The sequence below is a fragment of the Hahella chejuensis KCTC 2396 genome (genome assembly GCF_000012985.1).
Taxonomy (GTDB): Bacteria; Pseudomonadota; Gammaproteobacteria; order Pseudomonadales; family Oleiphilaceae; genus Hahella; species Hahella chejuensis.
Genome location: NC_007645.1, coordinates 5834436 through 5892106 on the forward strand (window position 1 = coordinate 5834436; position 57671 = coordinate 5892106).

The 57671-nt window shown below is 55.6% G+C and carries 52 protein-coding genes and 1 other RNA gene (2 of these 53 cut by a window edge); 31 read left to right on the forward strand and 22 right to left on the reverse strand.

The window, feature by feature from the left end:
- On the reverse strand, positions 1 to 566 hold the beginning of the coding sequence (locus tag HCH_RS25650) for a hypothetical protein (protein WP_041598932.1). It extends 1087 nt beyond the left edge of the window; only the first 566 of its 1653 coding nucleotides appear in the window; the start codon lies at positions 564 to 566; its stop codon lies beyond the left edge, outside the window.
- A 223-nt stretch (positions 567 to 789) separates the two neighbouring features.
- Here HCH_RS25650 and HCH_RS35265 point away from each other — a divergent pair, with 223 nt between their 5' ends.
- Positions 790 to 1212, forward strand: coding sequence for a very short patch repair endonuclease (locus HCH_RS35265; RefSeq protein ID WP_011399432.1), 423 nt, complete (start codon positions 790 to 792; stop codon positions 1210 to 1212).
- Positions 1213 to 1238: 26 nt separating this feature from the next.
- Here the strand turns inward: HCH_RS35265 and HCH_RS25660 are convergent, their stop codons facing one another.
- Positions 1239 to 2222, reverse strand: a complete 984-nt coding sequence (locus HCH_RS25660; RefSeq protein WP_011399433.1) for a DNA cytosine methyltransferase — start codon at positions 2220 to 2222, stop codon at positions 1239 to 1241.
- Between the two features lie 423 nt (positions 2223 to 2645).
- Positions 2646 to 2999: a transfer-messenger RNA gene (ssrA, locus tag HCH_RS33315) on the reverse strand.
- A gap of 192 nt (positions 3000 to 3191) precedes the next feature.
- Here ssrA and HCH_RS25665 point away from each other — a divergent pair.
- The 3 genes from HCH_RS25665 to HCH_RS25675 all read left to right on the forward strand — a co-directional run bounded on the left by HCH_RS25665 (position 3192) and on the right by HCH_RS25675 (position 4434).
- Positions 3192 to 3581 carry a hypothetical protein gene (locus HCH_RS25665; protein WP_041598933.1) on the forward strand — a complete coding sequence of 130 codons (390 nt, stop codon included), beginning with the start codon at positions 3192 to 3194 and terminating at the stop codon, positions 3579 to 3581.
- Complete coding sequence (locus HCH_RS25670) at positions 3550 to 3891, forward strand: M48 family metalloprotease (RefSeq protein ID WP_041598934.1); 342 nt, start codon at positions 3550 to 3552, stop codon at positions 3889 to 3891. Before HCH_RS25665 ends, HCH_RS25670 begins: the two co-directional genes overlap by 32 nt.
- Before the next feature lie 324 nt (positions 3892 to 4215).
- On the forward strand, positions 4216 to 4434 hold the full coding sequence (locus tag HCH_RS25675) for a WGR domain-containing protein (protein WP_127968804.1): 219 nt from the start codon (positions 4216 to 4218) through the stop codon (positions 4432 to 4434).
- 193 nt (positions 4435 to 4627) lie between these two features.
- On the opposite strand, the gene HCH_RS25680 is transcribed toward HCH_RS25675, so the two are convergent.
- Positions 4628 to 5281: a DUF4360 domain-containing protein gene (locus HCH_RS25680; RefSeq protein WP_158304994.1), complete on the reverse strand. Its 654-nt coding sequence runs from the start codon at positions 5279 to 5281 to the stop codon at positions 4628 to 4630.
- 276 nt (positions 5282 to 5557) lie between these two features.
- Between HCH_RS25680 and HCH_RS25685 the strand changes: the two genes are divergently transcribed.
- Both HCH_RS25685 and HCH_RS25690 read left to right on the forward strand, forming a co-directional pair.
- Positions 5558 to 7039 (forward strand): protein adenylyltransferase SelO, encoded by a 1482-nt coding sequence (locus HCH_RS25685; protein ID WP_011399437.1) that lies wholly within the window; start codon positions 5558 to 5560, stop codon positions 7037 to 7039.
- 305 nt (positions 7040 to 7344) lie between these two features.
- On the forward strand, positions 7345 to 8751 hold the full coding sequence (locus tag HCH_RS25690) for a S28 family serine protease (protein WP_238384932.1): 1407 nt from the start codon (positions 7345 to 7347) through the stop codon (positions 8749 to 8751).
- Between the two features lie 213 nt (positions 8752 to 8964).
- Here HCH_RS25690 and HCH_RS25695 read toward each other — a convergent pair whose 3' ends face one another.
- Together HCH_RS25695 and HCH_RS25700 are read right to left on the reverse strand one after the other, a co-directional pair.
- Complete coding sequence (locus HCH_RS25695; protein WP_011399439.1) at positions 8965 to 9381, reverse strand: hypothetical protein; 417 nt, start codon at positions 9379 to 9381, stop codon at positions 8965 to 8967.
- Entirely contained in the window at positions 9378 to 9968 is a 591-nt protein-coding gene (locus HCH_RS25700; RefSeq protein ID WP_011399440.1) for a nucleotidyltransferase domain-containing protein, read from the reverse strand. Before HCH_RS25700 ends, HCH_RS25695 begins: the two co-directional genes overlap by 4 nt.
- 416 nt (positions 9969 to 10384) lie before the next feature.
- Between HCH_RS25700 and HCH_RS25705 the strand changes: the two genes are divergently transcribed.
- Genes HCH_RS25705 through HCH_RS25715 form a run of 3 tightly spaced genes read left to right on the forward strand, consistent with a single transcriptional unit; the run spans position 10385 to position 12493 of the window.
- Positions 10385 to 11137 carry a class I SAM-dependent DNA methyltransferase gene (locus HCH_RS25705; RefSeq protein ID WP_011399442.1) on the forward strand — a complete coding sequence of 251 codons (753 nt, stop codon included), beginning with the start codon at positions 10385 to 10387 and terminating at the stop codon, positions 11135 to 11137.
- A 9-nt stretch (positions 11138 to 11146) separates the two neighbouring features.
- Positions 11147 to 11623, forward strand: coding sequence for an RDD family protein (locus HCH_RS25710; RefSeq protein WP_011399443.1), 477 nt, complete (start codon positions 11147 to 11149; stop codon positions 11621 to 11623).
- A 45-nt stretch (positions 11624 to 11668) separates the two neighbouring features.
- A complete protein-coding gene (locus HCH_RS25715; RefSeq protein ID WP_011399444.1) occupies positions 11669 to 12493 on the forward strand; it encodes an ATP-grasp domain-containing protein in 825 nt (274 codons plus the stop codon).
- On the opposite strand, the gene HCH_RS25720 is transcribed toward HCH_RS25715, so the two are convergent.
- The 3 genes from HCH_RS25720 to HCH_RS25730 form a co-directional block, all read right to left on the reverse strand.
- Positions 12490 to 12843, reverse strand: coding sequence for a hypothetical protein (locus tag HCH_RS25720; RefSeq protein WP_011399445.1), 354 nt, complete (start codon positions 12841 to 12843; stop codon positions 12490 to 12492). The two genes, HCH_RS25715 and HCH_RS25720, sit on opposite strands and share 4 nt — an antisense overlap.
- 196 nt (positions 12844 to 13039) lie before the next feature.
- Entirely contained in the window at positions 13040 to 14932 is a 1893-nt protein-coding gene (gene parE / locus HCH_RS25725; RefSeq protein ID WP_041598936.1) for a DNA topoisomerase IV subunit B, read from the reverse strand.
- Positions 14933 to 15169: 237 nt separating this feature from the next.
- Complete coding sequence (locus tag HCH_RS25730; RefSeq protein WP_158304995.1) at positions 15170 to 17698, reverse strand: S8 family peptidase; 2529 nt, start codon at positions 17696 to 17698, stop codon at positions 15170 to 15172.
- 177 nt (positions 17699 to 17875) lie between these two features.
- On the opposite strand from HCH_RS25730, the gene HCH_RS25735 reads away from it, so the two are divergent.
- Positions 17876 to 19567 carry an amidase gene (locus HCH_RS25735; RefSeq protein ID WP_041598937.1) on the forward strand — a complete coding sequence of 564 codons (1692 nt, stop codon included), beginning with the start codon at positions 17876 to 17878 and terminating at the stop codon, positions 19565 to 19567.
- A gap of 37 nt (positions 19568 to 19604) precedes the next feature.
- Here HCH_RS25735 and HCH_RS25740 read toward each other — a convergent pair whose 3' ends face one another.
- From HCH_RS25740 to HCH_RS25765, 6 genes are all read right to left on the reverse strand, one after another.
- The gene (locus tag HCH_RS25740; protein WP_011399449.1) at positions 19605 to 20237 is read right to left on the reverse strand and encodes an MBL fold metallo-hydrolase; all 633 of its coding nucleotides are present in this window, start codon (positions 20235 to 20237) and stop codon (positions 19605 to 19607) included.
- A gap of 95 nt (positions 20238 to 20332) precedes the next feature.
- Positions 20333 to 22834 carry a putative bifunctional diguanylate cyclase/phosphodiesterase gene (locus tag HCH_RS25745; RefSeq protein WP_011399451.1) on the reverse strand — a complete coding sequence of 834 codons (2502 nt, stop codon included), beginning with the start codon at positions 22832 to 22834 and terminating at the stop codon, positions 20333 to 20335.
- On the reverse strand, positions 22831 to 24492 hold the full coding sequence (locus HCH_RS25750) for a diguanylate cyclase (protein WP_011399452.1): 1662 nt from the start codon (positions 24490 to 24492) through the stop codon (positions 22831 to 22833). Before HCH_RS25750 ends, HCH_RS25745 begins: the two co-directional genes overlap by 4 nt.
- A complete protein-coding gene (locus tag HCH_RS25755; protein ID WP_011399453.1) occupies positions 24482 to 24874 on the reverse strand; it encodes a response regulator in 393 nt (130 codons plus the stop codon). Before HCH_RS25755 ends, HCH_RS25750 begins: the two co-directional genes overlap by 11 nt.
- Before the next feature lie 141 nt (positions 24875 to 25015).
- The gene (locus tag HCH_RS25760) at positions 25016 to 25801 is read right to left on the reverse strand and encodes a substrate-binding periplasmic protein (RefSeq protein ID WP_011399454.1); all 786 of its coding nucleotides are present in this window, start codon (positions 25799 to 25801) and stop codon (positions 25016 to 25018) included.
- Between the two features lie 143 nt (positions 25802 to 25944).
- Positions 25945 to 26547, reverse strand: coding sequence for a TetR/AcrR family transcriptional regulator (locus HCH_RS25765; RefSeq protein ID WP_011399456.1), 603 nt, complete (start codon positions 26545 to 26547; stop codon positions 25945 to 25947).
- Positions 26548 to 26846: 299 nt separating this feature from the next.
- Here HCH_RS25765 and HCH_RS25770 point away from each other — a divergent pair, with 299 nt between their 5' ends.
- From HCH_RS25770 to HCH_RS25810, 9 genes are all read left to right on the forward strand, one after another.
- A complete protein-coding gene (locus HCH_RS25770) occupies positions 26847 to 28646 on the forward strand; it encodes an acyclic terpene utilization AtuA family protein (RefSeq protein ID WP_011399457.1) in 1800 nt (599 codons plus the stop codon).
- Position 28647: 1 nt separating this feature from the next.
- Positions 28648 to 29511, forward strand: a complete 864-nt coding sequence (locus tag HCH_RS25775) for an SDR family oxidoreductase (protein WP_011399458.1) — start codon at positions 28648 to 28650, stop codon at positions 29509 to 29511.
- A 16-nt stretch (positions 29512 to 29527) separates the two neighbouring features.
- Positions 29528 to 31144: an acyl-CoA carboxylase subunit beta gene (locus HCH_RS25780; protein ID WP_011399459.1), complete on the forward strand. Its 1617-nt coding sequence runs from the start codon at positions 29528 to 29530 to the stop codon at positions 31142 to 31144.
- A gap of 42 nt (positions 31145 to 31186) precedes the next feature.
- Positions 31187 to 32362, forward strand: a complete 1176-nt coding sequence (locus tag HCH_RS25785; RefSeq protein ID WP_011399460.1) for an acyl-CoA dehydrogenase family protein — start codon at positions 31187 to 31189, stop codon at positions 32360 to 32362.
- Positions 32363 to 32365: 3 nt separating this feature from the next.
- Complete coding sequence (locus HCH_RS25790; protein WP_011399461.1) at positions 32366 to 33172, forward strand: enoyl-CoA hydratase/isomerase family protein; 807 nt, start codon at positions 32366 to 32368, stop codon at positions 33170 to 33172.
- Positions 33169 to 35124: an acetyl/propionyl/methylcrotonyl-CoA carboxylase subunit alpha gene (locus HCH_RS25795; protein WP_011399462.1), complete on the forward strand. Its 1956-nt coding sequence runs from the start codon at positions 33169 to 33171 to the stop codon at positions 35122 to 35124. The genes HCH_RS25790 and HCH_RS25795 overlap by 4 nt, the downstream gene beginning before the upstream one ends.
- A 34-nt stretch (positions 35125 to 35158) precedes the next feature.
- Entirely contained in the window at positions 35159 to 35989 is an 831-nt protein-coding gene (locus tag HCH_RS25800) for an SDR family oxidoreductase (protein ID WP_011399463.1), read from the forward strand.
- Between the two features lie 77 nt (positions 35990 to 36066).
- Positions 36067 to 37902 (forward strand): long-chain-acyl-CoA synthetase, encoded by a 1836-nt coding sequence (locus tag HCH_RS25805; protein ID WP_011399464.1) that lies wholly within the window; start codon positions 36067 to 36069, stop codon positions 37900 to 37902.
- A gap of 95 nt (positions 37903 to 37997) precedes the next feature.
- The gene (locus tag HCH_RS25810) at positions 37998 to 40898 is read left to right on the forward strand and encodes an EAL domain-containing protein (RefSeq protein ID WP_011399465.1); all 2901 of its coding nucleotides are present in this window, start codon (positions 37998 to 38000) and stop codon (positions 40896 to 40898) included.
- Between the two features lie 292 nt (positions 40899 to 41190).
- On the opposite strand, the gene HCH_RS35065 is transcribed toward HCH_RS25810, so the two are convergent.
- Both HCH_RS35065 and HCH_RS34325 read right to left on the reverse strand, forming a co-directional pair.
- Positions 41191 to 42972 (reverse strand): DEAD/DEAH box helicase, encoded by a 1782-nt coding sequence (locus HCH_RS35065; protein ID WP_011399466.1) that lies wholly within the window; start codon positions 42970 to 42972, stop codon positions 41191 to 41193.
- Positions 42973 to 43234: 262 nt separating this feature from the next.
- On the reverse strand, positions 43235 to 43381 hold the full coding sequence (locus tag HCH_RS34325; RefSeq protein ID WP_158304996.1) for a hypothetical protein: 147 nt from the start codon (positions 43379 to 43381) through the stop codon (positions 43235 to 43237).
- A 119-nt stretch (positions 43382 to 43500) separates the two neighbouring features.
- Here HCH_RS34325 and HCH_RS25825 point away from each other — a divergent pair, with 119 nt between their 5' ends.
- The 6 genes from HCH_RS25825 to HCH_RS25850 all read left to right on the forward strand — a co-directional run bounded on the left by HCH_RS25825 (position 43501) and on the right by HCH_RS25850 (position 48268).
- Positions 43501 to 44598: a helix-turn-helix transcriptional regulator gene (locus tag HCH_RS25825; protein ID WP_011399468.1), complete on the forward strand. Its 1098-nt coding sequence runs from the start codon at positions 43501 to 43503 to the stop codon at positions 44596 to 44598.
- Positions 44599 to 44618: 20 nt separating this feature from the next.
- Positions 44619 to 45422, forward strand: a complete 804-nt coding sequence (locus HCH_RS25830; RefSeq protein ID WP_011399469.1) for a hypothetical protein — start codon at positions 44619 to 44621, stop codon at positions 45420 to 45422.
- Between the two features lies 1 nt (position 45423).
- Entirely contained in the window at positions 45424 to 45939 is a 516-nt protein-coding gene (locus tag HCH_RS25835; RefSeq protein WP_011399470.1) for a gamma-glutamylcyclotransferase family protein, read from the forward strand.
- A gap of 360 nt (positions 45940 to 46299) precedes the next feature.
- Positions 46300 to 47310 carry a YHYH protein gene (locus HCH_RS25840; RefSeq protein WP_011399471.1) on the forward strand — a complete coding sequence of 337 codons (1011 nt, stop codon included), beginning with the start codon at positions 46300 to 46302 and terminating at the stop codon, positions 47308 to 47310.
- A 6-nt stretch (positions 47311 to 47316) separates the two neighbouring features.
- The gene (locus HCH_RS25845) at positions 47317 to 47829 is read left to right on the forward strand and encodes a hypothetical protein (protein WP_011399472.1); all 513 of its coding nucleotides are present in this window, start codon (positions 47317 to 47319) and stop codon (positions 47827 to 47829) included.
- A 247-nt stretch (positions 47830 to 48076) separates the two neighbouring features.
- Complete coding sequence (locus HCH_RS25850) at positions 48077 to 48268, forward strand: hypothetical protein (RefSeq protein WP_011399473.1); 192 nt, start codon at positions 48077 to 48079, stop codon at positions 48266 to 48268.
- Positions 48269 to 48385: 117 nt separating this feature from the next.
- On the opposite strand, the gene HCH_RS25855 is transcribed toward HCH_RS25850, so the two are convergent.
- Positions 48386 to 48988 carry a short chain dehydrogenase gene (locus tag HCH_RS25855; RefSeq protein WP_011399474.1) on the reverse strand — a complete coding sequence of 201 codons (603 nt, stop codon included), beginning with the start codon at positions 48986 to 48988 and terminating at the stop codon, positions 48386 to 48388.
- 102 nt (positions 48989 to 49090) lie between these two features.
- On the opposite strand from HCH_RS25855, the gene HCH_RS25860 reads away from it, so the two are divergent.
- Entirely contained in the window at positions 49091 to 50011 is a 921-nt protein-coding gene (locus HCH_RS25860; RefSeq protein ID WP_011399475.1) for a LysR family transcriptional regulator, read from the forward strand.
- Between the two features lie 21 nt (positions 50012 to 50032).
- Here HCH_RS25860 and HCH_RS25865 read toward each other — a convergent pair whose 3' ends face one another.
- From HCH_RS25865 to HCH_RS35070, 4 genes are all read right to left on the reverse strand, one after another.
- The gene (locus HCH_RS25865) at positions 50033 to 50275 is read right to left on the reverse strand and encodes a DUF6429 family protein (protein ID WP_011399476.1); all 243 of its coding nucleotides are present in this window, start codon (positions 50273 to 50275) and stop codon (positions 50033 to 50035) included.
- 304 nt (positions 50276 to 50579) lie between these two features.
- Positions 50580 to 51383 (reverse strand): 5-deoxy-glucuronate isomerase, encoded by an 804-nt coding sequence (gene iolB / locus HCH_RS25870; protein WP_011399477.1) that lies wholly within the window; start codon positions 51381 to 51383, stop codon positions 50580 to 50582.
- 69 nt (positions 51384 to 51452) lie between these two features.
- Positions 51453 to 52592, reverse strand: a complete 1140-nt coding sequence (locus HCH_RS25875) for a Gfo/Idh/MocA family protein (protein WP_011399478.1) — start codon at positions 52590 to 52592, stop codon at positions 51453 to 51455.
- 13 nt (positions 52593 to 52605) lie between these two features.
- A complete protein-coding gene (locus tag HCH_RS35070; RefSeq protein ID WP_011399479.1) occupies positions 52606 to 52740 on the reverse strand; it encodes a hypothetical protein in 135 nt (44 codons plus the stop codon).
- A 406-nt stretch (positions 52741 to 53146) separates the two neighbouring features.
- Here HCH_RS35070 and HCH_RS25880 point away from each other — a divergent pair, with 406 nt between their 5' ends.
- The 5 genes from HCH_RS25880 to HCH_RS25900 form a co-directional block, all read left to right on the forward strand.
- The gene (locus tag HCH_RS25880) at positions 53147 to 53998 is read left to right on the forward strand and encodes a MurR/RpiR family transcriptional regulator (protein WP_011399482.1); all 852 of its coding nucleotides are present in this window, start codon (positions 53147 to 53149) and stop codon (positions 53996 to 53998) included.
- Between the two features lie 124 nt (positions 53999 to 54122).
- Positions 54123 to 55103, forward strand: a complete 981-nt coding sequence (gene iolG / locus HCH_RS25885; RefSeq protein WP_011399483.1) for an inositol 2-dehydrogenase — start codon at positions 54123 to 54125, stop codon at positions 55101 to 55103.
- Positions 55104 to 55313: 210 nt separating this feature from the next.
- Positions 55314 to 56462, forward strand: coding sequence for a TRAP transporter substrate-binding protein (locus HCH_RS25890; protein WP_011399484.1), 1149 nt, complete (start codon positions 55314 to 55316; stop codon positions 56460 to 56462).
- Positions 56459 to 56980 (forward strand): TRAP transporter small permease, encoded by a 522-nt coding sequence (locus tag HCH_RS32750; RefSeq protein WP_011399485.1) that lies wholly within the window; start codon positions 56459 to 56461, stop codon positions 56978 to 56980. Before HCH_RS25890 ends, HCH_RS32750 begins: the two co-directional genes overlap by 4 nt.
- Before the next feature lie 17 nt (positions 56981 to 56997).
- On the forward strand, positions 56998 to 57671 hold the 5' portion of the coding sequence (locus HCH_RS25900; protein ID WP_011399486.1) for a TRAP transporter large permease. 634 nt of this gene lie beyond the right edge of the window; 674 of the gene's 1308 nt are visible here — the first part of the coding sequence; the start codon lies at positions 56998 to 57000; the stop codon falls past the right edge of the window.

The following is a 57671-nucleotide window of genomic DNA, read 5'->3' on the forward strand; positions in this document are numbered from 1 at the left end:
GCTTGCCTTAAGTCCTCTTGAGTCATTCTCCCGCCAATCAATACATAGTTTTTTAACCCGCTGCGCTTCTTATCTTCCCTGGCCCGAAGCAATATTTTTCCAGCGATATGGATAATACCCCAAGCTACGTGAACAAAACGGGTCGGCTGAGCTTTTCCAGTGAAATGGTGACGACAACGCTGGAGCTCTAGCGTTCTTAATAGAGTACGCTGCTTCTCAGTGTAAGGTGAGTGTTGTTCATGACCTTGCCAAAAGGCTTTTTCAAAGTAGTATTGGTCTGGATCAGAGAGGGATATTAACAGCGAACGAGCAAATAGGGAGGCAGGAAACGAAACGAATTGCCACCTTCCATTTTCAAGCTGATCTTCGCTAATTAACCTTGATATACGAAGTATCCGTTCAAGAACAAGAAGATGTGCCTCAGCTATATCACTGGACACGTGATTTTCTAGAATCAATACTTCTACAAGCTTAGAGCGACTAACTGATGTGAACTCTCCCCCCTCTTCTGAATAGAGCGGAAGGTGTTTATAAATCGTCTGAAAAATCCCTGTTACAATGCTCATGTCCCTGAAAACTGATACGGTGATTGGATGAGCAGGATATTAGCAAATATATTTTGTTGGGTTCAATAAAGTCAGGAGAAACTCTGGAGGGACCCGATATTAGGGGGCCGAGCTCTAAAGTTAATTGGCTGCTACTCTTTCACTGATTTTGATGTCAAAAGAGCCAGTCGATATAGGATAAGACTTAAGGAAAATCTTTGTGGGAGGTTATGGATGGCTGATGATGGATGCTAAAACTGATGTGTTGACCCCTGAACAAAGAAAATTATGCATGTCTAAAATCAGGGGAAAAAACACAAAGCCTGAGCTGTTACTCAGAAAGGCTCTATGGTCCATTGGCCTCAGATACCGTTTACAGGGAAAAATTACTGGTCGGCCAGATTTGATTTTTTCAGGCCCAAAAGTTGCTGTTTTTGTTGATGGCTGCTTCTGGCATGGGTGCCCAGAACACTATCGTACCCCCCAAAACAATCAGGCTTTCTGGAAAGAGAAGCTTCGGAGGAACATGTGCAGAGATAAGGCTGTGAATAGAATATTAGTGGATAACGGGTGGCTAGTGGTAAGACTATGGGAGCACGAAGTGAAGTCAGATCTAGAGTGTTGTGTTAGCAGAATATTGGCGGCGTTAAGAAAGCAGGCGGGATAATCTAGGAGCCAATCTGGCTTTTTAGCTCAAGCAGCCTGCTCAGATTTCTTTGCGTCGGTGCGGGCAATCGTCCTGAAAATGGCTTCCATTACTTCAGCGCAGACTCCGTTTCCACATAGTTTAACTTTCTCTCTGCGGTTTCCAACAGGCAGAGAATGCTCTTTTCCCGCGCCCATGGCGTGTTTAAGTTCGTCAGGCTGAAGCATCCTTAAATAAGGAACATCGTCATGCCAAGTTACCAGCCCAAAGCGATCTAATGTTGTTATTGTGCGAAGAGGCGCTGCCAACGACTGCCATCCCCCAGCATAGTCACTTCCGTAGTAGACAATGATGAATGGGACGTTGCGTCCTAGAGCCTGAATTGCACGTTCAGCCCTCTCTAATGTTGCTTTTGCTCGGCTAGGTTTATGCAGCGGCGCAGATTTATACTCTGCGTTCCAATCAATTATGTCCGCTGCACACTTATACTGTGGTGTCATTCCAGTTAGTAAGTCGGCCTCAGATAAGGAAATACCCTCTAAATTGCATATTAGGAACATTCGCTTTCTTGCTTGGCCCGAGCCAAATGTAGCTGAGTTGAGCAGCAAATCACTCACCTCATAATTCAGTGACTTGATCGATGAAATTAGCTCGTTATGTCTTCCCCATTTTTTCATTCGATTAACATTTTCCACGATAACCCAGCGAGGGAGCATTGCCTCAATCCAGGGAATAATGCCTATTGCTGTTTCTTTGCTACTTTCGTTTCCTGGACGAGCGCCTCTAGCAATGGAGTGGGAAGTGCATTCAGGCGATGTCAGAAGAACATCTGGCTTAAATTTTTTAGCCAAGAGGATGGGGTCTGTATCTTCTATTTTGCTGTGTATGACTTCAGCAGTTGGAAAGTTTGCTTGATAGGTTTGGACGGCCAAATCCCACGCATCAATTCCAAGAAGGGGTTTGCCACCGCCACGTACTGCACCGCGAGCTCCAAATCCTCCTCCGCAAAATAGGTCTACAAAAGTTGGCATGGGAATTTACTGTCTCTTTTTTGCATAGGAAATTGAAAGCCGATTCTACCAAGTCATTTTTAACATAACCAGGTTCGCTCTTTACTATAGCTGGTATGAGATGTGTACTCTTTTGAATCCCAGCTAAACTGTGGCGTAGGTTTTTAGAGTTTGAATCGCCATCCAGTGCTGTAATCAAACCTCTCGATTAGTCCGCCATGTAACTAGCTGTTTACAAAGGAAAAGTAATTTTGGAAAGTCGCGGACTTCAAGGTTAGCGGAGAGCGAGGGAGGAGAGAGAAATGGCCAGGAGAGAGCGAAACAGGGGCAAACACCCGGTTTTGGGATGAGCCACCAAGTCCGCGAGAACCCGCAGGAGCCCGCGACAGTACGCAGGAGCAGGCAATAAAAAAGGCCAACCCGAGAAGGTTGGCCTTTCAAATTTGGTGGAGACGGCGGGAATTGAACCCGCGTCCGCCAGTCCTCTGCCATTGGCTCTACATGCTTAGGACCCTCTATTCAGTTAACCCGTTACGACCCGAAGGGCAGGGTGTAAAAGGCGATCTCCTGATGTTTCGCGTGTACAACTGGAGCAGCTGCACAGGCTAGCTTGTTATGGGTGACACTCATAAAAACCGCGGTACAAGCACCTTGGCATGAGTGCTAGAGCCCTTAGGCTGCTAGAGCGTAAGTTTCGTCGTTTGCGACTATTTTTTACAGTAATTGGAGTACGAGTGTTACTGCCCACTCGACATGCACCTCAGGGTTTGTAACCGGCGTCGAAACCAAGTCGTCCCCGATGATCGTAATATGGGGCGTACTTTACCCGATTTCAAGAGCGCTTTTCCAGTCCCCATTTATGTTGCGCTTTATTCTACTGTTCACCGTTCGCTTTCCAACCAGGGGCTTTTCATTCCGCCTTGGCGACCTGATATATAGAAAAGACTTTTTCGTTAAGTGGCGATTCTCTATAAATAAGGTGGCGTTGCAGTGCTTTCTGTCGACAGTTGGCGGATTAAACGGCATCAGATATCCAATGCCGTTCACTCTGCGCTGATTCTTGGCGGTATGAGTTTTCTGGCCTGGATGTTGGCGAGCTGGTTTTTCGGGAACCTGGCCGCCTATGCTCTGGCGGGTGTCGTTATAGCTTCATTATTAATTACGCCGAGGCTGGCCCCGGACATGCTGATTCGCGCCTACAAAGCGCAATATCTGCCTCCTTCTCAGGCTCCAGGACTGTATCAATTGATTCAGGCTCTAAGTGAGCGCGCGGAGTTGTCAAATACGCCCACGGTTTATATTGCGCCCAGTAATGTCCTGAACGCCTTTACAATTGGAGGGAGAGAGGATGCTGCAATTGGGCCTGTCGCGCACTCGTGAGTACTTGGCTGACGCTACGGCGGCTCAATTGACCGGAGACCCTGCTGGCCTTGCCTCCGCTTTGCATGCGATTGAAGAGCGGCAGGGCAGCTGGATGGAGCGCATCTTCGCCCCCGGTCGGGGTGAGTCCCAGCCCTCTCTGTTCAGAACGCATCCGCCGACCGAAAAAAGAATCCAACGTCTGCTTGATCTGATGCAGCAAAGTCCGGATGAAGGTCTGGCAATTTCCAGCTCAGAGGTCTGTCCACAGGACTTGTTAACGCGTCGCGCCAATCGGCCAAAACGGTATTGGCATGGCTATTGGTATTGAGCTATTGTCCCTGTGCTGAAGAGAGTGACAGACTGTTTATAAATCAACCGAAGCAAATAAAAATTAAGCGGTTTAAGTTCTGAGAGGGTGTCTTTTTCGCCCCGGTTTAGATAAACTCCGCAGCCCTTTTCATGGTCCAGAGACAGGACCCTGTTGGGAACGCTCCTCAGTTGCGTTGATGAGCCATGTCCGCAAGCGACGTCAGGCTCAGATCAGCCGGATATCGGAGCGCCGCCGATGATGCGTAAAGGGAAAAATTATGCACATCCGGCGAATGTCGCCGATACAAATCCGCCGAATATAACCGACTTTAGAGTATTTAAGATGATTCGATGGGAACACCCGAAACAACGTCGATTTTACCGGGCCAGCATTCAACGGGACCTGTTCGGCCGCCTGGAGATTCTGTGCGTGTCCGGCAAACTGGATGCGCGCAACGGAAGCTGTAAACCCATTTACTGCAATAATCCAGATCACCTCAAGGAAGAGTTGAGAAAAATATTTCGCGCCAGAAGGAAAAGCGGTTACAAGCTTTTCCCCTAACGTCCGTTACTGTCCCCATAAAATCCCGTACTAGCCGTCGCACTGGCCGTCACGTTCATTCTGATGAGCCATAGGCAAGACCGCCCGGGGCGAAAGTCTGCTCCTGCAGGTTTCGTCTCGGGCGGATCTATCAGTCTCTGATCTTCACTTACCTGAAACCGCGCTTATTCAGCGTTATGTTCCGCAGGCGTCCTCAAGGCTGCTGACAAGTATCCCACTGTAATTGATACTCGATCTTAGAAGAGGCGTCGACGGTATCCAGTTGGATTTCCGCTTTTCCGCCATCCGCCGCTTTATAGGCTTTAATACTGGTATTCGCGCGAATAATCGCGTCTTCCCCGCAGGGCGACCAGGAAATAGAGCCAATGCGGAAGTTATCTTCGACCAGGAAATCCTCCACGATAGGGTTTTCCGGGTCTATCCACTCTTTGTTCAAGCGCGACCCAACGGACTCGCCGGCAAAGAAGTAGTTAGCCTGTAATGATGCATAGGCGCCAGGCGCATTGTCCACGTATCCGCGATAGTCCAGCGCCACCAGCGCCACGGTTAAACCATGAGGCACGCGAACGGCGACGCCCAGGTTACAACTCTTGCGTACGCGTCCTGAGTCCGTGGTGGTGGAGTCTGCAGTATATTGATCAAAGAACATACTGATTTTGGAGTAGTCAGGAGACATTACCGCGCTGGCGGAGCCGGATGGGCATCCAGAGCCGCCGTATGCGAAGTCATAAATTTCAATATCCTCATTAATGAGGTTAGGTTGGGTGGTTAAGAGAGCATTATCCGCCGTTGCGCCGCCAGAAAAAAATGCCGCCGCAGTCAGCGCCGCCATGATTCCTTTTTTCATATTATGTAATCCATTTTTTGATATCGGTATGTTGTGAAAGTACGCAGAGAAAAGCGTACAGGGAGGTATTGCACAGGCGCAGTGCTCGCCTGCGCACCCTGCGAGGCTTGACGCTACGTTTACTTTCAACGCCAGCATAATCCGTTAGCACAAAAAGGCGCCTCCGTTAATTTTACGAAGTAAAATTTACTTAGATGATTTTTCCGGGTAAGCGCGTGCAGGGAATGGTTATGTTAAGGTAAGCGCTACCCGTTTCACTTCATTCTGAGCTTATCTATGTCCTCCTCCGCGAATTCTCTCAATGCGCTTTCTTTCGATAACAGCTACGCTCGCCTGCCCACCCATTTTTATCAAAAAGTGGCGCAGACACCGCTGGAAGACGCGCATCTGATCAGCTTTAACGGAGACGTGGCGGAAGCGCTCGGACTGAACCGGAGCCAACTTGATCCTGAAGAGTTGGCGCGCTATTGCGGTGGCGGCGGCGCGCTCGAAACCGGCGAGTCCATCGCAATGAAATATGCAGGACATCAGTTCGGGCACTACAACCCGGATCTGGGAGACGGTCGTGGACTACTGTTGGGCGAGGTTGTGACTGCGGATAACCGCCGTTTGGACCTGCATCTGAAAGGCGCTGGACGCACCGCATACTCTCGCTTTGGCGACGGTCGCGCCGTCTTGCGCTCCAGTATTCGGGAATATTTGGTCAGCGCAGCCATGAACAGCCTTGGCGTATCCAGCACCAGCGCTTTGTGTCTGGTGGGTAGCGAGGAGTACACCATGCGCAACGGCATGGAGCCCTGCGCCATGGTGTTGCGTGTCACCCCCTGCCATATTCGCTTTGGTCATTTTGAGCATTTTTATTACCTGGGCCAGCATGATGACCTCAAACTGCTGGCGGATTATTGTATTGAGCGTTATTTCCCCCAGTTGCAAGAAGCGGACAATCCCTACCTTGCCATGTTCAATGAAGTCCGTAACCGCACTGCCGATTTGGTCGCGCAATGGCAGAGCTATGGTTTCGTGCATGGGGTGATGAATACGGACAACATGTCGATCATTGGCGAAACCTTTGATTACGGCCCTTTCACCTTCCTCGACAGCTACGACCCTAATTTCATCAGCAACAAAAACGATACCGCCGGGCGTTACGCCTTCAAGCAACAGCCCGGCATTGCGCTGTGGAATCTGTCCGCACTCGCCCAGGCGTTACTACCGCTTATTCCTCTGGACGACCTGAAGCGATCTCTCGATGATTTCGCCGACCTGTACAGCGCCGCTTTTTATGGGAAGATGTCGCAGCGTCTTGGTTTGACTCAGCAAGGAGCGGATGGCAGTCTGCGCCAACTAATAGACGACTTACTTACGCTGTTCGCCGCAAACAACACGGACATGAACCGTTTTATGCGCGCATTGAGCCGCTATGACGGTAATGAAAGCAGTCTGTCTTTTATGTCCGACTTGAGTTGCGACAGTCGCGGCTTCTCAGAGTGGAAAGCCAGATTCTGCAAGCATGTAGACTCTTCAGACGTGACGCTCGCAGATAGAACACAGGCCATGCTCCAGGTGAATCCAGAATATATTCTGCGCAACTACATGCTCGAAGAGGCTATCCGGGAAGCGCATCAGGGAGACTACCTGCCGGTGCAAAACCTGCTTAAAATCGTAAAAAATCCTTTTAACGCGCAACCCGGCGCAGAGCGTTACGCAGAAGCGCCGCCAGACTGGGCGGGCGCCATCTGTCTGACCTGCTCATCCTGAACGAGCCCCATCAGTATGCGGCCGCTTACAGACTTACTCGTTTAAATCCGTCGTTTTTCATGGCTATAATGGCGTTCCTATCGCGCAGCTAAAGGAGCATGGCTACCCAGACAACCAAGGACCCTACTCTCAATAATAAATCCCGGGCACGGATCAGCTGAGGATTCTTATCTTAAGAATAATAAGTTAACCGCTCTTGTAGCAGTAGCGGGCGCATTGCTCGTTATGAACCGCTTCGGAGCAGGTTTAATAACAGCCGACGCCATGCCTGGAAAAGGAACTCATTTTTCAAGGCGACAATGGATATGCTTAAAAAACCACCTTATTCGTTATTTTTCGCGTTTATTCTCTCCCTCTTTCTGTCCAGCGCAGGCTATGCCGAACAGGCTCCTGCTCAAGACATTCTGGAATACCTCAATGGGGTGCAGGGAATGGAGGCGGAGGAACTGGATAACCCACCTGACGGCTATCGTTACATTCTGATTCGCTACGAGCAGCCGGTCGATCACGATAACCCCGCTATGGGGACTTTCAAGCAACGTATGGTGTTGTTGCACAAGTCTGCAGAAGCGCCGATGGTGCTGGCCACAAACGGCTATAACATCTCCGTCAGCACCTATCGATACAACCTCACCAAAGTGCTCAACGCCAGTCAGCTGAAAATCGAGCACCGTTACTTTGCAGAGTCCAGGCCCGATCCGTTGGATTGGCAATATCTGACGATCAAGCAGGCAGCGACTGATCACCACCGCATCGTGCAGGCGATCCGTCCGTTCTATAGCGGCAAGTGGATTTCCCGCGGCGCCAGCAAAGGCGGTATGACCGCGATGTACCATCGCCGTTTCTTCCCCAATGACGTAGACGGCACCGTCGCCAACGTGGCGCCGCAGAGCTTTGGTCGTCTTGACCCTCGCTACGTGACCTTCCAGGAAGAAGTGGGACCGCGCGCCTGTCGCGAGACGCTCAAGCGTTATCAGCGTGAGGTGTTGAAGCGCAGAGAAACCATGAAGGCGTACATCCAGACTTACGCGGCTGAAAACGGCCTGGAGTTCAATCTGGAAGGCGGTCTGGACCGCGTACTGGACCTGACTATCGGCGAGTTGTACTTCCAGTTCTATCAGTACGGGGACCTGGAGAATTGCAAAGATATTCCCGCCAAAGACGCCAGCGATCAGGAGCTGTTCGATTTCATGCTGGCTTGGGGACCGTTAACCTTCGTCACCGATTCCGGTCTGGAGCAGTATGAAGCCTATTTCTATCAGGCGATCACCCAGTTGGGCTACCCACGCCTGCTCACCAGCCATCTGCGCAACCTGTTGATGTACGATCCGAATGACTACAGCGCCTACGTTAGCGAATGGCCGACCCAACCCTTCGACCACAGAGCCATGTGGGACATTGCCGGTTTCGCTGCGATGAAAAGTACAAACGTCATCATGGTCTACGGCGATATCGACCCCTGGACAGCGGCTGCGTTCTTTATCCCTGACTCCAACCGTCGCGGCACCCGCACCTTTATGGTGAAAGGCGGCAATCACGGTTCCGATATTCTGACCTTGAACGAGCGTGATAAGAGCAGAGCATACTCCATGCTGGAGGATTGGACTGGCGTAGCGCCGCAAGATCCGCCCCTCATGCTGAGAAGCCTGTCCATCAGCAAAGACAGCGCGCTTGAGCTGGAAGAAGAAGGCCTGCAGCGCCGTCCTCTGTAAGCTATCACAGCCTTCGGCGGCGGAGCCCGCCGTCGGGGGCTTTAGATTTACTCGCAAATATTAGACACATGACTAAGTGTTTGGGCTAGATCTCCCTCAACCACTTTTTAGAGGACGTTTTTCGCCATATGCAGACTTTCAAGACTGTAGCGCCCAACGTGGGCTGAGACTCTCTGCTTTATTTATTAATCCTCGATCCAACAACCAGCGCCATTATTCTATCGGAGCCAACGCTTTAACCAAGGTCTGTATTTCTTTGGTTATGCTGATAAGCTCTCTGAGTAAAGTCGGATTCACATCCAGATGTTCTTCGTATTCCGCTAAATTACGAGCGTTATGGCATTTATCCAACACCCGCCATTTTGCGTTATCCAATCCCAGAGTGTGCTGTAAACATTGAAACACCAGATAGCGATTGTCAGAACGGTAGCCGTGCCAGCGCAATGCCGCCAGCGAAAACGAATGAGCTGCACTGTAAGCTAAGGAAAACTGACTGTCCTCACTCAATCCTTGAATCTGGCAATCTTGAAGTTTTGTATCGCCAGCCTTGACCAGCCCTGCGAATTCTCCAGCGTCTGCCGGCTCACTTTTTAAGCTTTTAGTCTTGACCAAGTTATCCAGCTCTTTCAATTATTCTTCTCCATTCCCTGCAGCAGATCTATGCGCGGTTGCGCCATGACTTTGGTTAAAAAGTTTTGCCCATCAGCTAAGCGCTCCTCAAACTCTGTTAGAGTATATAGCGTCGGATTGATGGTGCGCTGTAGTTCCGATTCGGCGGATTCCAGCATTTGCATAACTTCACTGTAGCTCAAATCCTCGCCCACTAGCATCACATCTACATCACTCGCCGCATTATCTTCCCCTTTTGCAACAGAGCCATATACAAATGCTAGCTTAAGTCTGGGAAGAAGTGGCGCAAGCGCCGACTGCAACACTCCTGATACTCCAAAGGTCTTTTTTACTATATTGACCAGTTCATCAAAAATAGGAGAGGCTCTGTTGGCCTGATAATGGTTTTGATTACCCTGTTTACTAGACGTCAGCAAACCCGACTCACACAACTTCGACAACTCCCGGCTAATCGCGCCCCTACCCATAGCCGCCAAGCGCACCACTTCATTCAAATAAAAGCTTCTTTCGGGCTGACCAAAAAAAAGCGCTAACAGTTTTTGCTGCGCTTTGGTAAATAAAGCATCTCCAACGCTTGTTGATGGCATAGTTGATTTTCGCTCTCTATGAGACCCAAATTGGGTACTATAGACCCCAATTTGGGTCTTGTCGAATGGTCGGTTGAATCCAAGAACTATGCTCACAATGTTTCTTATTGTGAGTTGGGAACACTCTTCAGTCCCAAGCCCCAAAGAAAGAGCAGACCCTTTGGGTTTTAGAGGGTTTGCAGGCAATGGGCGCTCGTTATTGGCAAGGTGCGCTACATCTGGAGGTCGCCACGCTCCCCTACTTGATGGCGAGTAAAACAACGAAAGGGTTAAAGCACTAGCCTGCGTCTCCCCGGATTATTTTGCTGGGCGCCCGATGACCCGATTTCGCACTTCAGCTTGGCATGTCCTCAACAGGGGGTTTGCATGTAATATGCAGGCCCGAATAAAGGCTTAGCGCAACTAAAGTTACTTTCATGGCAAAAAGAACCGAAAAAAGCACAGCGAACAAGAAGCAGAGAAGTTTCGAGCAAACTTTGTGGGACACTGCCGACAAGCTCCGCGGCAGTGTGGAATCATCTGAATACAAGCACGTGGTGTTGTCTCTGATCTTTCTGAAATTCATCAGCGACAAGTTTGAAGAACGTCGGAAGGAGTTGATCGAGGAAGGCCACGGCGGCTACGTGGATATGGTTGATTTTTACACCATGAAGAATGTGTTCTATCTGCCGGAGGAATCCCGCTGGGAGTTTATCAGCAAGAACGCCAAGCAGGATGACATCGCCGTCAAGATCGACACAGCCCTGCATACCGTGGAAAAGAACAATAAATCCCTGCGCGGCGCGCTGCCGGATAACTATTTCTCCCGCCTGGGGCTGGATGTCAGCAAGTTGGCCGCCCTGATTGATTCCATCAATAACATCGACACGGTGGAAGACAATGAAACAGACGTGGTCGGGCGCGTTTACGAATACTTCCTGGGCAAGTTCGCGGCGACCGAGGGCAAAGGCGGGGGCGAATTTTATACCCCCAAGTGTGTGGTCAAACTGATCGCCGAAATGATCGAACCCTACCATGGCAAAATCTACGACCCTTGCTGTGGTTCCGGGGGTATGTTTGTGCAGTCGGTGAAGTTTGTGGAGAACCACCGGGGCAATAAAAAGGACATTTCCATCTACGGCCAGGAGCAGACCAGCACCACTGTTCAATACAGATACTCCGATGCATAAGGTAACTCAATGAATCCCTACCAGGCCCCTCAGGCGCAATTGACCTCAGAAATACATATTGAAGATATGGAGTATGTCGGCTTCTGGGCGAGAACCGGCGCCAGTATTATCGACACGATAATCATCATGGCGGTCACCTACCCGATTCTGATCGCCCTGTACGGCTTCAATTATTTCGATGGGGAGACTTTAATCGCAGGGGCGGCGGATGTGTTGCTCAATTATGTTTTCCCGGCGCTCGCCGTCATTCTGTTCTGGATATACCGGTCCGCCACGCCAGGAAAAATGCTGCTTAACGCCGTCATTGTCGACGCCAAAACCGGCGCCAAGCCATCTAAGGGACAAATGATCGGGCGTTATTTCGCATACTATATCTCCGCGCTGCTTCTGGGCCTCGGTTTCCTGTGGGTCGCCTGGGACCCGAGAAAGCAGGGCTTTCATGACAAGCTCGCAGGAACCGTCGTCGTACGTTCCGACGACATATAATCCATCGCCCTGTTTGGGGTTATTGACTAAGTTTTCGAGGATTCTATGGCTTCCATCATCGTGGTGAACGGCGAGCAATACTGGCCAAAATACCTGACCGGCCACGAGGTGCATTACCGTCGCCTGCAAACCAGCAAATGGTTGTATCACGATAACAGACTGTGGGTGTTTGACGCTTCCGGCGTCGTACGGGCGGACGCTGTGTTGTGGCGTCTTGGCGCGGTTAAACCGGACGAGTCTCATCGCAGTGTACTGGAACTGATTCGTTTCGCTGGCGTTCCCTGCGTAAATCCAGCGCGCACCTTACTGCGCGGCTATGATCGTCTGTCCATGCTGGCGGAGCTGAGAGAAGCGGGGTTGACTGTCTCCCCTGACACCATCGCCATCGGCGAGAATCTGTTGGATAAAGTCGATCCTCCCCTGCCCTCGGTGGTGAAGGTCGGAAATTTTCATGGCGGTTACGGCAAAGCCCTGGCGGAAACCGAAACAGCCTGGTCGGATATAAAAGACCTGACGTTCATTTCCAACGACTACATTACGCTGGAAAAATACATTCCCTATGTCCGCGACATCCGCTGTCTCGCTATCGGCGACCGGATGTGGGCCATGTCCCGCCGTGGCGCCCGTTGGAAAGCCAATATTGAAACCCAGGAGTTCCAGGTAATTCCTGTACCTGAACCGCTGCGGGAGCAAACCCAAATCGCAATGAATCACCTGAACGCCGACATACTCGGCCTGGACTTCCTGGAAAACGAAAACGGAGAATTTATCCTGCTGGAAAGCAATGACATCCCAGGCCTGAGCGGCTTCCCAGAAGACGCTCTGGAAGCGCTTGCGAGGATTGTGAGGGAGAGAATCGAGGGTATTTAGCGGTTTGGCGGCGCCTCTGCTGATAACGGCAAAATGGACTTGCCGTCAGAACTAACATAAAGATTTAAAGCTTTATCATTTTCTTCAGGGAAGCCAAGTTGTGACCGGACCTGCCTGATAGCTTCCGCCACCAACTTGGGTGTTACTGAAAAGGATGTGTCAGGAGTAGCCTCGGCAATCTTAGGGGAGAACCGCCACGGAATATTCATGCCTTTATCCAGCGTAAACCAAGGGGCGCTCTTTTCCCCTTCCCGCCAGACTTTCAACCTGAGCAGGTTCCATTCAATTTCATCAACTAACCAGACATATCGAGCGTCGTTGACGGTTATTAATCTAGTCCTGGGTTTCATAGAAAAGGCGCCGTGGCTATTCGTTTTTTTGTTGGTTTATTTCCAGTAAAACTTCTTTGTAGTGACGATGCCGGAGATATTGTGGCCCATAAATCAGGATGTTAATGACAGGAAAGGTGATACTTGGACAAGCAGAAAGAGTATCGAGTGGAAAGCAGGGAATCCTGCTTTCCACTCCGAGGCGGCTCTCCAAGGATTAAACCGCAATCTCAGCCAGGTTCCCCTTGCTCTCAAGCCATTCGCGTCTGTCGGAGGCGCGTTTTTTGGCCAGGAGCATGTCCATTTTTTCTTCGGTGTCGTCGGCGATTTCCACGGTGAGTTGCACCAGACGGCGGGTGTCGGGGGCCATGGTGGTTTCGCGGAGTTGCAGGGGGTTCATCTCGCCCAGACCTTTGAAGCGCTGGACGTTGGGTTTGCCTTTTTTCTTCTCGGCGACGATACGGTCGAGGATGCCCTGCTTTTCATAGTCGTCGAGGGCGTAGTAGACGTCTTTCGCCACGTCGATGCGATACAGCGGGGGCATGGCGACGAAGACGTGGCCGGCTTCCACCAGTGGGCGGAAGTGTTTGACGAATAACGCGCACAGTAAGGTGGCGATATGCAGACCGTCAGAGTCGGCGTCCGCCAGAATGCAGATCTTGCCGTAGCGCAGGCCTTCCAGGTTACTGGAGCCTGGATCGACGCCAATGGCGACGGCGATGTCGTGCACTTCCTGTGACGCCAGAATCTGCTCGGAATCCACTTCCCAGGTGTTAAGGATTTTTCCGCGTAACGGCATCACCGCCTGAAACTCTCTGTCGCGAGCCTGTTTCGCGGAACCGCCCGCCGAGTCCCCTTCCACCAGAAACAATTCGCCGCGCATGGCGTCGCTGCCACTACAGTCGGCCAATTTGCCAGGCAACGCCGGGCCGCTGGTGATTTTCTTGCGCGCGACTTTCTTGGCGGCGCGCAAACGGCTTTGGGCGTTGTTGATGGCCAGCTCCGCCAGTTGCTCCGCTTCCGCCGTATGTTTGTTCAGCCACAGGCTGAAGGAGTCTTTCACCACACCGGAAACGAAGGTGGCGCATTCACGGGAGGACAGACGCTCTTTGGTCTGACCGGAAAACTGCGGCTCCTGAATCTTCACTGACAACACATAGGCGCAGCGATCCCAAACGTCTTCGGGGGACAGCTTCACGCCGCGGGGCAACAGGTTGCGGAATTCACAGAACTCCCGCAGCGCCTCCAGCAAGCCAGTGCGTAAACCGTTGACATGGGTGCCGCCCTGGGCCGTGGGGATCAGGTTGACGTAGCTTTCCGCCACCAGTTCGCCGCCTTCCGGCAGCCATTGCACCGCCCAGTCCACCGCTTCTGTGTTGCCCGCCATCTGCCCGATAAAAGGCTCCTGCGGCAAGGTAACGAACTCATTAGTGGCGCCGCTCAGATAGTCCTTGAGGCCGTCTTCGTAATACCACTCGTCTTTCTCTCCGGTGTTTTCGTCTTTAAAGGTGACCTTCAGACCGGAGCACAATACCGCTTTGGCGCGCAGCACGTGGCGCAGGCGCAGGACGGAGAACTTGGGGGAATCGAAGTATTTGGGGTCGGGCAGAAAGGTCACCGTGGTGCCGGTGTTGCGCTTGCCGCAGGTATCGATCACTTCCAGATCCGAGGCTTTATCGCCGTTGGCGAAAGTAATGCGATGCACCTTGCCGTCGCGACGAATCAAGACTTCCAGATTCAGGGATAACGCGTTCACTACGGATACGCCCACCCCGTGCAGGCCACCGGAGAACTGGTAGTTTTTGTGGGAGAACTTTCCGCCTGCGTGCAGCTTGGTCAGAATCAGCTCAACGCCGGGCATCCCTTCTTCTTTGTGGATGTCCACAGGCATTCCGCGACCGTCGTCGGTTACGGACAGAGAGCCGTCTTTGTACAGTACGACGTCCACCTGTCGCGCGTGCCCCGCCAGCGCCTCGTCAACGCTGTTGTCGATAACCTCCTGAGCAAGGTGGTTGGGCCGCGAGGTGTCCGTATACATACCCGGACGACGGCGAACCGGGTCCAGGCCGTTAAGGACCTCAATGGAGTCGGCGTTGTAGTTGTTTGACAAAAGTTTCTCCTGAATACAACTCGTTACTTGCCGACGCGCTTTCGGGCGGCGCTCCCTGCCCGCTATTGACTGAATGGGCCGGACAACGGCCTTTCCCGGAAACGCGCCTGCATGCGCTGGTGACTGTCTCCGGGGCGCAGAGGCCGTTGGCCGGAGATTGGAATTGGGCATTAATTTATAGGAATGCCGCCAAAGATCAACTGGGAAGGGGTGAAATTCCTTTCACCCCGCCCGGCTTCACTTGTTAAGAAGCCGATATTCCTTATGCGCTGGCGAGCCGTCTGCTCCGGCGCCACTGATTTCGCTCTGAAAGCCCGTGGCGAAAGACAACCCTGACTTGGACTCATTAACCACAATGGTTTCCAGCGCGTTGCGAACCGGATACTCGGCGCAGGCTTCGCCTGAATCACAGATTTTGCCATCATTATCCAGATCCGTTCCCGCCGCCAGCAGGTAGCTTCCCGCTTCCACGCCACTGAAAGCGAAGTTGTAAGCCCCGCCCGATGCGCTGGCGCTGACTTGATACAAAGTATCCAAGGTGTCGGCGTTCACCAGCAAGATATAGTGCTTGCCGGCATTCGCGGGCGAATCCGGGTCGGCCAAGGTCAATGTGACAGGCACTGTCAGCTCCGCCGCCTCAGAGCTCTCATCAATGGTATATCCGACAACTATTTCTCCCGGATAGCTGACTCCCAAGTCCAAGCCGCTGGCGTCTGCGCTTACCAAGAAGGTTGAGGCGTCGCCATCGCTGTTGTCGTTAACTGACAACCATCCCAGATCGCCAGTGGTAGAAGCCGTCACGGAGACGCCGCTGACGCCGGACGGAATACTCAAGGTGATCAACGTCGCGCTGGTATTGGTGAAGTTCAGACTACTGACCGAGGCCGTGACGGCTGGCGGGGGCTCACCGCCCGCGGCGACCACCGCTTTGGCTGCGTCAATCAACCCATATCCGTAAAGGTCGTCCCTGCCTGCTGCGCCAATATCCCTCGTCAGGTCGCCATTCGCCAGATAAGTATTGATCTCATCCGGCGTAATATCGCGAACCGATTCCATTAGCGCAAAAACGCCCGCCACATGGGGGGACGCCATGGAGGTGCCTTGCATGTAGGCATACGAAAGTTCAATAGAACCGGAGCTGTCATCCGCCCAGGTGCTCAACACGCCGTCGCCGCGTCCGTCGCCGTTTACATCTTGAAGCATGTTGCCGCCCGGCGCTGCGATATCGACGGTGGAGCCATAGTTGGAATAAGGGGCTTTTTGCCCATCCGCGCCCACCGCGCTGACCGATACCACCCCAGGATAGGCTGCCGGATAAAATGCCGATGAGATATTTTCATTACCTGCAGCCGCCACCACAATCACACCTGCGTTCAGGGCATCCTGAACAGCAGCGCCCAAAGCAGTGGAAAAGCCCGGGCCGCCAAGACTCATGTTGATAATATCCGCACGCCGGCTGGGGAAGGTTCCAGAGGAATTTGACAGCCCTGCCGCAAACCGAATCGCTTGCACCAGGTCCGCATCGGAGCCGCTTCCGCCCTGTCCAAGTACTCGAATGGGCATGATGTTGGCCTCAAAAGCGACGCCCACCCCGCCAACCGTATTGGAGGCTGCGGCGACGGTTCCTGCGACATGCGTACCATGGAAGCTACTGCCCCCCACCAGACTGTCTCCCGGATCAGTGGGATCATTGTCGATACCATTGCCATCCAGTGAAGAAGAGATTGAGCTGACAAAGTCATAGTCGTCATTGGCGCTCACTAAACGGCCGGACAAGTCGGGGTGCGTGGGCAGTATGCCCGTGTCCAGCACTGCGACAACTACGCCAGCGCCATGGGCGACATCCCACGCACTGGGCAGGTTAATCTGTGGATAGTGCCATTGTAGGAAATAAAACGGGTCCGCCGGGGTTTCCATTGCTTTGCGAATGTAGTTCGGCTCGGCGAATTCAATGTCCGGACGCTGACGTAAAGACTCTATTAACTCAAGAGTACGTTGCCTTTCATTGGCTTTCTGCGTCAGGGATTTAAACGCCGGTCCCTGTACAATCTGGGCGTCATCGAAGCGGAACAACCCCGTATTGGCGTCCTCGAACCGCTCCAGGAAATACCCCGGCAACGCCTGTGCGGAAACGCCTCGCGTTGATTTATAGCGAATGATCGCCTCTCCCGGAACAAACTCCGCCTGGGCAGGTATGGGCTCAGCAGCTTGCCTGGTCATCGTGGCGGTTGTCTCGCCGACAACCATGACGTAACTGGAGGGGCCAGCGAGCTCTTGGACTTGAATATAATAATCACCGCTTGAAGGCGCGGTCAGGGTTGCCGTTCCCGTATTATTCGCGGACAGCGGCGAGCCGCTCCCATCCACCCTGCTCAGGGTCAAAGTCTGGTTTACGCTAAAACTACTGGACGCAGGACTGGAAGAAAGCACTACCTTCTGGCCAGTCAACAGTTTAATCCGAAAGACATCTATGGGGTCCAGTTGATACAACTCACCTGAGCTGTACAGGCTTGTTGATGCGCTGACATAGCCCCCAATAATCACAGGATTGCTCAATGTCTGCGCCTCCGCCTCGCTGTTATTGGAGACGGAGCCTGCGCTGGTGTCAGACGTATCGGAGTCTACCTGAGTGAATGACGGCGTTGTAATAGAACCAGACAATGTATATGTCGCTGTTTCGTCATCGCCGCCTCCACCTCCGCAGGCAGTCAACGCCGCCGCCAGAGTGAGCATTAGAATCTTGCCGGTAAATGAAACGCTTCGCATATAAATTCCACAACGCAAATGGGTCATATATGTATATCCTAGCAGGAGAAGAGTGGACGTGAACGCCAATTGCAGCGCCTTCGTCATCATTTGGCGTTTATACTAAAGCGTTCTATATAAAATATAACCAATTGCGCCAGAGCATAAAAACGCAGCTTCACCCCCGGAATGAGTTTTATGTCTTACGATTTGAAGTCTTTGAAGTTTCCCCGCCTTGCCGGAACGCCCCTGAAAACCCTGGTCAGCCTGCTCGAAAGCAACTATTCCAGGCGTATTCTGGGACTCGCGCTGTTGCGAGAGGGGGGCGCCTACAAGCTGCGCGAAGCGGAGTTGAATACGACGCCGACGCTGTTTCCCAAGCACCCTCCCGGACGCGCCCTGGAAGCGGCTCAGGCCCGAGCCAGCATCGCCATCGCGGAGGAAGCGATTAAAAACGTAAACGACTCGTTCCCTTTGACTTCCGCCAGAGATCTCATCCAGGCCTACCGTAAAGGTCAGACCACGCCTTTGGATGTCGCACAACGCGTTATTGCCGCGCTGCAACAGAGCGACGCCAGTCATCCGCCACTGCGCGCCGTCATTTTCAGCTCAGAGCAAGACATACTGATACAGGCGAAAGCCAGCGCGCAACGCTACCGGGAAGGCCGCCCCCTGAGCTTGTTGGACGGCGTACCGGTCGCCATCAAAGACGAACTCGACGCAGCGCCATACGCCACTTCCGTGGGAACGCTGGTATACGGACAAGACTGTTCTGTCGATCAGGACGCCACCTCCGTAGCGCGACTGCGCGCCGCGGGGGCGATCATCATCGGCAAGGCTAATATGCATGAAATCGGCCTTGGCGTCACCGGCGCCAACGTGCATCACGGCCACTGTCGCAATCCCTACCATCTCGACCATTACGCCGGCGGTTCCTCCAGCGGCAGCGCCTCTGCAGTAGCGGCGGGCCTGTGCCCTATCGCCATCGGCGCCGATGGCGGCGGCTCCATCCGTATTCCCGCGGCGTTATGCGGCGTAGTGGGCCTCAAGCCGACCTGGGGACGCGTCAGCGAGCATGGCGCTTTTCCTTTGTGCTGGAGCGTGGCCCATGTCGGCCCTATGGGACGCTGCGTAGACGATGTGGCGCTGGCCTACAGCGCTATCGCCGGCGCGGACCTGATGGACCCCTTTTCCATCGATCAGCCGCCGCCCCACCTTTCCGGCTATATGAAGCGCGACCTATCCGACCTGCGTATCGGCATCTATTCTCCCTGGTTCGGACACGCCAACCGGGAAATCACCCAGTCCTGTCAGCTCGCCGTAGAAAAATTGAAAAGTCTGGGCGCCCAGGTGCAGGAAATCAGCCTCGAAGGCCTGGATCTGCAGCGGGTCAGCCACGCCATCACCATTGGCTCGGAAATGCTGGCGGCGGTGGACGCAGAATATCGTCGCAATCCGCAAAACTTCGGTTTGGACACACGTCTGAATCTCGCCCTGGCGCAGCAGTTTTCCAGCACGGATTACATCAAAGCGCAGCGCTTTCGCACCCAGGCCATGCGCGAGTTCGACAACGTGCTGCAAAAAGTGGACATCATCGTTACCCCCACCACCGCCATGACGGCGCCGCGTATTCGAGCGCAGAAAGAGCCCAGCGGCGAATCCAACCTGCAGGTGCTGACGGAGTTGATGCGTTTCGCCTTCTCCGCCAATCTCACCGGCCTGCCGGCGCTGACGCTGCCGGTGGATTACGACGCCAAAGGCCTGCCGATCGGACTGCAGCTCATGGGCGGCGCCTGGCGCGAGCATACGCTATTGCGCGTGGGACGGGCGCTGGAGAGCCTGGTGGAGCTGCGACGCCCGGCGCTGTACTTCGATCTGTTAAAGTCCTGAGCGCCGCAAGAAAAAGAGCGGGGCAGGAAAGGCGCGGCTAGTCTTTCACGAAAGGATTGGTTTTACGTTCCGCGCCGAAAGTGGACATGGGGCCGTGCCCGGGGATGAAGGAAACATCATCGCCCAGTGGCCATAATTTGGTTTTGATGGACTGAATCAACGTGGCGTGGTCGCCTTTAGGAAAATCAGTGCGGCCGATGGAGCCATTGAACAGAACGTCGCCCACCAGCGCCAGCCGCGCGCCCTGATGGAAAAAAATCACATGTCCGGGCGTATGTCCCGGGCAGTGCAACACCTGCAGCGTTTCCTCGCCGACGCTGACTTCATCGCCCTCGTTCAACCAGCGATCCGGGGTAAACTGCTTCGCTGTAGGAAAGCCGAACATCATGCTTTGTTGCGGCAAGGCATCGATCCAGAATTTGTCCTCATATTCCGGCCCTTCGATCGGAATTTCATGAGCCTCCGCCAACTCCGCAGTTCCGCCGGCGTGATCTATGTGAGCATGGGTCAGCAGCACTTTCTCCAGCGTCAGCCCGTTGCGGGACAATACCGCTTCGATTTTGGCGAGATCGCCGCCTGGGTCCACCACAGCAGCCTGACGCGTTTTTTCACACCAGAGCACGGTGCAGTTCTGAACAAAAGGGGTAACGGGCACAATTTCGTATTTCATGACTACTCACTAAATCCAAGTCCTACAACAGGCGCAGCCCCATTCTATTACACCGGGTCACTGACGCAACCGCTGGATTTATAAAGCCCCGCTATTTATAAAGCCCCGCTCTCTTGACCTGAGCCGCTCAGGTAGTCTTTCTCAAACTGGTCCACCAGCATGGGACGGGCGACATAAAAGCCCTGGATCAGATCACACCCCTGCTGTCTCATGACGCGGATCTGATCAATGGTCTCCACTCCTTCCGCCAGTATCTTCAAGCCTAAGGTTTTCGCCATTTGCACAATCGCGATAACGATCGCCAGATTATCCTGGTCATGCGGGATATCGCGAATAAAAGACCGGTCAATCTTCAATAGATCCACCGGATACCGCTTCAGCGAAGCCAGATTGGAAAAGCCGGTGCCGAAATCATCCACCGCCACGCCAACCCCCAGACAACGCAGCTCCATCAGTTTGGACACCGCTGTCTCTATGTCCTTGGCCAGCGCGCTTTCTGTGATTTCCAATTCCAGCAGGCGCCCATCCACCTGAAACTCCTCCAGCATCAAACCAACCTGGGATACAAAGTCAAAACGTCCGAACTGACGCGGCGACACGTTCACAGCCAGACGCACGGCGCGGCCATATTGACGCTTCCAGTCGGCAATCTGCTTGATGGCGCAACGCAACACATATTCGCCCAACTGGTCGATGAGACCATGAGCTTCCGCCACTGGAATAAACTCCGCCGGCGACACCGGCCCCCGCACTGGATGATTCCAGCGCAGCAATACTTCCGCGCCGAATATGCGGTGGTTGTACAAATTGACCTGGGGTTGGTACACCAGATGAAACTCGCGGTTGATCAGCGCCTTGCGCAAGTCACTGGTCATGCTTACCTGGGCTTTCAGCTCTGAAGCCATGTGCTCTTCAAAAATAACGAAGTCGTTCTTGCCCATTTTCTTGGCAGTGAACAACGCCATGTCGGCTTCTTTGTACAACTCAATGCCAAAGTTGGATTTGTGTTCGCGACTGTAGGTGGCGACGCCAATACTGAGGCCAATGCTGATTTCATCCATGCCGATGTTGAACGGCGTCTCACAGGCCTCCAGCAGCCGCTCCGCATATTGAATCACCTGCTTCTTGTCACGCACGCCTTTGAACAGAATGGCGAACTCATCCCCTCCCGGACGGCACAACACCGCAGTGTGGGGGATCAGGGATTCCAGGCGCTTGGACAAGTCGACGATCAGCTGATCGCCCAACTCATGCCCGTAAGCGTCGTTGATATGCTGGAAGTTGTCCACGTCGATCAGAAACAGTGAAAACTGATCCCGCACGCCATAACGCACGTTGCGAATGGCCAGTTCCAGGCGGCGCTCCAGATGCAATCGGTTAGGCAGCCCGGTGAGCGCATCGTGCTGCTCTTTGAACGACATTTCCTTGATCAGGCTGCGCACATACATGCTCACCATACGGGCCCGACGCGCGCGCGCCATGAGATTGATGCGCAGCACTTCAGGATCGATGGGTTTCATTAGAAAATCGTCGCCAGCCAGTTCGATGGCGGACAGTTGCGCGCTGGAGTCAGACTCCGCGGAGAGAAACACCAGCGGCACATTGGCGAACTGCACATGCTGCCGAATGATCTGACCAACCTCTAATCCAGAGCATTCCGGCATATGCAGATCGAGAACAATCAGTTCCGGTTTGAACTCAATGATCACCTGCAGCGCTTTTTTCGGATCGCTCAGGGTGCGCGCCTCCACGCCGGCCGCTTCCAGATGCGCCCGATACAAGGCGGTAATATCTTCATCATCGTCCACCAACAGTATGCGATATGGCTCAGCGGGAGTTTCTTCCACCATATCTTCAATGCTGGCCAGCAGACTCTCAGAGTCCAAAGGTTTGGTCAGGTAGTGGCGCACCCCGGCGCGCACCGCCTGCAGGCGCGCTTCAAAGTCGGTGCGCGTGGAAATAATCACCAGGGGAACGCCGCTCAGTTCGGATGAAGCCTGGTTGATGGCGAAGTCCAGCCCCGCGTTCTCCCCTTCCGGCAGAATAACGTCCATCAGAATCGCGAGAGGCATGTCCTCTTTCGGCCGCTGCATCAGCGCTGTCAGACTGTCAAAGATACGCACGCTGTAGCCGTGCTGCTCAATGTGGGTTTTCATCCACTGCGACAGCATGGGGTCATCCTCAACAATATAGACCAAGCGTCCCGGACAAAGTCTATTCTCCATCTCGCTGGCTCCAGACACCGCGTCGCCGGTATGAGGACGACGCATCAGTTGTAAAAGCAGACCCATGCGCTCGTTATACTTATCAAATGCGGTCGAGCCTTCTCTGATCAAGTCCTGCAAATAAGCATTTAATTCCGCCGCCGCCGCGCTGAGCTCAGGAAGCCCGAACGTCTTTCCCGACCCGGCCAGGCTGTGCAGCGTCATACAGATATCGTTAAGACGCTGACGATCGCTCTTTTTCAGCAATTCGTCCCACCATTTCTCCAGCGCATCCGCCCTGGCGCCTAAGGATTGGCGATAATGTCGCTGAATCTGCGCCAACTTGTTTATCAATGCACCGTCCATGCCCTTACCGCTACTCCTGTCCGTCATTCTGAAGTCTTGGGATTATAAATACAGACTTTGTTACGCCCCTGCTGTTTAGCGTCGTATAAGGCGTCATCCGCCGCCTTGCTAAGCATTGTCATGTCGTCAATATCCGGAAAGGCGGCGATGCCTGCGCTGAAGGTCACCTGCAGAGGGTCTTCCTCGGTATTGTGGTTGATGGTGGCGAAGCTCATGCGCATGGACTCAATGACAAAGCGAGCGTGCTCTTTGGTGGTATCCGGCAATATCACCACGAACTCCTCGCCGCCGTAGCGCCCGATGACGTCGCTACGACGCAGACGCCCTTGCAGATAACGGGCGAAGTTCACCAACACGCGGTCGCCCATCAGGTGACCGTATTGATCATTGACCCGCTTGAAGTGGTCCAGATCGACCATGACATACGCCAGACTGCTTCCCATACGACGGGCCCGAGACAGTTGTTGGGACAGATACTCTTCAGCGCTGATATGGTTGAGCAGACCAGTCAGACCATCCCTGCTCAGCATGCCGCGCAGTTCTCTGCCGCGGCGCGCCCGGCTCTCCACCGAGGCCAACAGAAAAAGCGCCGGCACCGGCTTGATGAGAAAGTCATCGCCGCCGGCGCGTATCGCGCCCAAGTGGCGGGCGATATCCTGCTCCACCGACACAAAAATGATCGGCACGCCATATAAGGTCGCGTCCTGACGGATCGCCACCGCCAGTTCAATACCGTTATAACCGGGTAAATATAAATCCATCAGAATCACATCAGGGAAGAACTCCATCAGCACATCAGGAATATCCTCCGGCTGCGACACCACCCTCGCATTCATTTGCGCCTGCTCCAATAACTGCGCGTGATACATCGCCAGCTCACTGTCGTCATCGATCAGCAGCACTCGATAGGGGACGTCGCTCTCCGAGATAAAGCATTGATCGAATTTACTTAATAACTGAGAAATATCCGGCGGCGACTGCAACACTTCGCGTATGCCGGCCCGGTACGCCTGCACGCGCAAAAACAGGCTCGGCGCCTGATGTAATACGAACACAAAAGGGACTTTGGTTTTACCCATTTCAATGGGCGCCGGACAGGCCTGGGACGCACCCAGTTCTTCATACACCACAATGTCCGGCTCAAACTGCAGCGCATGTTCGCTCACATCCTCCGCCGAACAGGCGCGCACTTCATAACCGTAATGTTTCAACTGTTCCGGCAACGAACTGCAGGCGCTTTCTTTCGACAAAGCCAGCAGCGCCTTGGGCGCCGCCGGTCGCTGGATGCGCTGGGAGGAAATCAGTGAGGGCTCTTCGTTGCTTTGCTCATCCGGTTGCGCGGAAGAGTCGACCTGAGTCAGCAGATTGTCGATTTCCAACACCAAACGCTTGGCGTTCTCGGGAAAATCGGAAAGCTGATCGACCTTTTGTTCGATCTTCTGCATCAGCGCGGAGAGGCGGGCGAACCCGTATGAAGCCCCAGAGCCAGCCAGACGGTGCACCAGGTGCCGGAATGGCATCAATATTTCCCGGTTGAAGCTTTGCAGCGTCCTGATAGAGGCCCAGCTATCGCGAACATTGGTCAGTTTTTGCGGCAAGGCGCTTGCGTAGGCCGTCCGCAGGGCCTGCATTTTTTCCATCGGCGAGCGTGAATCGTCCTTCGCGTTCTCCCGCTCATCCCGCATGCACCTTCTCCCAAAGCCGCTTAACCTCATCGGATAGCTTCATCGGGTCAAAGGGCTTGGGGATCACGCCGATCGCCCCCAGACTGATAAATTCATCTATTTCCGATTTCTGCACTTTGGCTGTCATAAACGCAACGGGCAGATGTTTGCATTCCTCCACTTCCCGCAAGGCTTGCAATGTGGAGGGCCCATCCAACTCGGGCATCATCACATCCATCAGCACCAAGTCCGGCATTTCCTGAGGAATCACCTCCAATGCTTCTCTGCCTGAGCTGCACAGCACAACCTCGAAACCACCAATGGCCTCCAGGGCCATCTGCGCTATAGCCTGAATATCGGGTTCATCTTCCACATAGACAATTTTCCGAATAGGAGGAGCCACAGGTATCTCCTTGCTCATTCACGCGCGTCGCAACCGCCAGTCTCGACGACCGGGCGCACGTCGACATTTTTCGTTGAACCTTAGCTAAAAGCATAGACCCCGTTTGCGATACGGGACAATTTTTTGTTTGTTTTAAAGGTGTTAATCCAATGCCTTGGAGGACTGCGGCCAGGATTCCCGCAAATGTCGCCATTGGGGCTTCATGCCCCATTTTTTGTAGATGCGCTCCAGTTCTCCAGATTGGTACAACTGGGGCAGATTACGATCCAGTATCGCCTCAAACAGACGTCCGCGCTCGTTATCCGCAAAGCCGACATAGAGCTTCTCACCACTTTTGACTGTGACGTATTTATAGTCCTGTTCTTCCAGCTCCAACTCGCGCATGGCGCGCTGAATATTGACGGAGTAATCAATGATGTATTTCACTCTGCGTCGCGTCACCAATTCCAAGCCCTGCTCGATGCTCTCCAACTCCACAGGCTCCATGCCCGAATTGAACCACTGTTTGAAATCGTAGCCCCGAATCCAGGCCGCTTCGCCGCTTCGCACCCGCCTGACGCCTCGCCACTCCTGGTGCGGCCCTCGCAAAAATAACGCCACGACAGGATCATCAACACAGAAGTGCAACTCAGGAATCCGCATGACATCCTTGCGACTGCCGTATACGCCGACCAGTGCGTCTTTCTCTTTATTGGAGACCCAATACAGGGCTCGTTTCCAAGGCACTATTTCACAGATAACGGTGACCCCGTCCGGCATGTAAATAGCGTTGAGAACATCCCAGTACAGCCCAGTGCAATCCGCGTTGGAGTAGGCCGCCCACTCTTCGGAAACCGCATGTAGTTTGAGTTCAGAGTCAGCGGCGCATAGCAGGGTTTGTAGCCAAAGAAGCGCGCTGCACAGGGCGCCGCTGCGAATAGTGACCATGGCGAATTTCCCTTTTGGGGAACTGCGCGCACGAAGTCAACGCACAATCCCTTTCAACAGATAATTCCGATCAACGGATATCAAGAAAAACTATAGACCATGATGGCGGGCGCCGCGTATTTCAGGGCGAGGAACAGGAACGCCTACTCTTTGACGACCAGATATAACGCCTGTTGCGCCAGTTCCTCCACCGTCATACTGCCTTCCGGCTTGTACCAGGTGATGGTCCAGCTCAAAGCGCCGGTCAGGAAACGCCGCAACACCGCCACGTCGCCTTTCACCAGACCCGCATCCCGGGCTTCGCTCAGGGTGTCGAGCCACAGGCCTTCGTATTGATCGCGCAGTTTCAGGATCTCATCCTGGCGGGGCTCAGACAGACTGCGCCACTCATACACCAGCACCGTCATCGCTTCACCGGTGCCGCCCAACACCGACTCCAGCTCACAACGCAACAGCGCCAGCAGCCGGTCGCGAGGCGTTGGAGCCTGTTCCAGGGCTTCGCGCATTTTGGCGGTGATGTACAGAATGGTCTCTTCCATCACCGCAAACAGGATATCTTCCTTACTGCGGAAATGATGAAAAATACTGCCGCTCTGGATGCCCACGGAAGCAGCCAGATCTCTCACCGTTGTACGTTCGTAGCCTTTTTCTTTGAACAGGTGCGCAGCCTTGGCCAGCAACCTGCCCCTGGCGCTCTGAGGGTCGGTGATGCGTCCCTCTTCGATAAGTTGCGCAAGTTGTTTCATAAGCAATCACATTCCTGAGCTGACTGATGGGAGCCTCCGCGGCGGAATCCGGGGGCCGTCGCGGGGCCGGACATTCTAACGGCAAACGTCGGAAAAAACTCCCTCATGGCGCTTAGCCGAAGGTTTACATCGTTCCTAAGTCTATCTCAATTCGCCCCCTTTACAAACCAAGCGCTTGCTTGGTATCGTTGGACAGGCTCGAATCAAACAATAAGCGTTCAACAACAATAACTCTTCAAACGACATACAGGCGATATCCGCATGTCAGCGATATTGATCAGAAAGGAACGGGCGATACCATGACCACCAAGTCTACTCTGCGCATTGGCTGCGCAGCCGCATTTTGGGGCGACACCAACACCGCTGCGGCGCAATTGCTGGAAAAAGGCGATCTCGATTACATGGTGTTCGACTATCTGGCGGAAATCACCATGTCCATTCTCACCGGCCAGAAGCTGCAAGATCCTAATAAAGGCTACGCCACTGACTTCGTTGACCATGTGATGAAGCCGCTCCTGCCGCGACTGAAGGAAAAAGGCGTGAAGGTGATCAGCAACGCCGGCGGCGTCAATCCCCAGGCCTGCCGCGACGCGTTGCAGGAACACATCGACAAACTGGGCCTCGATCTGAAAATCGCCGCCGTCATGGGAGATAACATCCTGCATCGCCGAGCAGAGTTTGAACGCCAGAATCTGACGGATATGTTCTCCGGCGTTCCCCTGCCCCCGGTCTGTGTCAGCATGAACGCTTATCTGGGCGCGCCGGGCGTCGTCACCGCCCTCGCGCACGGCGCTGACATCGTCATTACCGGGCGGGTGGTGGACAGCGCACTGGTGCTGGCGCCGCTGGTTCATAAGTTCGGCTGGTCCATGGATGAGTATGACAGGCTGGCCCAAGGCAGCCTGGCGGGCCATATCATTGAATGCGGCGCGCAATGCACCGGCGGTAATTTCACCGACTGGCGCAATGTGGAAGGCTTCGACAACATGGGGTTTCCTATCGTGGAAGTCGACGCCAACGGAGATTTTACTGTCACCAAACCTGAAGCCACCGGCGGTCTGGTCAGCCTGGGAACCGTGTCCGAGCAATTGGTTTATGAAATCGGCGACCCCGGCTCTTATCTGTTGCCGGACGTCATTTGCGATTTCACCCAGGTAAAACTGCAGCAAGTCGGCCCGGATCGAGTCCGCGTCACCGGCGCCCGCGGGCGCGCGCCTACCGACAAATACAAAGTGTGCGCCACCTATCCGGACGGCCATAAATGCGTCGCCACTTTCCTCATGGCCGGCATCGACGCCGCCGCTAAAGCAAAAATCACCGCCGACGCCATTCTTCGTAAAACCCAGACGCAGTTTGAAGAACGCGGCTGGCCAGGGTTCACCGAGACGGACATTGAGCTGCTGGGAACGGAAGCCACTTACGGCGCCCACGCCCAGACCGGCCATTGCCGGGAAGTAGTAGTGAAAATAGCCTGCGCGCATCCGCAAAAAGAAGCGCTGGCGTTGTTTTCCCGGGAGATCGCCCAGGCGGCCACCGGTATGGCGCCGGGCATCACCGGCATCGTAGGCGGACGGCCCACGGTTTGGCCAAAGATCCGTTTATTCTCGTTTCTGACGAAGAAAGACGGCATCACCATCACCGCCAATATGGAAGGCGTAGGCAAGCATGTTGAAGTGAACTGGGGAGGCGACCCTGAGCCTTCTCCTGCGGAAGCAGTCCATATTGACTCTGCTCCGCTGGAGCCGACACAGACGGAGGTTCCTCTCATCCGGTTGGCGTGGGCTCGTTCCGGCGACAAAGGCGACCACGCCAATATCGGCGTGATTGCGCGCCGGGCGGAGTATCTTCCCTACATTCGCGCAGCGCTCACCGAAACGACGGTGCGCGATTATATGCAACATGTGCTGCATCCACAGAATGGACGCGTCACCCGTTGGGATCTGCCGGGCATATCCGCCCTGAACTTCCTGCTGGAGAACAGCCTGGGCGGCGGAGGCGTCGCCAGTCTGCGTATCGATCCGCAGGGGAAAGCCTTCGCCCAGCAGTTGCTGGAATTCCCGATCCCCATTCCCAGCAGCATTGCAGAGGAGTTGGCCTGATATGCCCTATCAATCGGTATTCCGGGAAAACGCATTCGCTGACCGCGCCGTCATTGTCACCGGCGGGGGCAGCGGCATAGGGCGCTGCGTCGCTCACGAACTCGCGGCGCTCGGCGCACGAGTCGCCATCATCGGTCGCAAGCAGGAAAAGCTGGAGCGCGTACTGGCGGAGATTCATGAGGATGGCGGAGCCGCCAGCGCGTATGTCTGCGATATTCGCGAAGAAGACAAAGTGAAGGCGGTCATCGCAGAAATACTTGCGGAACTGGGTCCTGTCCATGGCTTGGTGAACAATGCCGGCGGTCAGTACCCCGCGCCTCTTTCAGCCATTAATCAAAAAGGATTTGAAACCGTAGTGCGCACCAATCTGGTAGGCGGATTTCTGATGGCCCGCGAGCTGTATAACCAATGCCTCAATAAACAGGGCGGCGCCATCGTCAACATTATCGCCGACATGTGGGGCGGCATGCCCGGCATGGGGCACTCGGGGGCCGCCCGCGCCGGCATGGACAACTTCACCAAAACCGCCGCCGTGGAATGGGCGGCGGCGGGAGTCCGCGTTAACGCCGTGGCGCCGGGCTGGATCGCCTCCAGCGGACTGGACCATTACGACGCCAGCATGAAACCCATGCTGCTGTCACTGGCCAATGGCGTGCCGTTGAAACGCCTGGGAACGGAGGCCGAAGTTTCCGCCGCCATCTGCTTCCTACTCAGCGAGGCGGCGGCGTTTATCAGCGGAGCCACCTTGAGAGTGGACGGAGCCGCCTCCCAGGGCGGTCGCGTATGGCCGCTGCCGAAAGCGAAAAACGTACCGGTCTACAACGGCTTCCATCGCGCCGTCCGACCCAAAGTCCTCGACGATTAACAGCCGGAACCGCGCCATGCCGAAGCTCACCTCTCAAATTGACATTCATTCCGAAGAATTCGCCGCCAACCGCAGCGCTATGATGACGGCGATCGAATCCTTCCGCAGCATAGAAAGCAAAGTGCGCGAGAAAGCCCTGGAGGCCCGCGAGAAGTTTCATAAAAAAGGCAAGCTATTGCCCGGAGAGCGCCTGAATCTATTGCTTGATCGCGGCGCGCCTTTTCTGGAACTGTGCTCCCTCGCCGGCTACAAGATGCATGACGACAAAGACGGCTCCTACGCCGGCGGCGGCTCCATCGTGGGCATCGGTTATGTGCAAGGCGTGCGCTGCCTGATCATCGTCAGCAACAGCGCCGTCAAAGGCGGGGCGATTTCTCCCGCCGGACTGGAAAAAACCTTGCGCGTACAGCAGATCGCCATGGAGAACAAGCTGCCGGTGATCACTCTGGCGGAATCCGCCGGCGCCAATCTCAACTACGCGACGGACATTTTCGTGCAGGGCGCGCGGGGCTTCGCCAATCAGTGCCGCCTTTCCGCCGCAGGACTTCCCCAGGTCACCGTGGTGCATGGCAACGCCACCGCAGGCGGCGCTTATCAGCCCGGGCTGTCCGATTATGTGATCGCGGTGAAAAACAAAGCCAAAATGTTCCTCGCCGGACCGCCGTTATTGAAAGCCGCCACCGGTGAAATCGCCGACGACGAAACTCTGGGCGGCGCCGAGATGCACGCCTCCATCGCCGGTACCGCAGAATTTCTGGCGGAGGACGACGCTGACGGCGTGCGTCTGGCGCGGGATATTCTGAAACGCATTCCCTGGAACGATCAGCTCGCTCCGGCGCCTGCGCGCACCTGGAAAGAACCGCTGTATCCAACGGAAGAACTGCTTGGCGTGGTTCCCGCCGACGCCCGCAAACCCTATGACGTACGCGAAATCGTCGCCCGCATCGCGGATGGCTCTGAGTATCTGGACTTCAAACCGCTCTACGATAATCAAACAGTATGCGGCTTCCTCCACATTCAGGGCATGGCCTGCGGCGTCATTGGCAACAACGGCCCTATCACCCCCAAAGGCGCCGCCAAGGCCGCTCAGTTCATCCAGCTTTGCGAGCAAAGCAATACCGCGATCCTGTTCTTCCATAACACCACCGGGTTTATGGTCGGCACGGATGCGGAACAGAACGGCGTCATCAAGCACGGCTCCAAGATGTTGCAAGCGGTGGCCAACGCCAAGGTTCCCCGACTGACCATGGTGGTCGGCGGCTCTTACGGCGCCGGCAACTACGCCATGTGCGGCCGAGGCCTGGACCCAAGGTTCATCTTTTCCTGGCCCAACAGCCGCACCGCCGTCATGGGCGGCGCTCAGGCGGGCAAGGTGCTCCGCATCGTCACCGAAGAAAAGCAGGCCAAACTGGGCCTGACGCCGGACCCGAAGATGCTCGACGACATTGAGAAAACCGCGGCGGAAAAAATTGAGCAAGGCTCCAGCGCCCTCTACGGAACCGCGCGTTTATGGGATGACGGGCTGATCGATCCCCGCGACACCCGTCGCGTTCTGGCGTTGCTGCTGGATGTTTGTTACGAGGCGGAGCGCAGAGCGCTGCGCCCCAATACTTTTGGCGTGGCGCGCTTCTGACGCAGGCGCGACGAGGCAGGTTTACACAGAGGAAAAATAACAATGATATTCACTCAGGAACACAGCGAACTGCGACGCACCGTGCGTAATTTCGTGCAGAACGAAATCCAGCCCCATATCGATGAATGGGAAAAAGCCGGCGCCTACCCCATGCGCGAGATATTCAAAAAACTCGGCGATCTGGGCCTGCTCGGCATTCATAAACCGGAAGAATACGGCGGCCTGGGACTCGATTACAGCTATAACCTGGCCGCGGCGGAGGAGCTAGGCGCTTGCGGCGCCGGCGGCGTGCCCCTCTCCATCGGCGTACAGACCGACATGTGCACCCCCGCCATCGCCCGCTTCGGCTCCCATGAACTGAAAAGTGAGTTTCTCGCTCCCGCCATTCGCGGCGAGATGATCGGCTGTATCGGCGTGAGCGAAACCTCCGCCGGCTCCGATGTCGCCGGCCTGAAAACCAGCGCCCGCAAAGACGGCGACGACTATGTGATCAACGGCTCCAAAATGTGGATCACCAACTCGCCGCAAGCTGACTTCATGTGCCTGCTGGCCAATACCAGCGACGACAAACCGCATAAGAACAAAACTCTGATGGTCGTCCCCATGAACCTGCCGGGCATTGAAGTAGCCCCGCATCTGGACAAACTCGGCATGCGTTCTTCCGAAACCGCCCAGGTATTTTTCGATGACGTGCGCATTCCCCAGCGCTATCGCATCGGCGCGGAAGGCATGGGATTCATGATGCAGATGGTGCAGTTCCAGGAAGAGCGCATGTGGGGCGCCGCCAACACCATCAAGGCCTTGGAGGCCTGCGTTAATCAAACCATCGCCTACTGCCGGGAGCGCAAAACCTTCGGCCAGCCGTTGATCGACAACCAATACATTCATTTCCGCATGGCGGAGCTGCAAACAGAAATCGAAGCCCTGCGCGCCCTCACCTATCAAGCTTGCGAACTGTATATCCAGGGCAAAGACGTCACTCAACTGGCGTCCATGGCGAAACTGAAAGCGGGCCGCCTCGGTCGCGAAGTCACCGACAGCTGCCTGCAATACTGGGGCGGCATGGGTTACATGTGGGACAACCCGGTGTCGCGGGCGTTCCGTGACGTGCGACTGGTCTCTATTGGCGGCGGCGCCGATGAAATCATGCTTGGCATCATCTGTAAGCTGATGGGAACGCTGCCAGGCAAACGCAGCGCCAATTCCACAGGAGAATAAATCATGAGTCTTCCCGTCACCGAAACACTGCTGGCCGAGCAGCGCGACCACGCCCTGCACATCACCCTGAACCGTCCTCAGGTCCGCAACGCCATGAGCCTGCAGATGGTGCGCGAGATCATGGCGCTATTCGACTACGCCGATACCGACGACAGTATTCGCGCCATGGTTCTGCGCGGCGCCGACAGTCACTTCTGCGCCGGGGGAGATATCGCCGACATGGCCGCCGCCCGCGCCGAGGCGGGGTCAGGAAACAGCGATCCATTCCAGGCGCTGAACCGGGAGTTCGGACGCATGATCACGCGCGTCAATCAGGCGTCGCAGACAGTGGTAGCGTTACTGGAAGGCTCAGTGCTGGGCGGCGGCTTCGGACTGGCCTGCGTCAGCGACGTCGCCATCACCCTGAGCAGCGCCCGCTTTGGCCTGCCGGAAACAGGGCTGGGCATTCCTCCTGCGCAAATCGCACCTTTCGTGGCGCGCCGCATCGGCCTCACCCAAGCCCGTCGTCTGGCGCTGCTGGGCGTACGCTGCGACGGAGAAGAAGCGACAAGACTCGGCATCGCTCATGAGTGCGTCGCAAACGCCGATGATTTGGCGGAAAAGCTGGCGACGATCCTGGCGCAGATTAGACGCTGCGCGCCCCAGGCCAGCGCTGTCACGAAAAAGCTTTTGCTGGATGTAGAGTCCACTGAACTGGAAACGCTGCTGGATCGCGCCGCCGCCGACTTCTCCCGCGCCATCCAGGGCCCGGAAGGCAGAGAGGGCGCGCAGGCGTTCATGCAGAAACGCAACCCGGAGTGGGCGCAATGATCACGAAGATACTGGTCGCCAACCGGGGCGAAATCGCCTGTCGGGTGATCCGCACCGCCCGCGACCTCGGCTTTCGCACCGTCGCCGTCTACAGCGACGCGGACCGCGACGCGCCTCACGCCTTGTTGGCGGACGAAGCGGTGCGACTCGGCCCGGCGCCCGTGGCGGAGTCCTATCTGGATGGCGATAAAATCCTCGCCGCCTGCCGCCTGAGCGGCGCCGACGCGGTGCATCCCGGCTATGGATTTCTTTCAGAAAACGCCCGTTTTGCAGAGCTGTGCGCAGACGCCGGCGTGACCTTTATCGGTCCTCCCGCCGACGCCATCGCCCTGATGGGCAGCAAACGCCTATCTAAGCTGGCGATGCAGGATGCGGAAGTCCCCTGTATTCCCGGCTACGAAGGCGAGGACCAAAGCGACGCCACATTGATAGCCGAGGCCGGACGCATTGGCTTCCCGGTCATGATCAAGGCCTCCGCCGGCGGCGGCGGTCGCGGCATGCGCCTGGCGCAGGGCGAAGCAGAGTTGGCGGAGCAAATCAAAACGGCGCGCTCGGAAGCCCTCAACGCCTTCGGCAGCGACGAACTGATTCTGGAAAAAGCCTTACTAAAACCCCGTCATATCGAAATCCAGGTATTCGCCGATTCTCATGGCTCCGCCCTGTATCTGGGTGAACGGGACTGCTCCGTGCAGCGCAGGCACCAGAAGGTCGTAGAGGAAGCGCCTTCCCCCTTCGTCGACGCAGAGCTGCGCGAGCGTATGGGCGCGGCGGCGGTGAAAGCCGCCCAGTCCTGCGGTTATGTCGGGGCGGGCACCGTGGAATTTCTGGTAGATCAGGACAAGCAGTTTTATTTTCTGGAAATGAACACCCGTCTGCAGGTGGAGCACCCCGTTACTGAACTGGTCACTGGTTTTGATCTGGTGGCGTGGCAGATTCAGGTCGCCGCCGGCTCAGCATTACCAGTCACTCAGGAACAAGTGCGCATTCAAGGGCACGCCATGGAAGTGCGTCTGTATGCGGAAGATCCGCAGCAGAATTTTCTGCCCCAGACCGGCCGCATTCAACGCTGGCGACCGGCGCGGAACGAAGGCGTACGCATCGACGATGGCGTCAAAGAGGGTCAAACCATTACGCCCCATTACGACCCCATGCTGGCGAAAATCATCGCCTGGGGCGCGGACCGGGAAGAAGCCCGTCGCCGCCTGATACGGGCCGTGGAAGACAGCCTGCTGTTCGGCGTCACCGGCAATCAGCGCTTTCTGGCCAATATTCTCAAACACCCCACATTTCAACGAGGCGAAGCCAATACCGGCTTTCTCGCCAATGAGTTCAAGGACGATCCCTCATTGTCGCCACAAACACCGGCGGATTTAGTCGTGGCGCTGGCGGCGCTGATTTTCCACCACCAGAGCGACGCCGCTCATCCTCACTGCAACTGGCGCAGCGCCGGCTATCAATCATGGCCCTACGAACTGCGCAGCAGCGACGATATTTGGGAGCTGGCGCTGGAAGCGCAGGAAAATGGCGCTTTCCAGGTCAGACTTGACGAGCGCGTCCTCACTCTCGGATTACACAGTATTGAGCCGGAGCAGGCGCTGTTCGAATGTGACGGTCTGCGCCGCCGGGTGCGCTATTTACGGCAAGAAAATCGTCTATCCATGCATCTCGACGGCTGCGTCTATGAGTTTGAAGACCTGACCCACGCCCCGGCTGAAGCAGGCGATGTCGCTGGCGACGGCAGCATCCGCGCCTCCATGGACGGCCGTATCGTGGATGTGCTGGTCGAGCCGGGACAGCAGGTGGAGAAAGGCGCCACGCTGGTGGTGCTGGAAGCCATGAAAATGGAGCATCCGCTGAAAGCGGATATCTCAGGCGTGGTGACGGAGGTCAAAGTGAAAACCGGCGATCAGGTCAGAATCCGTGAGCTGCTGGTCACCCTCAGCGCGGATTAGTCATTACATAAAAACAACAAACAAGGATCACCCCATGCAACCTCTGCACAATAAGACCATTATCATCACCGGCGCCTCTCGCGGCATCGGGCGCGCCATGGCCCTGCGCTTCGCCCGGGACGGCGCTAATGTTACCCTGGCGGCCAAATCCGCCGAACCTCATCCCAAACTTCCCGGCACTATCCATAGCGTGGCGCAGGAAGTCGAGCAAGCGGGCGGCAAGGCGCTGCCCGTGCAGCTTGACGTCCGTGACGAAAACGCGGTGAAGGAGATGGTGGAGCGCACTGCCGCAGCGTTCGGAGGGGTGGACGCCGTCATCAATAACGCCGGCGCCATTAAGTTGTCCGGGGTGGAGCATACGCCCATGAAGCGCTTTGACTTGATGCATCAGGTCAATACCCGCGCGGTGATGGCGACCGCCCAGGCCGCCCTGCCCTGGCTGAAGAAATCCGGACTGGGGCACATTCTCAATCTGTCGCCACCGGTCAATCTCAACCCCAAATGGTTCGCACAGTATTCTCCCTACACCCTCACCAAATATTCGATGTCCATGCTGACCCTGGGGATGGCGCAGGAATTCCGTCGCTACAACATCGCCGTGAATTCCCTGTGGCCGCAAACCCTGATCGCCACCGCCGCCGTTGAATTCGAAGCAGGCGGCAAACAGGCGCTGGATCGCGCGCGCAGCCCGGAGATCATGGCGGACGCCGCCTACGCCATACTGTCCGACAAAACACAGCGCCGCAGCGGCGAATGGCTGATTGACGAACAAGTACTGCGTGACGCCGGTGTGACGGACTTTTCCGCCTACACCTACAACCCCGACGCAGGTCAGGCGTTGATGACGGATTTGTTTGTCGACTAGTCGGGATTATTGACTAACATTGAAAAGCAGTACCGGACCCGCCCCTATTAAAGACAGAAAAACAAGAGGACCGCACCATGCCGCAGGAAGGCCGCATATCCGCCCGAGATCTGGCGCGTCAACTGCCCTTTGTCGCCCAGAAACTGCCTTCCCTGCTCAAAGGTTATTACTACTACGCCCTGCTCAAGCCGGACAAAGCCCTGGCCATCGGCGACATCATCGAACGCAATGCGAACGCCCATGGCGACTGCGACGCCGTTCTCTACCGCGACCGGCGCATCAGCTATCAGGCGTTCAACGCCTGGGCCAACCGTTTCGCTCACTATTTTCGCGCCCGCGGCATCGCCCGTGGCGATGTCATTGCATTTAACCTGGAGAATCGACCGGAACTGTTGGCGGCATTGGCCGGCGCGCTGAAACTTGGCGCCGCCGGGGCCATGATCAACACCTCCCTGCGCGGAGACGCCCTGGCTCATTGCCTGCGCCTCACGCGTCCCAAACTCATTGTCGTAGGAGAAGAGCAATTGGAGGCTGTCGCTTCCGCCGCGTCCCAGATCGACATCGCCGCAGACCCGCAACACATGCTCTTTCTGGCGGACGCGGATACGCTCAAGGATCACTCTGAAGCGCCGGGGGGATATGTGGATCTGGGCGCCATGATCAAAAACTATCCCGACGTGAATCCGGTTATCAGCGATCACCCACTCGCCGGCGACACCGCCGTGTACCTGTTCACCTCCGGCACCACCGGCCTGCCGAAGGCCGCTCCCAGCAGCCATCGCAAATGGTTCAAGGCTTATGGCGGCTTTGGCCATATGTCGCTGGCGCTGACGGAAAAAGACGTCGTCTACGCCCCCCTGCCCCTGTATCACGGCACCGGACTGCTGGTGTGCTGGGGCGCGGCGCTGGCGGGCGCGTCCGCTATCGCCATCCGCCGCAAGTTTTCCGCCAGTGAATTCTGGAGCGACGTGCGCCTGTATCGGGCCACCTGCTTTGGTTATGTCGGCGAACTGTGCCGCTACCTGCTGGCGCAGCCACCAGGCCCCCAGGATCGTCACCACAACCTGAGAAAGATGATCGGCAATGGCCTGCGGCCATCTATCTGGAGTCAATTCAAGGAGCGTTTCGGCATTGAGCAGATCGCGGAGCTGTACGCCGCCAGCGAAGGCAATGTCGGCTTCAGCAACTTTCTGAATCTGGACAACACCGTCGGATTTTCCACCGCCCCTTACGCGCTGGTGAAGTTTCATGAGGGCTCGCGGGAACCGGTTCGCAACAACAAGGGCAAACTGCAGAAAGTCAGCAAAGGCGAGCCGGGATTACTGCTGGGTAAAATCACGCCGAGATGGAACTTCGAAGGCTACACACAGCCGGAAGCGACGGAGAAAGCCATCATCCGCAACGCCTTCCGCAAAGGCGACGCCTGGTTCAACACCGGCGACGTGCTGCGGGAAATCGGTTGGCGTCACCTGCAGTTCGTGGACCGTATGGGCGATACCTTTCGCTGGAAAGGGGAAAACGTCTCCACCACGGAAGTGGAAAACGCGCTGGACAAGCTGGACGACGTGGAAGAAGCCGTGGTCTACGGCGTAGAGATTCCCAACATGAGCGGCAAAGCCGGCATGGCGGCCATTGTGGCGAAGGACAAACAACGCGGCCCGGATATGCGACAACTGGCGCAGGCCATGCAGGAGGCGTTGCCAGCTTACGCCATACCGGTCTTCATCCGCGTCACGCCCAGCATCGCTAAAACCGGCACCTTCAAATACCGCAAAGTGGATCTGCAAAAAAACGGCTATCAATTAAATAAGCCGGAGGATCAGGTTTATCTATGGGCGCCCGAAACCAGAGGGTACCGTTTATTGACTCAGGAAATGATCGCCGCGCTGGAGTCCGGCGGCTATCGCCTGTAGCGCCAAGCATAATATTACAGTAGTTCACGTTTACCGCTTTCAACAGAGCGCCGCATCGCCTATTTTAGTGGCCTTCCATTGCAGTATCTCCAGGTATGAGCCGGCGTTCGATTATTTTCCAGATGTATCCAACTCCTCGCCTTGCGCACACGCTGTCAGCCGTCGCCGCTATGGCGTTGTTGTGCTTGATGTCGTTGCACGCGCAAGCCGACGACGTGAACGTCCATGCCGGCGAGTTCCCGCCGACCATTCCACAGGTGCGCCACTTCGCCGCAGAGATCGGCTCATCTGAACTGGAGCAGGCGCGACAGTCTCTGCGCATAGCGCCGAAGATCTCCGCGTCGCAGATCAATTTCGGCTTCACCGGCAAAGAACACTGGTTCGCCTTCGGTCTTCTGAACCGCAGCAGCGACAGCCGCGAGCTGTTTCTCAACCTGGGCAACCCACTGCTGGATAATATTGAACTGTTCCTGTTCCGGCTGGGAGAAAGCCAACCGGAGTACGCCATCAGCAGCGGCGCTCAGCGTCCATTCCATGAACGCCCGATCAACCACCCGAATTTCGTCTTCCCCCTGCAGTTGGCGGGAGACACCGGCTACGAAGTGGTGATCAAGGTTGACGCGACCTCCTCCATCCAGGTTCCCATGAGCCTGTGGGAGCCGTCTCAGTTCACCGCCTACAACCACAAAGAGGCGAGTCTGTCCGGCGCACTGCTGGGAGTCATTGGCATCATGGCCGCTTATAATCTGATGCTGTTCCTGTTTCTGCGCGATAAAGGATATCTGTATTTCACAGCGGCTCTGGGCGGCTATGCATTGGCGGAAGCCTCCCTGTGCGGGCTGGCGTACGCCTATTTCTGGCCGGACAACCCAACCTGGAACGCCAAAAGTCTGGTCTTCTTCATCAACCTCTGCCTCGCGGCGCTGGCGCTGTTCACTCGCAGCTTTCTGTCCTTGCCGGAACGTTTGCCAGCCATTGCGCGGGGGTTCGCCCACATCGCCGGCTGGTGTCTGCTGTGCGCGCTGCTGGCGTTCTTCGCCTCCAACACGGCTATGCTCAAACTGTCTCTGTTGAACATCGCCATAACGCCTATGTTTGGTTACCTCACAGGTCTTTATCTGCTGCGCTCCAACTTTCGTCCGGCGCGTTATTTCACACTGGCCTACACTTTCCTGGTATTCGCATCCATCGTATTTTGCGCCGGGAAAGTCGGTTTGCTGCCGTTGAACAGCCTGACCGGCCACGCCACCCAGTTCGGCGTCGTCGGCATGGTGTTAGCGCTCAGTCTGGCTTTGGCGGATCGCTTGAAAGGCGAAAAATCCGCACGTGAGTTCGCACAGTTGCAGGCCACGGAAAACCTGGAGAAATACCGCGCCATCTATGAAAACTCTCTGGAAGGCATGTTTCGTCTCGACGCCAAAGGCGCCTTGATGGCCTGCAACCCGGCGTTCGCCCAGCTACTGGGCGCATGCAACGAGAAAGAATTAGTCAGCAACACCCGCGACCTGAGCGGCATGATTCCCCTCCAGGAAGACGCGCGTCGCTTGTTTTTCCTATCGTTGAAGCAATACGGCCATGTGTTTGGCTTTGAAGCCCGCTGCCAGCGTCTCGACGGCAAGCAATTCTGGGCCACCATTTTCGCCCGTCAGGTTGTCACGCCCGGCGGCGCAGGCTTTGTGGAAGGCTCTATCGTCGATATCACCGAGAAAAAGGAAAACGAGCAGCAGTTGCACTATCTGGCCCGTCACGACCCGTTGACCGGCCTGCTCAATCGTACTGAGTTTGAGTACCGTCTCAATAACGCACTGGTGCGCTCCCGTGAGCAAGGGCTGCAACATGCATTGCTGTTCATGGACCTGGACCAGTTCAAGATTGTCAACGACACATCCGGCCACGCCGCCGGCGACGAACTGCTGCGCCAAATCGCCGTTATGTTCCGCCAGCATCTGCGGGAGCGTGATTCACTCGCCCGCCTGGGCGGAGATGAGTTCGGCATCCTGCTGGAGCGCTGCGGCATAGAAAAGGCGTCGGAGATCGCCCACCGGTTGCGCAACGAAGTCAGCGAATTCCGCTTCGCGCTGAAAGAAAAAGTATTCAGCGTCGGCGTCAGCATCGGCATTGTGCCGATTACCGCGGCGACGCCTTCCATCGAGGAGATATTCAGCCTCGCCGACACCGCCTGTTACGCCGCCAAGGACGCCGGCCGCAACCGCATCATCGTGCATAACGAAAAGACCGGGGAAATCATTCGCCGTCAAAGCGAGATGCAGGTGGTCACCGCACTACAGGAAGCCATTAAACAAAATCAGCTGGTGCTCTATAAACAGAACATTGGCGCACTGAAACCTGAGCTGCGCGGAGAACGTTATGAAATTCTGGTGCGCTTAAAGCAGGGAGCGGACATACTGCCTCCCGGCGCCTTCCTGCCGGCGGCCGAGCGCTACAATATCATTCGCTCACTGGACCGTTGGGTCATTGACGCCTACTTTAAGTGGCTGCATGCGCGCCCGGGTCAGTTGGAGCGGCTGAGTCAGGTCAATATCAACCTTAGCAGCCAGACCATCAATGATTCGGAGTTCGCCGACTTCCTGCTGACCGCGTTCACCAAATACAGTATTCCACTGGATAAAGTCTGTTTTGAAATCACGGAAAGCTCCGCCATCTCCAGTCTGGTGGAAACCACCGCCCTGGTGCAGAACATGCGCGCCAAAGGCATCAAGTTCGCTCTGGACGATTTCGGTAGCGGGTTTTCATCTTACTCGTACCTGAAAAGCCTGCCGGTGAACTCCCTGAAAATCGACGGCAGCTTCGTCCGCGACATTCTCAGCGACCCCGTGGACCTGGCCATGGTCCGCTCCATCACAGAAGTCGCCCACATTATGGGTCTGAACGTCGTGGCGGAGTTCGTGGAGAATGAAGAAACCGTGGAACGATTGAAGAGTCTGGACGTGGACTTCGTACAGGGCTACCACATTCACAAGCCTATGCCGCTGTAAACTTGCAGGCTCACTGCAAACGCAGAACGGGCGCGCGCCTCTCGCGTCCGTTTAGCTCCCTCTTGATACGCCTTTCCCCGCCACAAGAAAATCTCTTGGACAAACTCAAAGCGAACAGCGCCATTGCTCCATGTCACTGGGAGAAACTATTAATATGGCAAGGATAGTTATGAAAAACAGGGGGGAAGAAACGAGGAGGTGCGGAATCAGAAAAAGACCGGTCAACGCCAGTGGGGTAGCGAAAAGCCACCCCACTGGTTTGAGCGCCGCCGTTAGATCGGCGGGCTAAGTCTTACGAGCGCGGACGTTTGGAAGAAGGACGAGGACCGCCACGACCACTACCGCTGCGGGGCTTGCGCTCAGGCTTGCCAGCATCCGGCTTCATATTGATCAGCTGCTGACGAATACGTACTTTCTGCAGGTGCTGAAGCACTTCTTTCGGCATGCCTTCAGGCAACTCAACGGTACTGAAGTTGTCGTAAATGGCGATGTGGCCAATGTACTTGCTTTCAATGTTCGCTTCGTTCGCGATAGCGCCGACGATATCGCCAGGGCTAACGTCGTGGGAGCGGCCCACTTCGATACGATAGCGTTCTCTCGGTATGCCGTCGTCGCGACGCGAATCACGACCTTCACGGCCTTCACGACCACGACGATCACGGTCGCGAGGGTTGCGGCCACGGCCGTCACGATCACGGTCACGACCACGGAAGTCTTTATCCAGCTTCGGCAGATCCTTCAGGATCGGGAACAACGGCTGTTCTACCTGCAGACGGAACGCCAGCGCGGCGGCGACATCTTCCAGCGCCAATTCATTCTCTTTACAGAAATCCAGCACCACCTTTTTCATGGAATCCAGATCCTGGCCGTCCAGAGTGCGGTGCAGGTTTTCCTGGAACTGCTGGATGCGCTGCTCGCTGATTTTTTCAGCGGAAGGCGCTTCGTACGGAGTCAGCGGTTGCTTGGTGGCGCTTTCAATGGCGCGCAACAGGCGACGCTCTTTCGGCGCAGCGAACAGGATGGCTTTACCTTCACGACCCGCGCGACCGGTACGACCGATACGGTGAACGTACGCTTCGGTGTCGTAAGGAATGTCATAGTTCAGAACCAGACCGATGCGCTCTACATCCAGACCACGGGCCGCAACGTCAGTCGCGACAACGATGTCCAGACGGCCTTTCTTCAGACGGTCGATGGTCTGTTCACGGATCTTCTGGGTCTGATCGCCATTCAGTGCTTCAGCGGCGTAGCCACGCGCCTGCAGTTTCTCAGCCAGTTCTGTGGTGGCGGACTTGGTGCGCACGAAAATAATCATGCCTTCGAAGTTTTCAACTTCCAGTACGCGGGTCAGCGCATCCAGTTTGTGGGAGTTATCAACCATCAGTACGTGCTGGCTGATACGCTCAACGGTGGAAGTCTTGGCGGCGATGCGAACTTCTTTCGCCCCTTTCAGATATTTTTCCGCCACGCGCTTGATTGCGGGAGGCATCGTCGCGGAGAACAGCGCGTACTGGCATTCGCCGGGCGCGTTGGAGAGGATTTCCTCAACATCGTCGATAAAACCCATACGCAGCATTTCGTCGGCCTCATCCAGCACAACCGCGCGGATTTGCGACAAATCCAGGCTCTTGCGCTGCAAATGGTCCAACACGCGGCCAGGCGTGCCGACAATAACTTGCACGCCGCGCTTCAGAGAGCGCAATTGTCCGCGCATATCCTGACCGCCGTAGATCGGCAGTACTGTGAAGTCAGGCAGATAACGGGAATAGCTTTTGAAGGCTTCCGCCACCTGGATCGCCAGTTCCCGGGTGGGAGCCAGCACGATAATTTGTGGAGACTGGATCTTTGGATCAAGTCTTTCCAACAACGGCAGAGCGAAAGCCGCTGTCTTGCCGGTACCAGTCTGCGCCACCCCTAAAATGCTCTCGCCCTGCAGCAACAGGGGAATACTTTGCTCCTGGATCGGTGAGGGTTGCTCGTAACCCACGTCTTTAAGAGCGGACAAAAGAGAATCAGATAAACCAAGAGAAGCGAAATCTTTCGACAGCGCGGTTGCAGAATCAGTTGAAGACATTAATTCGGGACCTATCAGGGGGGCTGCTTTGCAGTGAATAAAAAATGGTCGCTAATTGTACAGATCTAGCATGAGGAATAACAGTAAAATTTTTAATGCCGGAGAAAAGTTACACGCGCTTACAAATGCGTAATCAATAGCTTGAGAGGCGGATGGGGAGTTTTTACTATGAAGTCGCCGCTAACCTGGGGCGAATCGGGAAATGTCCGGGGAGGCGGCTACTGCAGACGACGCGCCGGCCCCGGAGAGGGAAAGCCATTCGTCATACCACCGGTTCAACGACAACCAGACGCATTTTGCGACCTTCGAAGATGCGGTCCAGGATGTCATGCAAATCGGCGACGCTTTCGCTCTGGATGCGGAAGCGGAATTTGGCTCCTTTTTGGGTAAACGCATTGACTCTATACATTTTTCTTTCTCCCGAGATGGTTTATTTCGTCTACAGGAGTTAGATTAGGAAGTAAAACGACCATTGATGTCGCAAAAGAATGTATTCTTTAGTCTTCGCAAAGTTTTTATGGGGAACTGATGAGAACTTTTCTACGCCGCTTATCCATCCTGGCTTATTTGAAATCAGCCAGAGCGCCCAAATCCACCGAAGAGATCATAAACCATCTGATTTCCGCGGACTATATGGAAGAGGGCGGCGACCCGAATTCACAGAAGCGCCTGATCCAGCGCGATATGAATTTCCTGTACGGCAAAAACGAAATGGAGGACGAAGACGACGAGCCCGGCAACGAGTTCGGCCTGGAAGTGGTAAGGGGCGTTGGCAAAAGCCTGCTATGGAAACTAGACCCCTACTCCACCCTGCAATACGACTATGAAAAGATGCCTCAGTACATGGCCATCGCCTTCGCCATGGCCAAGAAGCATCTGTCCAACCTGCTGCCGCGCAATACGATATCGGAGCTGGAGCGCTTTTTCGCCCAGGCGGAGGAGCGTCTGGAGCAGTCGGAGAAATCCTTGTCGCCGCAGTTGTATAACCGTCTGCGGGATTCCGTGGAGTTCTATCAGCGCGGCCAGCGTCTGCAGCCTGCGGACTTTGATATTGAGCATCTGGACACGATCTATCGCGCTATTCTGAAAAACAAACAGGTGCTGTTCACTTATCGCGGCAAAGAGTATCGCGCCCACCCCTTTGGGGTCGCGATCCTGCTGCCGAAAATTTATCTGGTGGCGAAAAAAGATGAAGACATCGACACACCAGGGGCCTACCGACACTTCCTGCTGCACAAGATTGAACGCATCACCATGGATCAGCGCAGCTCCCGCGTGCCCAAGAAATTCCGACTGCGCGACTATCTGGAAGCGGGCAAAATGGACGTGTTCATCGATCCGGAAGACAACTCGGTTTACTCCATGAAGCTGCGCATCACGCCGGCTAACCCCTACAGCAATCTGATATCAGACCTGAGCGAAAACCCCATCGCCGTGGACCAGAAAATCAAACCCGCCACCGATGAGAGCGGCTCTTACATTCTCACCGCCAAAGTGCGACGCACTATCCAGCTACGTAACTGGTTGATGAATCTGGGCGCGGAGTGCAATGTAATGGAGCCACAGGAAATTCGCGACGATCTGATTTCCGCTCTGCGGGATACGCTGAGTAACTACGGAGCCTAAACCAACCACAGGAGTCCGCCATGCAGACAGCCACCCCAGCGCCGCCCTCGCCAGGTATGCGCAAGCTCAATCTGGCGGGATGGACGGCCACGTCGTTCCTGCGTCTCATGGCGGCTTTATTGACACTGCTCGGGCTAGCCGCCTGCGCCCATCAACCCACACCAAGCAAACCGGGTTTAACGACTCCCGGCGTTCATCCCATCACGCCAACGCAAGAGCAATTCTGGTGGCGCGCCTGCTTCAGAATGCCCTTTAACGACAACGGCGATCCAAACTGGAACATGGACCTGCTGTTGGCGGATCAAGTGGTCGCGCCCGTGCTGGCGCAGCATGCGGGAGCGTTGCCGTTATGGCGCTTTCACCGCCGCGCCGCGCCGGACGCCGCCGGCCATCAGTTCAGTCTTTTGTTTTATACAGACCCAAACACCGCCGGCCGGGTCTTCAAAGGCTTGGAGAGTTCGCCGATCGTTGCGCAACTCCTGCAAAGCGGCGATCTCAATCAGTTAGTGGTCAAATGCGGCTACCGCGATCCGACTTCCGACCTGCAGGCCACCAGTGATCCCAACTGGGAGCCTCACCTGCAGAAGACCTGGCCTTATTTCATCATGGGAGTCAGCGCCCATTGGCTGGCGTTGATCCAGTCATTCGGCGAGGATATTCCCACCCAGTCTGACGATACCGCATCCCTGCTGGAGCGTTACGGACAAATACGGCAGAAAGTCAGCGGCGTCTGGCAGGGACAAGGCCAGCATGCCTATCTGCATCATCTCAGCGCCCTGTTCGGTTACGAGCCGATGCTCATTCAGAAATTCATCCAGTTCTGATATGGACGCCGCCTCGCAATTCACCTATTTCGCCTATGGCTCCAACATGTCCCTGCTCCGTTTGCGCGCCCGCACGCCAAGCGCCCAGCTCATGGGTACGGGCTGGTTAGCAGGTTATCAACTGCGTTTTCACAAGGTTGGCCGGGATGCGTCCGCCAAGTGCGATATTTTCCATACCGGGACAATTGAGGACGTGGTCTACGGCGGTCTGTTCCTGATCGACGAGCAGGACCGATATGCTCTTGATCTCGCTGAAGGCGCCGGTAACGGCTATGATCCAGCCGACCTCAGCATAACGACAGAGAACAAAGCCGTTATGCAAGCGCTCACTTACGTTGCAACTATTACCGACGCATACCTCCTCCCCTTCGACTGGTATCTGGAGCATGTCTTGCGGGGCGCCGAGGCGCTGCGACTGCCGTCCAGCTATCTTGAAAGCCTGCGCGCAACCAGAGCCATCGCCGACTCAGACACTGAACGCGCCAAACGGGAATTGGCGATCTACCGCTCCACATAATTCCCGGTCCCGATGCATGCGCGCCTTCGTTAAATTTCTGGCTGCAAATTAACCAGTCGTTAACCGCGCCTTTGGAATAATTCCCTCATCCTGATTGCCAGTCCTGGCGCCGTCACAGCTTCAGTCACCCTGGTCCGGCATCAGAGCGAAGGAATATCAACGCCAAAGGAAACCGCTTATGTCGACGCCAGCCTTTCCGCCTCGCTAGCCGCGTCGCTCGGCCACATACCGGGCCAGACGCCATAGCGGGTTCGTCATTGTGCGTTCTTCACAACAAAACAAGTGCGAATCCATTCGCCGAAGAGATATAGCAAGCGCTCACATACAGGAACTATTCACCAGTCAAAAAAGGGAACTGATATGAAAATACGCTCAATCTCCATCCACACGTTCACCCTCGCCACTGTGCTGGCGGGAGCCTGGGGCGTTGCAGCGCAAGCCCAGGAAGCCCAGTCGGCAAGGGGGTATTTCTTCCCCGCGCTGATACCTTCCTATTTCGATAAAGAGCACTTTCTGGAGGATATCTCCATGGAGCGCTGTGAATTGAGCAACGGCTACCAATCCTGGTGCTACAGGCTGAAGGTTAAGAGCAATCCGGTGGAGGTCGGCCCCTTCTGCCCGGAAACCATCAATGATATCGGCGGCGTTTACCCTTATGACGGGGCGACCAATCCCGGTTTGCGGGTTTTGAAAAGGGATCTGTTCGAGGACATGGAGGCGGACGGCTACGATATCGTGGACGACGACGGCGCCATCCGCTTCATCATGATCAAAACCGGCGAAATACCTAATCTGGACCCAGACTTGTCCTACTGCATTGAGGTCGAACCCGATAACGAACTGCAACTCTCATACATGATTCCCGTCTTCTCCTGGCATGCCCAGGAATCCACGCCCATGGACGACGCATCCAAGATTGTCGGCTTATCCCTGATCGGGATGCCCATCAACGGCTTACCGCCCTCAGTAGCCAACGGCATTCCCGGCGCGCCCACCGGAACCGGCAGTATGCCAGCCCTGGACGCCTGCGGCGGACATATTAACGAGGGCTTCTACCATTCCCATATTTTCCCGGAAACCATTAATGAGATTTACGCCAGGCATCATATCGGCGACGTTCGCTGCGAAGCGGTGTATCCGAAAGGTTCCGGCGATCTGGTGGCCTACGCGATGGATGGATTCCCCATTTACACACACTTGGAATCGAATGGCGCTACACCAACCAACCTGGATGAGTGCAACGGCCATTTCGGCCCCACCATTCACTACCCGACCGGCATGTATCACTATCACTCCTCTTCGGCGGAAGACGTGAACATACCGCGCTGCCTGAAAGGCGTTATGGCGAAACAACAGTTAATCGTGGAGTAAGGCGGAATGCGCAAATATAACTCTTTGGCCCTGACACTGCTTTGGTTGGCGCTGTCAGCGCCCCCTGCCTCCGCGCACTACACGTTCATGTCGTTCTTCAACCTGTCCCGCGGCGAGGACAATGTCTGGCGATTGACCGCCGTGCTGGCGCAAGCCGGCGTCTCCGCCACCCTGAATCAACTACAGACAGGCAATAGCGGCGAGCGCTTCACACGGGAGCAGCAGGAGCGTCAGCTCACGAACTACCTTCTGGATACAGTGCAACTCAGTATCGACGGCGTCGATATCAAGCTGAGTCCCGCTAACGTCAACCTGGGCGATCATGAAACGCGGGTCGTCTTTGAACTGAAGAATGCGCCAGAGGACTTCAACAAAGTGCAGGCGAATATCCGCAGCTTTTCCGATAACGCCAATCACCACAATATCCTGACCTTGTTCAAAGGCGAAGGGCGCAGCAAGGTCGTGCTGTCATCCAAGAACAACTATTCCTCGCTGCTTATTAATCAGGCAGACAAATAGCTTCCTTCTATTTGTCTGCAACGACAGGGCCCGCACATGTCAGGCCCTGTCTCCCGCGGCTGGCCGCCGCGCAGGCGCATCCATGCGCCTGAGTATTAACATGCCAATATCATTGTCATATTAATAAGGCGCCGGAAAAACTGGCTGACGGCTCAAGATAAGGCGATAGAACGAAACGCCACCAATCGTACGCAGGCGTCGTTGATCCGAGGGGGAGTACGCGTCTGCTTTTTAGGGTCTGAGAAGCATGGGCCGTTTACGACGCCGGAACGTCGGCGGCGCCCAGCGCTTTGCAGTACAGACCCACTTTTTCGCCGTGATCATGCACCTCTTCCAAAAAGCGCCAGCCGCAGCGGCGCCCACTCCTCGTCGACGCAACGCCGGTTTAACCCAGCCCGCCGCCAAGTATTTCACCACTATTAATCAGGCAGACAAATAGCTTCCTTCTAGTTTGTCTGCAACGACAGGGCCTGCAAATGTCAGACCCTGTCTGGCTATTGAGAACCTCTACTTGCGCCCGAGGCTCCGAGCGCATTAGAGGCCAGAGTATATCGTTCTAACCACGCAGATAAATTACTTTGCCGGTCTGCGCGCCTTCTATGGATTTTTGAAACGCCTTCGCCACCTTTGCAGCGTCCACTGGCGTTTCACCAGGGAAAAATGAACCGTACTTATCCCAGGATTCCGTTAATACCGTCGGGCTGACGACGTTTATACGCACCCCGCGAGGCGCTTCGATCGCCGCCGCCACGGCGAAGCGCTCCAGCGCCCCGTTAACGGTGGTGGCGGCTGCGCCCCAGAGGATAGGGTCGATGCTAAGAATACCGCTGGTCAGCGTGAAAGAGCCCCGATCGCGGACATACTTCAGACCATGACGCACCAGATTGATCTGTCCCATCAGCTTACTGCGCAGCCCCATATCCCACTGCTCGGAAGTCATCTCTGTCAGCGGCGCGAACGCCAGGTCGCCGGTTGCGCTGACCAGCGCATCAAACTCGCCGATAGTCTCGAACAGCGTCCGAATGGACGTCTCATCGGCAATATCCACCTGATAGTCGCCGCCGCTCTTGCCGACCTTGATCACTTCGTGCCTATCCTGCAGGTTTTCTACAACGGCTTTGCCGATGGTTCCGGTGGCGCCGATTACTACGATTTTCATTGTGCTTTCTCCACATTGATTGTTGATGAAAGCACTTTAATGCAAAAATAGACTGGGATAATCTAGCTAAAAACCAACTCACTGTTTCCAGATAGAAACAATATGCAGAACTTACTCGCTCATCTCGAATGGGTCGCCGCCTTTCATCAGGTAGCGCAGGACGGCAGTTTCACTCAGGCGGCCGATAGCCTGAACAGCTCAAAGTCCCAGGTCAGCAAGCAGGTTAAAGCGCTGGAGGCGCTGCTGCAGACACAGCTCCTGCATCGCACCACCCGCAGTTTACGTCTCACGGAAGCTGGTGAAGCGCTGTTTCGCTACAGCACGGAGATTCAGGCGTTGTTTCGTCAGGCCACAGAAGTGGTAAGCGACCTGAATGAGGACACAGTGGGCGTACTGCGCTTCACCTGCCCCGTTTCATTGGGCATCTCCATGATGCCGGAGATTCTAAAACTGTTCCGGTTGCGTTATCCCCGGGTAAAAGTGCAGATAGATCTGGCCAATGAGAGCCGCAACCTGATCGCGGAGGAGTTCGATCTCGCCATTCGCGCCACGCCCCAGCCCGACCCTTATCTGGTGGCGAGACCATTGGGAGCCATGGTGGACGCCATCTGCGCCAGCCCTGAATTCATCACGCGCCACGGCAAACCGGAGACGCCGGAGGAACTGACGCGCTTTCCCTGCATCGTCCATAACCAACACCAGCAACTGAGCCAATGGCGCTTTACCGGCCCCGAGCGCGAAATCAGCGTGCCGATACAGGCGGAAATCGCCGCCAATCAGTATCCCATGATGCGGCAATGCGCTGTGGAAGGACTCGGCGTCACCAAGCTGCCGTTTTATGAAGCTTATAGAGATATTCAAAGCGGGCGGCTGGTGCGACTGCTGGAGGATTACCCTTCCCACACCCACACGTTGTTCGTGGTCTTTCCCGCCCAACGCTATCAGCCGAAGAAGCTGATTTATTTCAAGGAACTATTAATCGAGTGGTTCAGTGGACGGCCGGAATTCTTTCAACGGTTATGAGGCCGCGTCCCGTTTAGAAAGTTACTCCTGCTCTTTCTTGACGAATAGACGCTGGAACAAACGCTCGGACTCCTGCATGCCTCGTTCGGTCAAGGCGACGGATTTGGTTTTCTCCACCGGGTCGTGGATCAATCCCTTTTCGTAGAGTCGGTTCATAACTTCCCAGTCAAAGCTTTTCCAGGCCCGATTGCCCTGATGCAGCGTCAAATGCAGCAGCGCCAATACGGCTTCGTCAATCTTCTCCTCATCAATCACCATCGTCATCGCCCGATCTCCTCTGTTTCGATAAAAACCAAGCACAGAATACGTCTGCGCGGCGGACTGCGCCTGACGCACAAGTCCAGTCCTGTTCAGATAAATTAGCGAAAGCAGCTTGTCCGTCAGCATAGTACGAAGGAAAACGTTCGAACATACGCTACCGGGGAGCAGGCGTTTTCACAAGAGGCGCCCCGCCTGAATAAAAAAAGCCACCGGGACAGGTGGCCGCCTGATTTTTAACATGCCAATGTTATTGCCATGTTAATAGGCTAAGCGCCTATGACGCTCTACAGGTCGCAGCGAGAGGGCTTCATGATGAAGTCAGAATCCATTCGTGATCTGGATCGTTGTGGAATTTCCAGTCACGAACGGGTCCCGCCATCACATTGAGGTAATAGGATTCATAGCCGTGGGGCACGCCGACCGGGTGATAACCCTCGGGCACGATCACACAATCACCGTCGTACACGGACATAGTTTCATCCAGGGAGCGGTCGTCGTTGTAGACCCGCTGAAACACAAATCCCTGGGCCGGATTGACGCGGTGATAATAAGTTTCTTCCAGATAAGACTCTTCCGGCAGGCGGTCAGAATCATGTTTGTGGGGTGGATAACTCGACCAGTTGCCGCTGGGCGTGAACACTTCGGTCAACAGCAGTCGCTCCGCCGGCTGGTCCAGCATCAGAATGTTATGGATGCGGCGCAGATTTGAGCCCTCGCCCCGATTCATCACCGCCACCTGATCCGGTTTGATCAGCCGCACCGGATATTGCCCGGTAACCTGTGAAGACAGGCCCAGACCGACTTCCAGATCCGTTTGCGCAGCGATGCGAATACGCGTGGCGGGAGGAATATACACCGCATAGGGCGGTAATTTTTCAAAGGGCGACATGCGCTCGCCGATGTCCGCGAACGTCTCCGCCCCAGCCCCTACCGTCGCTTTTCCCGCCACCAGCACCAGACAGCATTCCGCGTCGGCGAACTCGCCTTCCCAGGTCTCCCCCGCCTGCAACGCCAGCGCCTGAAATCCCACGTATTTCCAGGACGCATTTTCCGGCGTGACGTGGATACGTTGCTGTTGCTCCCGTCTGGCTTTGCGTAACAGATGCGACATCGGGCTCTCCTCTACGAACTTGATAATGAATGTTTCTGTTATTGTATTTGCCTGAGTGTCGCCGGCGCCTCAGGCGATTTCTTCGATACTGACCCAGCGGCGTTCCTGGTGGGACAGCTCCACCGCATCCAGCACCCGGTTCACTTCATAGGCATGGCGGAATTGCGGCCACATGGGGCGTTCTGCGCACAGGCCTTCCACCAGATCCCGCACTTCCACGACTTTTTGGTCGTTGTAACCCAGGCCATGGCCCGCCGATACGCAGAAATTGGCGTAATCCGGATGTTCCGGGCCAACTAATATGCGTCGAAAGCCTTCTCGCGGCCCGGCGTCTTTGCGGGAGTAAAACTGCAACTCGCTCAACCGCTCCTGATCATAAATCAACGTGCCCAGGGTTCCGGTCACTTCGAACCATAGCGAGTTCTTGCGTCCGCAGGCGATGCGACTGGATTCCAGCGTCCCCTGAGCACCGTTGGCGAAGCGCGCCAACAGGTGAACCTGATCGTCGTTTTCCACTTCGCCGAACTCACCGGGCGCGTTGGCGATGGGGCGTTTCTTATGCACGGTTTTCAGATCCGCCACCACGTCCGTGATATCGCCGACCAGGTATTGCGCCATATTAATAATGTGCGAGCCCATGTCGCCCAGAGTGCCAGAGCCGGAGAACTCGCGCTTCAGGCGCCAGCTGAACGGCGCCTCGGGATCACAGAGATAATCTTCATTATGGGTGCCGCGGAAGTGCACGATATCTCCCAGTTCGCCGCTGCGGATGATTTCCCGCGCCAGGCTCACTGTCGGGTTTTTCGCATAGTTGAAGCCAACCAGCGTCTTCACTCCTGCTCGTTCCGCCGCCTCCGTCATCATGCGCGCATCCGCCGCATTCAGCGCCAGGGGTTTCTCCGAGTAAACATGCTTGCCGGCGGCGATGGCCGCCAGCGCCATTTCTTTATGCAGCCAGTTGGGGGAGCAGATATCCACTACATCAATATCAGGATCATTGACCAGTTCGCGCCAGTCTCCGGTTGAGCGTTTAAACCCCATCACCGCGGCTTTCGCGGCCGCCTGTTCAGCGCTGATATCCGCCAGCATTGCAAGTTCAATATCCGCTGAAAGTTCAAATACTGCGGGCGCTGAGCGAAACGCAATTGCGTGCGCCTTGCCCATATAGCCGCTACCGATGAGGCCGATTCGTAGTGTCTTCTTGCTCATAGCCACCTGCGATTTAGATACCTGTCTGCATCAGGATGAGATTGTTGTTTTCACCGCTGCGCAACGCCGCTTCTTCGACTGAACGCCAGAGCGCAACCTGTGATTCAAGATTAAAACAATCATTCCACAAACGAAATAAAAATTTCAATATTTTTTCTCTTAAACCACTAATTTCAAATCTTGTGGATTAAACAAGCCCTTAAAACACAGGCTTATCGCTGGACAAACAGGAGACAGAAGAGAAAATTCCATTTTCATATTTTTTGGAACAAAAAGTTTGAAAAGCGCTATTTTTTTAAATAGGATGGATCATACGTTCCATTATCGGAACGCCGTAGAACAACAAGAAGCCAATAAACCGGAGGCCGTGTGAACGCCTTTAATCAGTCATTCCAAACCTATTTCAGCGTTTTCGCACAGCCCGCTTCTTCTTGTTATCGCCTCGCCCGCGCGGTTTCCGCGCAATCCGGAAGTGAATTTACGCTCGCTCCGCACTGAAACTTTCTTGTAGGATTGGCGACACTGTATTTCATTTTCATTGCCGGAGAATCGAATTGTCCACCGCGATTAAGCCTACCAACCTATTAGAACTGCAGCAGGCCATCACTGAGCGTTACAACGACCTCAGCAAACGGCTCAAGCAAATCGCGCAGTTCGTCATGGACCATCCCAGCACCGTGGCGATGGAGACGGTTTCCGTCATTGCAGAACAAGCGGAAGTCACGCCCTCTGCATTGATTCGCTTCGCGGCGGCGTTCGGTTACGACGGCTTCAGTGAAATGCAGCAATTGTTCCGGCAGAAACTGGTGGAGAACAGCACCAGCTACCGCGAACGCATCCGTCTCTCCAGCGCGCAACCAGTGCATTCCGGCAAAGTGACCTCGCACACCATTCTCAATGAGTTCGTCAACGGCAATCTGCTCAGTCTGGAGCATCTGCCGGAGATGGTGTCCGGCGAGAGCATGGACGCCGCCATCAAGTTGCTGCACAACGCGAAAGCCATCCATGTGCTCGGCATGCGCCGCTCTTTTTCCGTCGCCTCTTACCTCACCTACGCGCTGCGTCAGATCAAACGCAGAGTGTATTTGATCGACGGCAGCGGCGGCATGTTGCAGGAACAGGCGGCGTTTCTGGACAAAAGCGACGTACTGGTGGCCATCAGCTACAGCCCTTACGCTCAGGAAACCCGCGCGGCGGTGATCAAGGCTTACGAAAACGGCGTTCCCATTATCAGTATTACTGACAGCCGGCTGAGTCCGCTGGCCCCCATTTCCTCCGTCTATTTCGACGTCAAGGAAAGCGAGGTGCGCGGATTCCGCTCGCTGACATCCAGTCTGTGTCTGGCTCAGGCTCTGGTTATCGGCATGGCCTACCAGATTGAGCAGCAACAGCTGGGCGACGGCTGACGCCGGATCGATTCAGGGACATCCAGGTCCCGCGCCGGTCGCGTCGTTTGCATCGTCAGTATGGATGAAAGGCAAACCTTATTACTGTTGTGATTACCAGAGTAGAAAGTAGAGGCGCAATTTTATGATTCGAATCAGTCTTCTCGGCGCGGGCCGCATTGGCGTCATCCACGCGTTGAACGCCAAGGCGAACCTGAATGTGGACCTTCGTTATATCGCCGATCCCCGGGAAGAGGCGGCGCGGGATCTGGCGGAGAAAGTCGGCGCGAAGGTGGTGGATGTCAACGCCGCCATCAACGCGGACGATGTGGATGCTGTGATCATCGCCACCTCCACCAACACCCACGCGGAACTCAGTCACGCTGCTCTCAACGCAGGCAAAGCGGTGTTTTGCGAAAAGCCCATTGATCTGGACATCAACAGCGCCAGCGGCGTTGCGGAGCACGTACAGCAAAGCGGCCTGCCCTACTTCGTGGCGTTTAACCGTCGCTTCGACCCGTCTTTCGCCGCCTTGCAGCGCGGCCTCAGCGACCTGGGCAAGCTGGAGCAACTGGTGATCACCAGCCGCGACCCTTCGCCGCCGCCGGTGGAGTACATCAAAGTGTCCGGCGGTCTGTTCCGGGACATGACTATCCATGATTTTGACATGGCGTTATGGCTGCTAAACGAGCCGCTGCGGGACGTGCACGCCATCGGCAGTTGCCAGGTTGATCCGGCGATCGGTCAGGCCGGCGATATCGATACCGCCACCATTACCCTGACCACCGTGAGCGGCGCCCAGTGCGTGATTCTCAACAGCCGCCGCGCCGCCTATGGTTACGACCAGCGCGTGGAGGCCTTCGGCGCCAGAGGCATGTTGCAGGCGCACAATATCAAGCCTACCCAATTGCACCGCTTCGGCGCGGAAGGAGAAAACAGCGACAGGCTGGAAGACTTCTTCCTGCAACGTTACGCCGCCGCCTATCAGGCGGAAATGGCCGCTTTCGTGCAGGCGCTGGTGACTCAGTCACCCATGCCCGTCAGCGTGCAGGACGGCGTCAACGCCTTGAAACTGGCGAACGCCGCCTACGCGTCTTTGGAGCAAGGCAAGCCCGTCGGTTTTTAAACTTCGCAGGCCCCGATTCTCACTTCGGATCGGGGCTGGCGCACGCTGTTGCAAGCCTTTTCGCCGCGTTAGCGCGACCCGTTCACCCTTCCCAATTCAAAACAGGTCCTCAGATTGACGGGGCTCACGACATTACTTTAATGTAGAGCCTGCAGCGCTAAAGGGGTCGATAGCGCGCTCATTCTAAGAACTGAGTTGGAGAAGGAAGCCATGCGATCACACGCCGTCATGCGACTTGGCGACGCCCTGCTTGCGGCCGGGGCGCACAAACAACCCAAACTTACCTCAAAACTTTTAACCCTGTTGGCGAACTCTTTCGCCGCCACTGCGCTTTTTTTAACGACATTACTTTTCACTACACTGCTTTTCACTGGTTTTTCTCACGCTGCGGAAGTCACCCTGCGGATGCATCATTTCCTGCCGGCGACCTCTCTGGATCAAGAGGGCTGGATGGAGCCCTGGGCGGAGAAAATTGAAAAGGAATCCAACGGACGCATCAAGGTCAGCATCTATCCCTCCATGCAGTTGGGAGGCAAACCGCAGCAACTGTTCGATCAGGCCAGAAACGGCATCGTCGACATCATCTGGACACTGCCTGGCTATACGCCCAGCCGTTTTCAAATGACCTCGGTGTTCGAGCTTCCCTTCGTTGCGTCTTCTGCGGAAGCGACCAGCCAGGCCTTTCATACTTTCATTGAGAAGTACGCGCCGGAGGAATATCAGGATGTGCATGTGCTATCCCTGCATACGCACGCCGCCGGTTCCTTCCATATTCTCGGCAAGCCCATTGAGCAAATCGCCGACCTGGAGTCTTTGAAGATTCGCGCGCCCACCAGAGCCTCCGGCGAAGCTCTTCGCCTGCTCGGCGCCAATCCCTTGTTCATGCCCGCTCCAGAAGTGCCCCAGGCTATTTCCAAGGGCGTCATCAACGCAGCCCTGTTGCCGTTTGAAGTCGTGCCTTCCCTGAAGCTGGACGAACTTGCGGAGAGCCATACCCTGCTCAGCGGCGCCCGCGGTCTGTACACCGCCACCTTTATCCTGGCGATGAACAAGAAGAAGTACGACTCCCTGCCAGACGATCTGAAAGCCATCATCGACCAGAATTCCGGCATTGCGCTGAGCAAGCAGATCGGCAAAGCCATGGACGACTTCGAAAAAGTCGGCATTGCGCTGGCGAAGAAAAACGGCAATCACTTTTACTCCATCAATGCTGATCAGTTGAAGGAATGGGAGAATCGGGTGAAGCCGGTGCGGGAAGACTGGGTCGCCAAAGTGAATTCGCAGAACAAAAATGGCGAATATTTGTTGCGGCAGGCTGAAGATCTGGTCACACAGTACGAGAAGTCGCGACAGTTATGATTGCCTTGTCGACTTACCCGGCCCTGCGCCAAAGCGTTCGCACCGCAGACGCCTGGCTTGCTGTCGCGGCGCAATGCAGCGCCTATCTCAGCGGCGCAGCGCTGGTCGCTATCGTCATGGTAGTGACGACGTCCGTATTCGGGCGCTGGCTGTTTGGAACGGCGGTGACCGGCGACTTCGAAATCGTCGAAATCGGCGTCGCCACCGCGATTTTCTATACCTTCCCCGCCTGCCAATACGGCTATAAACATCTGGCGGTGGACCTCCTCGTCAAACGACTGCCACTGGCCCTGGAAAAAGCCGCCTGCGCGATCGCCGAATTGGCGCTTTGCCTGATCTTCGCGTTTATTGGCTGGCGTCTCATTCATGGCGCCGAGGAGTACTTTTCCTACAACGAACAAACCATGATCCTCGCCATACCACTAGGCTGGGTGCTGCTCGCCTGCGCGCCGCCCTGCTTTCTGTCGGCGTTGATCGCTATGAGCAACTTATTGCAGAAATTAGTCACCGATAAATAGCCAAGGACAAGGCCCTTATGGATGATCTGTACATCGGCGTAATCGCCTTCGCCTCGCTGCTCGTGCTGATTTTTCTGCGCATTCCTGTGGCCGCGGCCATGCTGTTGACGGGAGCGGCGGGCTACACCGCCATCCTGGGCTGGGATGCGTTGATGTATCATTTTAACTCCGGTCCGTTCTACCGGTTTTCCTCCTACGATCTCGCCGTCATCCCCATGTTTCTGCTGATGGCGCAGTTCGCAACCGTCGCCAACCTTAACAAAACCCTGTTCAGCGCCTGCAATTCCTGGTTCGGCTCCGTGCGCGGCGGACTGGCGATGGCCTCCATCACCAGCTGCGCCTTTTTCGGCGCCATCAGCGGCTCCTCACTCGCCACCACCCTGACCATGTCGAAAGTGGCTCTGCCCGAAATGAAACGCCATGGTTACTCCAACCAGCTCAGCGCCGGTACGCTCGCCGCCGGCGGCACACTGGGCATACTCATCCCTCCCTCTATCGCTCTGGTGATCTACGCGCTGTTGACGGAGCAGAACATATCCAAGCTCTTTATCGCCGCCGCCGTTCCCGGTGTTATCGCCACTATCGGCTATTTGCTGGCGGTGCAGGCGTACGTGCGATTGTTCCCTTCCGTGGGGCCGCAAACCCATAAGGCCTCCGGAGTAGAGAGATTGTCGGCGTTGCTGCGCGTAAC

Bases quoted from the DNA above. Each gene is read 5' to 3' on its own strand.
- HCH_RS35265 (WP_011399432.1), top strand. From the start codon at position 790: ATGGATGCTAAAACTGATGTGTTGACCCCTGAACAAAGAAAATTATGC.
- HCH_RS25660 (WP_011399433.1), bottom strand. From the start codon at position 2,222: ATGCCAACTTTTGTAGACCTATTTTGCGGAGGAGGATTTGGAGCTCGC.
- HCH_RS25670 (WP_041598934.1), top strand. From the start codon at position 3,550: ATGCTGCAATTGGGCCTGTCGCGCACTCGTGAGTACTTGGCTGACGCT.
- HCH_RS25675 (WP_127968804.1), top strand. From the start codon at position 4,216: ATGATTCGATGGGAACACCCGAAACAACGTCGATTTTACCGGGCCAGC.
- HCH_RS25680 (WP_158304994.1), bottom strand. From the start codon at position 5,281: ATGAAAAAAGGAATCATGGCGGCGCTGACTGCGGCGGCATTTTTTTCT.
- HCH_RS25685 (WP_011399437.1), top strand. From the start codon at position 5,558: ATGTCCTCCTCCGCGAATTCTCTCAATGCGCTTTCTTTCGATAACAGC.
- HCH_RS25690 (WP_238384932.1), top strand. From the start codon at position 7,345: ATGCTTAAAAAACCACCTTATTCGTTATTTTTCGCGTTTATTCTCTCC.
- HCH_RS25700 (WP_011399440.1), bottom strand. From the start codon at position 9,968: ATGCCATCAACAAGCGTTGGAGATGCTTTATTTACCAAAGCGCAGCAA.
- HCH_RS25705 (WP_011399442.1), top strand. From the start codon at position 10,385: ATGGCAAAAAGAACCGAAAAAAGCACAGCGAACAAGAAGCAGAGAAGT.
- HCH_RS25710 (WP_011399443.1), top strand. From the start codon at position 11,147: ATGAATCCCTACCAGGCCCCTCAGGCGCAATTGACCTCAGAAATACAT.
- HCH_RS25715 (WP_011399444.1), top strand. From the start codon at position 11,669: ATGGCTTCCATCATCGTGGTGAACGGCGAGCAATACTGGCCAAAATAC.
- HCH_RS25720 (WP_011399445.1), bottom strand. From the start codon at position 12,843: ATGAAACCCAGGACTAGATTAATAACCGTCAACGACGCTCGATATGTC.
- HCH_RS25730 (WP_158304995.1), bottom strand. From the start codon at position 17,698: ATGCGAAGCGTTTCATTTACCGGCAAGATTCTAATGCTCACTCTGGCG.
- HCH_RS25735 (WP_041598937.1), top strand. From the start codon at position 17,876: ATGTCTTACGATTTGAAGTCTTTGAAGTTTCCCCGCCTTGCCGGAACG.
- HCH_RS25740 (WP_011399449.1), bottom strand. From the start codon at position 20,237: ATGAAATACGAAATTGTGCCCGTTACCCCTTTTGTTCAGAACTGCACC.
- HCH_RS25745 (WP_011399451.1), bottom strand. From the start codon at position 22,834: ATGACGGACAGGAGTAGCGGTAAGGGCATGGACGGTGCATTGATAAAC.
- HCH_RS25750 (WP_011399452.1), bottom strand. From the start codon at position 24,492: ATGCGGGATGAGCGGGAGAACGCGAAGGACGATTCACGCTCGCCGATG.
- HCH_RS25760 (WP_011399454.1), bottom strand. From the start codon at position 25,801: ATGGTCACTATTCGCAGCGGCGCCCTGTGCAGCGCGCTTCTTTGGCTA.
- HCH_RS25765 (WP_011399456.1), bottom strand. From the start codon at position 26,547: ATGAAACAACTTGCGCAACTTATCGAAGAGGGACGCATCACCGACCCT.
- HCH_RS25770 (WP_011399457.1), top strand. From the start codon at position 26,847: ATGACCACCAAGTCTACTCTGCGCATTGGCTGCGCAGCCGCATTTTGG.
- HCH_RS25775 (WP_011399458.1), top strand. From the start codon at position 28,648: ATGCCCTATCAATCGGTATTCCGGGAAAACGCATTCGCTGACCGCGCC.
- HCH_RS25780 (WP_011399459.1), top strand. From the start codon at position 29,528: ATGCCGAAGCTCACCTCTCAAATTGACATTCATTCCGAAGAATTCGCC.
- HCH_RS25785 (WP_011399460.1), top strand. From the start codon at position 31,187: ATGATATTCACTCAGGAACACAGCGAACTGCGACGCACCGTGCGTAAT.
- HCH_RS25790 (WP_011399461.1), top strand. From the start codon at position 32,366: ATGAGTCTTCCCGTCACCGAAACACTGCTGGCCGAGCAGCGCGACCAC.
- HCH_RS25795 (WP_011399462.1), top strand. From the start codon at position 33,169: ATGATCACGAAGATACTGGTCGCCAACCGGGGCGAAATCGCCTGTCGG.
- HCH_RS25800 (WP_011399463.1), top strand. From the start codon at position 35,159: ATGCAACCTCTGCACAATAAGACCATTATCATCACCGGCGCCTCTCGC.
- HCH_RS25805 (WP_011399464.1), top strand. From the start codon at position 36,067: ATGCCGCAGGAAGGCCGCATATCCGCCCGAGATCTGGCGCGTCAACTG.
- HCH_RS25810 (WP_011399465.1), top strand. From the start codon at position 37,998: ATGAGCCGGCGTTCGATTATTTTCCAGATGTATCCAACTCCTCGCCTT.
- HCH_RS35065 (WP_011399466.1), bottom strand. From the start codon at position 42,972: ATGTCTTCAACTGATTCTGCAACCGCGCTGTCGAAAGATTTCGCTTCT.
- HCH_RS34325 (WP_158304996.1), bottom strand. From the start codon at position 43,381: ATGTATAGAGTCAATGCGTTTACCCAAAAAGGAGCCAAATTCCGCTTC.
- HCH_RS25825 (WP_011399468.1), top strand. From the start codon at position 43,501: ATGAGAACTTTTCTACGCCGCTTATCCATCCTGGCTTATTTGAAATCA.
- HCH_RS25830 (WP_011399469.1), top strand. From the start codon at position 44,619: ATGCAGACAGCCACCCCAGCGCCGCCCTCGCCAGGTATGCGCAAGCTC.
- HCH_RS25835 (WP_011399470.1), top strand. From the start codon at position 45,424: ATGGACGCCGCCTCGCAATTCACCTATTTCGCCTATGGCTCCAACATG.
- HCH_RS25840 (WP_011399471.1), top strand. From the start codon at position 46,300: ATGAAAATACGCTCAATCTCCATCCACACGTTCACCCTCGCCACTGTG.
- HCH_RS25845 (WP_011399472.1), top strand. From the start codon at position 47,317: ATGCGCAAATATAACTCTTTGGCCCTGACACTGCTTTGGTTGGCGCTG.
- HCH_RS25850 (WP_011399473.1), top strand. From the start codon at position 48,077: ATGGGCCGTTTACGACGCCGGAACGTCGGCGGCGCCCAGCGCTTTGCA.
- HCH_RS25855 (WP_011399474.1), bottom strand. From the start codon at position 48,988: ATGAAAATCGTAGTAATCGGCGCCACCGGAACCATCGGCAAAGCCGTT.
- HCH_RS25860 (WP_011399475.1), top strand. From the start codon at position 49,091: ATGCAGAACTTACTCGCTCATCTCGAATGGGTCGCCGCCTTTCATCAG.
- HCH_RS25865 (WP_011399476.1), bottom strand. From the start codon at position 50,275: ATGACGATGGTGATTGATGAGGAGAAGATTGACGAAGCCGTATTGGCG.
- iolB (WP_011399477.1), bottom strand. From the start codon at position 51,383: ATGTCGCATCTGTTACGCAAAGCCAGACGGGAGCAACAGCAACGTATC.
- HCH_RS25875 (WP_011399478.1), bottom strand. From the start codon at position 52,592: ATGAGCAAGAAGACACTACGAATCGGCCTCATCGGTAGCGGCTATATG.
- iolG (WP_011399483.1), top strand. From the start codon at position 54,123: ATGATTCGAATCAGTCTTCTCGGCGCGGGCCGCATTGGCGTCATCCAC.
- HCH_RS25890 (WP_011399484.1), top strand. From the start codon at position 55,314: ATGCGATCACACGCCGTCATGCGACTTGGCGACGCCCTGCTTGCGGCC.
- HCH_RS32750 (WP_011399485.1), top strand. From the start codon at position 56,459: ATGATTGCCTTGTCGACTTACCCGGCCCTGCGCCAAAGCGTTCGCACC.